At 44.8% G+C, this 57,671-nt stretch carries 53 protein-coding genes and 9 tRNA genes (2 of these 62 running past the window's edge); 13 read left to right on the top strand and 49 right to left on the bottom strand.

Annotated features, from left to right (window positions below; genetic code table 11):
• Nucleotides 1-57, top strand: partial view of an outer membrane-stress sensor serine endopeptidase DegS gene (degS, locus tag FKQ60_RS11055; protein ID WP_161425087.1) — the 3' end only. Its footprint begins 1,005 nt before the window's first position; only the last 57 of its 1,062 coding nucleotides appear in the window; the start codon falls outside the window, past its left edge; its stop codon occupies nucleotides 55-57.
• A gap of 93 nt (nucleotides 58-150) precedes the next feature.
• On the opposite strand, the gene rplS is transcribed toward degS, so the two are convergent.
• The 5 genes from rplS to ffh all read right to left on the bottom strand — a co-directional run bounded on the left by rplS (nucleotide 151) and on the right by ffh (nucleotide 3,745).
• Nucleotides 151-504 (bottom strand): 50S ribosomal protein L19, encoded by a 354-nt coding sequence (gene rplS / locus FKQ60_RS11060; protein ID WP_004395974.1) that lies wholly within the window; start codon nucleotides 502-504, stop codon nucleotides 151-153.
• Between the two features lie 42 nt (nucleotides 505-546).
• A complete protein-coding gene (gene trmD, locus FKQ60_RS11065) occupies nucleotides 547-1,287 on the bottom strand; it encodes a tRNA (guanosine(37)-N1)-methyltransferase TrmD (protein ID WP_170904557.1) in 741 nt (246 codons plus the stop codon).
• A 26-nt stretch (nucleotides 1,288-1,313) separates the two neighbouring features.
• On the bottom strand, nucleotides 1,314-1,868 hold the full coding sequence (gene rimM, locus FKQ60_RS11070; protein WP_040904685.1) for a ribosome maturation factor RimM: 555 nt from the start codon (nucleotides 1,866-1,868) through the stop codon (nucleotides 1,314-1,316).
• Between the two features lie 20 nt (nucleotides 1,869-1,888).
• Nucleotides 1,889-2,137: a 30S ribosomal protein S16 gene (gene rpsP, locus FKQ60_RS11075; protein WP_004395977.1), complete on the bottom strand. Its 249-nt coding sequence runs from the start codon at nucleotides 2,135-2,137 to the stop codon at nucleotides 1,889-1,891.
• 237 nt (nucleotides 2,138-2,374) lie between these two features.
• Entirely contained in the window at nucleotides 2,375-3,745 is a 1,371-nt protein-coding gene (ffh, locus tag FKQ60_RS11080; protein WP_004395978.1) for a signal recognition particle protein, read from the bottom strand.
• Between the two features lie 212 nt (nucleotides 3,746-3,957).
• Here ffh and FKQ60_RS11085 point away from each other — a divergent pair, with 212 nt between their 5' ends.
• Together FKQ60_RS11085 and FKQ60_RS11090 are read left to right on the top strand one after the other, a co-directional pair.
• Complete coding sequence (locus tag FKQ60_RS11085; RefSeq protein ID WP_170904558.1) at nucleotides 3,958-4,752, top strand: inner membrane protein YpjD; 795 nt, start codon at nucleotides 3,958-3,960, stop codon at nucleotides 4,750-4,752.
• Nucleotides 4,753-5,058: 306 nt separating this feature from the next.
• Nucleotides 5,059-6,333 (top strand): CNNM domain-containing protein, encoded by a 1,275-nt coding sequence (locus tag FKQ60_RS11090; protein WP_154169133.1) that lies wholly within the window; start codon nucleotides 5,059-5,061, stop codon nucleotides 6,331-6,333.
• 92 nt (nucleotides 6,334-6,425) lie between these two features.
• Here the strand turns inward: FKQ60_RS11090 and luxS are convergent, their stop codons facing one another.
• From luxS to cysP, 26 genes are all read right to left on the bottom strand, one after another.
• The gene (luxS, locus tag FKQ60_RS11095; protein ID WP_154169135.1) at nucleotides 6,426-6,944 is read right to left on the bottom strand and encodes an S-ribosylhomocysteine lyase; all 519 of its coding nucleotides are present in this window, start codon (nucleotides 6,942-6,944) and stop codon (nucleotides 6,426-6,428) included.
• Between the two features lie 116 nt (nucleotides 6,945-7,060).
• Nucleotides 7,061-8,629: a glutamate--cysteine ligase gene (gshA, locus tag FKQ60_RS11100; protein WP_170904559.1), complete on the bottom strand. Its 1,569-nt coding sequence runs from the start codon at nucleotides 8,627-8,629 to the stop codon at nucleotides 7,061-7,063.
• Nucleotides 8,630-8,899: 270 nt separating this feature from the next.
• Nucleotides 8,900-11,752 (bottom strand): pitrilysin family protein, encoded by a 2,853-nt coding sequence (locus tag FKQ60_RS11105; protein WP_170904560.1) that lies wholly within the window; start codon nucleotides 11,750-11,752, stop codon nucleotides 8,900-8,902.
• Between the two features lie 9 nt (nucleotides 11,753-11,761).
• The gene (locus FKQ60_RS11110; RefSeq protein WP_154169141.1) at nucleotides 11,762-12,223 is read right to left on the bottom strand and encodes a YqaA family protein; all 462 of its coding nucleotides are present in this window, start codon (nucleotides 12,221-12,223) and stop codon (nucleotides 11,762-11,764) included.
• Nucleotides 12,217-13,167 (bottom strand): NADP-dependent oxidoreductase, encoded by a 951-nt coding sequence (locus tag FKQ60_RS11115; protein WP_170904561.1) that lies wholly within the window; start codon nucleotides 13,165-13,167, stop codon nucleotides 12,217-12,219. Before FKQ60_RS11115 ends, FKQ60_RS11110 begins: the two co-directional genes overlap by 7 nt.
• Before the next feature lie 166 nt (nucleotides 13,168-13,333).
• Nucleotides 13,334-14,464: a sodium ion-translocating decarboxylase subunit beta gene (locus tag FKQ60_RS11120; protein ID WP_170904562.1), complete on the bottom strand. Its 1,131-nt coding sequence runs from the start codon at nucleotides 14,462-14,464 to the stop codon at nucleotides 13,334-13,336.
• A 10-nt stretch (nucleotides 14,465-14,474) separates the two neighbouring features.
• A complete protein-coding gene (gene oadA / locus FKQ60_RS11125; protein WP_170906516.1) occupies nucleotides 14,475-16,253 on the bottom strand; it encodes a sodium-extruding oxaloacetate decarboxylase subunit alpha in 1,779 nt (592 codons plus the stop codon).
• Between the two features lie 22 nt (nucleotides 16,254-16,275).
• Nucleotides 16,276-16,533: an oxaloacetate decarboxylase subunit gamma gene (locus FKQ60_RS11130; protein WP_170906517.1), complete on the bottom strand. Its 258-nt coding sequence runs from the start codon at nucleotides 16,531-16,533 to the stop codon at nucleotides 16,276-16,278.
• A gap of 465 nt (nucleotides 16,534-16,998) precedes the next feature.
• Nucleotides 16,999-17,075: transfer RNA gene (locus FKQ60_RS11135), tRNA-Arg, on the bottom strand.
• Nucleotides 17,076-17,140: 65 nt separating this feature from the next.
• Nucleotides 17,141-17,217, bottom strand: a tRNA-Arg gene (locus FKQ60_RS11140).
• 33 nt (nucleotides 17,218-17,250) lie between these two features.
• A tRNA-Arg gene (locus tag FKQ60_RS11145) sits at nucleotides 17,251-17,327 on the bottom strand.
• Between the two features lie 65 nt (nucleotides 17,328-17,392).
• A tRNA-Arg gene (locus FKQ60_RS11150) sits at nucleotides 17,393-17,469 on the bottom strand.
• Nucleotides 17,470-17,503: 34 nt separating this feature from the next.
• Nucleotides 17,504-17,580, bottom strand: a tRNA-Arg gene (locus FKQ60_RS11155).
• Nucleotides 17,581-17,645: 65 nt separating this feature from the next.
• Nucleotides 17,646-17,738 (bottom strand) — tRNA-Ser (locus FKQ60_RS11160).
• A gap of 25 nt (nucleotides 17,739-17,763) precedes the next feature.
• Nucleotides 17,764-17,840: transfer RNA gene (locus tag FKQ60_RS11165), tRNA-Arg, on the bottom strand.
• Between the two features lie 48 nt (nucleotides 17,841-17,888).
• A tRNA-Ser gene (locus FKQ60_RS11170) sits at nucleotides 17,889-17,981 on the bottom strand.
• A 265-nt stretch (nucleotides 17,982-18,246) separates the two neighbouring features.
• The gene (gene csrA, locus FKQ60_RS11175) at nucleotides 18,247-18,444 is read right to left on the bottom strand and encodes a carbon storage regulator CsrA (protein WP_115152690.1); all 198 of its coding nucleotides are present in this window, start codon (nucleotides 18,442-18,444) and stop codon (nucleotides 18,247-18,249) included.
• A gap of 90 nt (nucleotides 18,445-18,534) precedes the next feature.
• A complete protein-coding gene (locus FKQ60_RS11180; RefSeq protein ID WP_004395987.1) occupies nucleotides 18,535-19,722 on the bottom strand; it encodes an aspartate kinase in 1,188 nt (395 codons plus the stop codon).
• 221 nt (nucleotides 19,723-19,943) lie between these two features.
• Entirely contained in the window at nucleotides 19,944-22,526 is a 2,583-nt protein-coding gene (alaS, locus tag FKQ60_RS11185; protein ID WP_170906518.1) for an alanine--tRNA ligase, read from the bottom strand.
• 131 nt (nucleotides 22,527-22,657) lie between these two features.
• On the bottom strand, nucleotides 22,658-23,158 hold the full coding sequence (gene recX, locus FKQ60_RS11190; RefSeq protein ID WP_154169153.1) for a recombination regulator RecX: 501 nt from the start codon (nucleotides 23,156-23,158) through the stop codon (nucleotides 22,658-22,660).
• 61 nt (nucleotides 23,159-23,219) lie between these two features.
• Nucleotides 23,220-24,269 (bottom strand): recombinase RecA, encoded by a 1,050-nt coding sequence (gene recA, locus FKQ60_RS11195; protein WP_072668909.1) that lies wholly within the window; start codon nucleotides 24,267-24,269, stop codon nucleotides 23,220-23,222.
• Nucleotides 24,270-24,400: 131 nt separating this feature from the next.
• On the bottom strand, nucleotides 24,401-24,892 hold the full coding sequence (gene pncC, locus FKQ60_RS11200; RefSeq protein ID WP_161438171.1) for a nicotinamide-nucleotide amidase: 492 nt from the start codon (nucleotides 24,890-24,892) through the stop codon (nucleotides 24,401-24,403).
• Nucleotides 24,893-24,992: 100 nt separating this feature from the next.
• Nucleotides 24,993-26,120 (bottom strand): sulfate/molybdate ABC transporter ATP-binding protein, encoded by a 1,128-nt coding sequence (locus tag FKQ60_RS11205; protein WP_170906519.1) that lies wholly within the window; start codon nucleotides 26,118-26,120, stop codon nucleotides 24,993-24,995.
• On the bottom strand, nucleotides 26,117-26,980 hold the full coding sequence (cysW, locus tag FKQ60_RS11210; RefSeq protein ID WP_004395993.1) for a sulfate ABC transporter permease subunit CysW: 864 nt from the start codon (nucleotides 26,978-26,980) through the stop codon (nucleotides 26,117-26,119). Before cysW ends, FKQ60_RS11205 begins: the two co-directional genes overlap by 4 nt.
• A gap of 10 nt (nucleotides 26,981-26,990) precedes the next feature.
• Complete coding sequence (cysT, locus tag FKQ60_RS11215; RefSeq protein WP_004395994.1) at nucleotides 26,991-27,836, bottom strand: sulfate/thiosulfate ABC transporter permease CysT; 846 nt, start codon at nucleotides 27,834-27,836, stop codon at nucleotides 26,991-26,993.
• Nucleotides 27,837-27,913: 77 nt separating this feature from the next.
• Nucleotides 27,914-28,915: a thiosulfate ABC transporter substrate-binding protein CysP gene (gene cysP, locus FKQ60_RS11220; protein WP_170906520.1), complete on the bottom strand. Its 1,002-nt coding sequence runs from the start codon at nucleotides 28,913-28,915 to the stop codon at nucleotides 27,914-27,916.
• Nucleotides 28,916-29,175: 260 nt separating this feature from the next.
• Between cysP and cysM the strand changes: the two genes are divergently transcribed.
• The gene (gene cysM / locus FKQ60_RS11225; protein WP_158137831.1) at nucleotides 29,176-30,066 is read left to right on the top strand and encodes a cysteine synthase CysM; all 891 of its coding nucleotides are present in this window, start codon (nucleotides 29,176-29,178) and stop codon (nucleotides 30,064-30,066) included.
• 162 nt (nucleotides 30,067-30,228) lie between these two features.
• A complete protein-coding gene (gene mutS / locus FKQ60_RS11230) occupies nucleotides 30,229-32,811 on the top strand; it encodes a DNA mismatch repair protein MutS (protein ID WP_170906521.1) in 2,583 nt (860 codons plus the stop codon).
• A 62-nt stretch (nucleotides 32,812-32,873) separates the two neighbouring features.
• Here the strand turns inward: mutS and rpoS are convergent, their stop codons facing one another.
• The 11 genes from rpoS to folB all read right to left on the bottom strand — a co-directional run bounded on the left by rpoS (nucleotide 32,874) and on the right by folB (nucleotide 40,906).
• Nucleotides 32,874-33,851 carry an RNA polymerase sigma factor RpoS gene (gene rpoS / locus FKQ60_RS11235; RefSeq protein ID WP_158144275.1) on the bottom strand — a complete coding sequence of 326 codons (978 nt, stop codon included), beginning with the start codon at nucleotides 33,849-33,851 and terminating at the stop codon, nucleotides 32,874-32,876.
• A gap of 72 nt (nucleotides 33,852-33,923) precedes the next feature.
• Nucleotides 33,924-34,892: a murein hydrolase activator NlpD gene (gene nlpD / locus FKQ60_RS11240; RefSeq protein ID WP_170906522.1), complete on the bottom strand. Its 969-nt coding sequence runs from the start codon at nucleotides 34,890-34,892 to the stop codon at nucleotides 33,924-33,926.
• On the bottom strand, nucleotides 34,892-35,518 hold the full coding sequence (locus FKQ60_RS11245) for a protein-L-isoaspartate(D-aspartate) O-methyltransferase (protein ID WP_004395999.1): 627 nt from the start codon (nucleotides 35,516-35,518) through the stop codon (nucleotides 34,892-34,894). The genes nlpD and FKQ60_RS11245 overlap by 1 nt, the downstream gene beginning before the upstream one ends.
• Before the next feature lie 3 nt (nucleotides 35,519-35,521).
• Nucleotides 35,522-36,277 carry a 5'/3'-nucleotidase SurE gene (gene surE / locus FKQ60_RS11250; protein ID WP_154169165.1) on the bottom strand — a complete coding sequence of 252 codons (756 nt, stop codon included), beginning with the start codon at nucleotides 36,275-36,277 and terminating at the stop codon, nucleotides 35,522-35,524.
• A complete protein-coding gene (gene truD, locus FKQ60_RS11255; protein WP_154169167.1) occupies nucleotides 36,270-37,316 on the bottom strand; it encodes a tRNA pseudouridine(13) synthase TruD in 1,047 nt (348 codons plus the stop codon). Before truD ends, surE begins: the two co-directional genes overlap by 8 nt.
• 161 nt (nucleotides 37,317-37,477) lie before the next feature.
• Entirely contained in the window at nucleotides 37,478-37,954 is a 477-nt protein-coding gene (ispF, locus tag FKQ60_RS11260) for a 2-C-methyl-D-erythritol 2,4-cyclodiphosphate synthase (RefSeq protein WP_004396002.1), read from the bottom strand.
• Entirely contained in the window at nucleotides 37,951-38,601 is a 651-nt protein-coding gene (ispD, locus tag FKQ60_RS11265) for a 2-C-methyl-D-erythritol 4-phosphate cytidylyltransferase (RefSeq protein ID WP_233268205.1), read from the bottom strand. Before ispD ends, ispF begins: the two co-directional genes overlap by 4 nt.
• Nucleotides 38,602-38,651: 50 nt before the next feature.
• The gene (gene ftsB / locus FKQ60_RS11270) at nucleotides 38,652-38,933 is read right to left on the bottom strand and encodes a cell division protein FtsB (protein WP_040904691.1); all 282 of its coding nucleotides are present in this window, start codon (nucleotides 38,931-38,933) and stop codon (nucleotides 38,652-38,654) included.
• Nucleotides 38,934-39,239: 306 nt separating this feature from the next.
• Nucleotides 39,240-40,043, bottom strand: coding sequence for an undecaprenyl-diphosphate phosphatase (locus tag FKQ60_RS11275; RefSeq protein ID WP_154169169.1), 804 nt, complete (start codon nucleotides 40,041-40,043; stop codon nucleotides 39,240-39,242).
• Between the two features lie 9 nt (nucleotides 40,044-40,052).
• Complete coding sequence (gene folK / locus FKQ60_RS11280) at nucleotides 40,053-40,556, bottom strand: 2-amino-4-hydroxy-6-hydroxymethyldihydropteridine diphosphokinase (protein ID WP_154169171.1); 504 nt, start codon at nucleotides 40,554-40,556, stop codon at nucleotides 40,053-40,055.
• Nucleotides 40,553-40,906, bottom strand: coding sequence for a bifunctional dihydroneopterin aldolase/7,8-dihydroneopterin epimerase (gene folB, locus FKQ60_RS11285; RefSeq protein WP_154169173.1), 354 nt, complete (start codon nucleotides 40,904-40,906; stop codon nucleotides 40,553-40,555). The genes folK and folB overlap by 4 nt, the downstream gene beginning before the upstream one ends.
• 517 nt (nucleotides 40,907-41,423) lie before the next feature.
• Between folB and plsY the strand changes: the two genes are divergently transcribed.
• On the top strand, nucleotides 41,424-42,017 hold the full coding sequence (plsY, locus tag FKQ60_RS11290) for a glycerol-3-phosphate 1-O-acyltransferase PlsY (RefSeq protein ID WP_170904569.1): 594 nt from the start codon (nucleotides 41,424-41,426) through the stop codon (nucleotides 42,015-42,017).
• A gap of 54 nt (nucleotides 42,018-42,071) precedes the next feature.
• Here plsY and tsaD read toward each other — a convergent pair whose 3' ends face one another.
• Nucleotides 42,072-43,088: a tRNA (adenosine(37)-N6)-threonylcarbamoyltransferase complex transferase subunit TsaD gene (tsaD, locus tag FKQ60_RS11295; RefSeq protein ID WP_170904570.1), complete on the bottom strand. Its 1,017-nt coding sequence runs from the start codon at nucleotides 43,086-43,088 to the stop codon at nucleotides 42,072-42,074.
• Nucleotides 43,089-43,360: 272 nt separating this feature from the next.
• On the opposite strand from tsaD, the gene rpsU reads away from it, so the two are divergent.
• The 5 genes from rpsU to FKQ60_RS11320 all read left to right on the top strand — a co-directional run bounded on the left by rpsU (nucleotide 43,361) and on the right by FKQ60_RS11320 (nucleotide 48,094).
• Complete coding sequence (gene rpsU / locus FKQ60_RS11300; RefSeq protein ID WP_004396009.1) at nucleotides 43,361-43,576, top strand: 30S ribosomal protein S21; 216 nt, start codon at nucleotides 43,361-43,363, stop codon at nucleotides 43,574-43,576.
• Nucleotides 43,577-43,604: 28 nt separating this feature from the next.
• The gene (locus tag FKQ60_RS11305) at nucleotides 43,605-44,048 is read left to right on the top strand and encodes a GatB/YqeY domain-containing protein (RefSeq protein WP_170904571.1); all 444 of its coding nucleotides are present in this window, start codon (nucleotides 43,605-43,607) and stop codon (nucleotides 44,046-44,048) included.
• A gap of 95 nt (nucleotides 44,049-44,143) precedes the next feature.
• Entirely contained in the window at nucleotides 44,144-45,907 is a 1,764-nt protein-coding gene (gene dnaG, locus FKQ60_RS11310) for a DNA primase (protein WP_170904572.1), read from the top strand.
• 97 nt (nucleotides 45,908-46,004) lie between these two features.
• Nucleotides 46,005-47,876 carry an RNA polymerase sigma factor RpoD gene (rpoD, locus tag FKQ60_RS11315; RefSeq protein ID WP_115152688.1) on the top strand — a complete coding sequence of 624 codons (1,872 nt, stop codon included), beginning with the start codon at nucleotides 46,005-46,007 and terminating at the stop codon, nucleotides 47,874-47,876.
• A 142-nt stretch (nucleotides 47,877-48,018) separates the two neighbouring features.
• Nucleotides 48,019-48,094: transfer RNA gene (locus FKQ60_RS11320), tRNA-Ile, on the top strand.
• 286 nt (nucleotides 48,095-48,380) lie between these two features.
• Here FKQ60_RS11320 and FKQ60_RS11325 read toward each other — a convergent pair.
• Entirely contained in the window at nucleotides 48,381-48,800 is a 420-nt protein-coding gene (locus FKQ60_RS11325) for an ACT domain-containing protein (RefSeq protein WP_158144281.1), read from the bottom strand.
• A gap of 718 nt (nucleotides 48,801-49,518) precedes the next feature.
• On the opposite strand from FKQ60_RS11325, the gene leuE reads away from it, so the two are divergent.
• Complete coding sequence (gene leuE / locus FKQ60_RS11330; protein WP_004396014.1) at nucleotides 49,519-50,157, top strand: leucine efflux protein LeuE; 639 nt, start codon at nucleotides 49,519-49,521, stop codon at nucleotides 50,155-50,157.
• A gap of 90 nt (nucleotides 50,158-50,247) precedes the next feature.
• Nucleotides 50,248-52,005 (top strand): lysophospholipid acyltransferase family protein, encoded by a 1,758-nt coding sequence (locus FKQ60_RS11335; protein WP_161425705.1) that lies wholly within the window; start codon nucleotides 50,248-50,250, stop codon nucleotides 52,003-52,005.
• Nucleotides 52,006-52,128: 123 nt separating this feature from the next.
• On the opposite strand, the gene FKQ60_RS11340 is transcribed toward FKQ60_RS11335, so the two are convergent.
• From FKQ60_RS11340 to FKQ60_RS11360, 5 genes are all read right to left on the bottom strand, one after another.
• Nucleotides 52,129-54,183, bottom strand: coding sequence for a BCCT family transporter (locus FKQ60_RS11340; RefSeq protein WP_170904573.1), 2,055 nt, complete (start codon nucleotides 54,181-54,183; stop codon nucleotides 52,129-52,131).
• 232 nt (nucleotides 54,184-54,415) lie between these two features.
• Nucleotides 54,416-54,967 (bottom strand): molecular chaperone TorD family protein, encoded by a 552-nt coding sequence (locus FKQ60_RS11345; protein WP_170906523.1) that lies wholly within the window; start codon nucleotides 54,965-54,967, stop codon nucleotides 54,416-54,418.
• Between the two features lie 140 nt (nucleotides 54,968-55,107).
• Nucleotides 55,108-55,920: a DmsC/YnfH family molybdoenzyme membrane anchor subunit gene (locus FKQ60_RS11350; protein WP_170906524.1), complete on the bottom strand. Its 813-nt coding sequence runs from the start codon at nucleotides 55,918-55,920 to the stop codon at nucleotides 55,108-55,110.
• Between the two features lie 3 nt (nucleotides 55,921-55,923).
• On the bottom strand, nucleotides 55,924-56,541 hold the full coding sequence (locus FKQ60_RS11355) for a DMSO/selenate family reductase complex B subunit (RefSeq protein ID WP_040904699.1): 618 nt from the start codon (nucleotides 56,539-56,541) through the stop codon (nucleotides 55,924-55,926).
• Nucleotides 56,542-56,553: 12 nt separating this feature from the next.
• Nucleotides 56,554-57,671, bottom strand: partial view of a DMSO/selenate family reductase complex A subunit gene (locus FKQ60_RS11360; RefSeq protein WP_154169186.1) — the 3' portion only. It continues 1,321 nt past the right edge of the window; the window shows 1,118 of its 2,439 coding nt (coding positions 1,322-2,439); its start codon lies off the right edge, out of view; the stop codon is at nucleotides 56,554-56,556.

Raw genomic sequence — 57,671 nt, forward strand, 5'->3', positions numbered from 1 at the left:
CGTAAAGGGCAAGAGATGATTGTGCCAGTGACGATTGCCGAAGATAGCCGAGAATAAGCTCACTGTTTGATTGATTCTCCTACAGCAAAAACAGATAAAAAAACGGAGCCGTTAGGCTCCGTTTTTTCAATGAGAACGCGAGTTCTAGCATTATTTCTTAGTAAGCTTCTCTTTAATACGAGCTGCTTTACCAGATAGATCGCGTAGGTAGTACAATTTGGCACGACGTACTGCACCACGGCGCTTCACTTCAATGCTAGCGATGATTGGAGAGTGAGTTTGGAACGTACGCTCAACACCTTCACCGTTAGAAATCTTACGTACAGTGAAAGCTGAGTGTAGACCACGGTTACGGATAGCGATTACAATGCCTTCATAAGCCTGTAGACGCTCACGATCACCTTCTTTTACCTTAACTTGAACCACAACAGTGTCACCTGGTGCGAATTTAGGTAGGTCTTGTTTCATTTGCTCTTGTTCTAGAGCCTTGATGATATTACTCATGTTTTTAAATTCCTAGAATAAACTGATACTAAATTTAATAGGTTACTGTTGAGTCTCTTTAATGTACTCAGCCAGTAATTGTTCCTGTTCGTCAGTCAGAGCTAGGTTTTCCAGGAGCTCTGGTCTTCTTAGCCAAGTGCGGCCTAACGACTGTTTCAATCGCCAGCGACGAATTTCCTGATGATTACCAGACATCAATACCGCAGGTACGGTTTTTCCATCCAATACTTCAGGGCGCGTGTAGTGTGGGCAATCTAATAAGCCATTAGCAAAAGAATCTTCTTCTGCTGACGCGAAATCACCTAATACACCCGGAATAAAACGGGAGACGGTATCAATCAACGTCATGGCTGGAATTTCACCCCCAGTCATTACAAAATCACCGATTGACCATTCTTCATCAACCTCTGATTGTATAACGCGCTCATCTATCCCTTCGTAGCGGCCACAAATGAGCAATAAATTGTCATTCTTCGCCAGCTCTTCTACCCCTTGCTGATCGAGTTTACGACCTTGAGGGGAGAGATAAATCACTTTCGTCTCGCCCGGTGCGGCTGCTTTGGCTGCATGTATGGCGTCACGCAAAGGTTGCACCATCATTAACATACCAGGACCACCACCGTAAGGCTTATCATCGACCGTATGACGTTTGTCGTGAGCGAAATCGCGTGGATTCCAGCTCTGTACGGATAATAACCCTTTTTTTACCGCTTGGCCTGTGACTCCAAAATCCGTTACGCTACGGAACATTTCAGGAAATAGGCTAATAATGCCAACCCACATGTGTTCTTCGCCTTATCGATTTAGAGTTAAAACGCAGGATCCCAGTCAACTTCGATCCGTTGAGCGGTGCGATCAATCTGTTTGATCACTTGCTCTTCAAGAAACGGAATTAATCGTTCCTTTTGCCCAAAAGCATCTTTAAGATTCGCTTTCACTACGAGAACATCGTTGGAGCCAGTTTCTAACATATCGACAACTTCACCAAGGTCATAACCTTGCGTTGTCACCACTCGCATTCCAAACAATTCACGCCAGTAGAATTCATCTTCTGACAGCTCAGGTAATGAAGCTGGGTCAATTGAAATTTCAAAGTTAGTCAATAGATGAGCATCTTCACGCACATCAAGACCTTCAAGTTTAGCCACCAAACCTTTGTTATGGCGCTTCCAACTTTCTACTTTGTACTCAACCCATTCACCATTTTGGTTTACCAACCAAGGGCTATAATCGAAAATGCTTTCAGCATTGTCTGTGTAGGACAAAACTTTAAGCCAGCCACGAATGCCATAAGAAGCACCAAACTTGCCTACAACAATTTTCTCGCCTTGCTCGCTCATTGTCTGTTTGCCTTTCATCGACATAAACTAGTTGCTACTGGTCATTAAGCCGCTTTTTGAGCGTCTTTAACTAGTTTAGCTACGCGATCAGATAGAGATGCGCCTTGTGATACCCAATGGTTCACGCGATCTAGATCAACACGTAGGCCTTCTTCTTTGCCCGCTGCTGTTGGGTTGAAGAAGCCAACTTTCTCAATGAAACGGCCAGTTGCTGAGTTGCGGCTATCAGCTACAACGATTTGATAAAATGGACGCTTTTTAGCGCCGTGACGTGCCAAACGAATGGTTACCATGTCGTCCTCTTTGCTTTCTCAAAAATAAAATTAACCCCAGAAACTATTTACTTAAAACAGTTTGGGGTCTCGTGCCAAAATAAAGCCTCGGAATTTTACTCTTATTCCGAGGCTTTGCAAGGGGTTTAGCTACTTTTTCACCAGCATAAATTGCATTTTAACTTTGTGATTTAGGTAACAGCTTTAAAAAGAGACAAAAAACAAACCGGCTTAAAGAAAACTCAAGCCTCGCTTTTTTTAGCGACCAAACGGGTTAAAACCACCGCCGCCCATCATGCCTTGCATATTACGCATCATGCCTTTCATGCCACCTTTTTGCATTTTTTTCATCATTTTTTGCATTTGGGTAAACTGTTTTAGTAACCGGTTAATATCTTGTACTTGTGTTCCTGAGCCTGCCGCAATGCGCTTTTTACGAGAGCCTTTGATTAAATCGGGATTTTGTCTCTCTTTCATGGTCATCGAATTGATGATGGCTTCCATTTGCTTGAACATGCGGTCATCGACTTTATCTTTTACCCCCGCAGGAAGCTGTGACATTCCGGGAAGCTTATCCAGCATTCCCATCATGCCACCCATATTTTTCATTTGACCTAATTGTTCGCGAAAATCTTCTAAATCAAAGCCTTTTTTCTCTTTGAATTTTTTGGCCAACTTCTCAGCTTTGTCTTGATCAACATTACGCTGCAAATCTTCAATTAATGATAAGACATCGCCCATACCTAGAATACGCGAGGCAACGCGATCCGGATGGAAAGCTTCAAGAGCATCGGTTTTTTCTCCGACCCCTAAAAACTTAATCGGTTTTCCGGTCACATGACGTACCGACAAAGCCGCACCGCCACGTGCATCACCATCAACCTTGGTTAAAATCACCCCGGTGAGTGGTAGAGTATCACCAAACGCTTTGGCGGTATTCGCGGCATCTTGTCCTGTCATTGCGTCAACGACGAACAACGTTTCTACCGGATTAATGGCGGAATGAAGGGCTTTGATTTCTGCCATCATCACTTCATCAACCGCTAATCGCCCCGCCGTATCGACAATCAAGACATCGTAAAATTTCTTCTTAGCGTGATCGACTGCAGCGTTAGCAATATCAATCGGCTTTTGATCCGCTGATGAAGGGAAGAAATCGACGCCTAAGTCATTGGCTAACGTTTCTAACTGTTTGATTGCCGCAGGACGGTAAACGTCTGCAGAAACCACCAGTACTTTTTTCTTATCACGCTCTTTAAGTAACTTAGAGAGTTTACCGACACTGGTCGTTTTACCTGCGCCTTGTAAACCCGCCATTAAAATGATCGCTGGAGGCTGCGCCGCGAGATTCAACGCTTCATTCGCGGCTCCCATAACGGTCTCAAGCTCATGACGAACAATTTTAATAAACTCTTGCCCAGGCGTTAAAGACTTGGAAACCTCAACCCCCACTGCACTCTCTTTTACTCGACTAACGAAGTCACGCACCACCGGCAAAGCAACATCAGCCTCGAGTAGCGCCATACGAACTTCGCGCAGGGTATCTTTTATATTGTCTTCGGTAAGACGACCTTTACCACTAATATTCTTTAGGGTTTTAGATAAACGATCGGTTAAATTTTCAAACATGTTTTTCTCTTCGCGATTAGGCGACCAATGCGCCTGAGTATACCTTAGCCAACTGCTTAGGCATACCCATTGCAAGCTAGCTGTCGAGTTTCTTTATTAGATTGGGTTATCTGTCGATATCTCAACTCTCAAAAACGATTGCGATCCAACGTAGCTCATTAAGGTTTGGCAAGGTATAATTCGCCAACTCAGCCACCAAATTTGTGACCAGCATGGATAACCTAATCGCTATTGTTGCCGCTACGCTTTATTTTTTATCGATTGCCACGATTATCCCTGGACTGCTTAACCAAACGGGTATTAAGGCAAAGACTGTTTTTATTAGCGCCACATTGGGGCTTTTTTTTCATGCCTGGTTACTCAGTGGCTTAATTTTTCACAGCAGTGGACAAAACCTCAGTATTCTTAATGTCGCATCACTGATCAGCTTTATCATTGCTTTGGTGATGAGCTTAGCGATGTTCAAGGTACGCTTATGGTTTTTACTGCCGGTGGTATACAGCTTCTCAGCAATCAATTTATTCTTGGCGACTTTTCTGCCGAGCACCTTTATCACTCATTTAGAGCGTGAGCCAGAGCTAATGGTCCATATCGCCTTAGCCCTTTTTTCTTATTCAACCTTATCCATTGGTGCATTATACGCTTTACAGCTCGCTTGGCTTGATTACAAATTGAAAAAAAAGAAAGGCTTATCCATCAACCCTAATTTACCGCCCTTGATGATGGTCGAGCGCCAATTATTTAAAATTATTTTAATCGGCAACGTTCTGCTGACCGGGACATTATTAACCGGCGCTCTTTTTGTGCAAGATATGTTTGCTCAAGGTAAAGCACATAAAGGCATTTTATCGTTCATCGCTTGGATCATTTACTCGATTTTATTATGGGGTCATTATCAAAAAGGATGGCGAGGACGTAAAGTTACTTGGTTTGCCGTTGCTGGGGCGACATTACTTACCTTGGCTTACTTTGGCAGTCGATTTGTCAGAGAGATTATTCTGCGCTAAGGTCTGTTTATTCATGACTTCCTCAACCTATCATTATGGTAAATAACGCCTATTTAGATCTAACGATGGGTGAAAACGGTGGACTTAATCCCCATATAAACTCAGAGTATTGTATTGCGAGATAAAAGTTCATCCTCAAACCACTTGGAGTAACAGGTAGACAGCCAGTGAGTAAGCTGCCCTCACAAACAGAGATAACAATGTGAATGGGGTCAAGCCAACACGGCTAGCACCGATATAACTTCCAGTAGGAAGCGGATACTATCTTCTTTTTATTATTGATCATCTATAAGGAAACAAAGCGTTTTGGACGACATATCAACGGGTATCTTATTTGCGCTACTCGCGTGTCTTATCGTTATATCTGCCTACTTCTCCGGCTCAGAAACGGGCATGATGGCGCTTAACCGCTATCGTCTTAAGCATCTAGCGAGTACTGGTCATAAGGGCGCTAAACGCGTTGAACGGTTACTCAGTCGTCCAGACCGTTTAATCGGCCTGATCCTGATTGGCAATAACTTAGTCAATATCCTCGCCTCTGCGATTGCCACGATCATTGGTATGCGATTGTACGGTGACATTGGTGTCGCCATAGCAACCGGCGTATTAACTCTTGTGATTCTCGTCTTCGCGGAGGTGACCCCGAAAACGCTAGCTGCGATTTATCCTGAGCGGGTATCTTATACCAGCAGTGTTGTGCTGACCTTTCTAATGAAAGTGCTTTCTCCATTAGTGGTTTTTATCAATTTCATTACCAACGGTTTTATCCGCTTATTGGGTCTTAATGCCAAACACACACGCGATGACCCTCTCAGCTCTGAAGAACTACGCACCATTGTTAACGATGCTGGACGGCTTATTCCTCGTCGTCACCAAGATATGCTGTTATCCATTCTTGATTTAGAACATGTGACGGTGAATGACATCATGATTCCACGTAATGAAATTACGGGTATCAATATCAATGATGATTGGAAGTCGATCATTCGCCAACTGACCCACTCCCCTCACGGTCGAGTGGTGCTGTATCGAGACAATATTGATGAAGCCGTCGGTATGCTGCGCTTACGCGAAGCGGCACGGTTAATGTTAGAAAAAAACGAATTCAATAAAGAAACGCTCTTTCGGGCCGCTGATGAAGTGTATTTTATTCCGGAAGGGACACCGCTTAATGTCCAGCTACTAAAATTCCAACGTAATAAACAAAGAATTGGTCTTATCGTTGATGAGTACGGCGATATTATTGGTCTGATTACCTTGGAAGATATTCTAGAAGAGATTGTCGGTGAATTTACCACCTCAATGGCGCCAAGCTTGGCTGAAGAGATCACGCCACAAGGTGATGGCAGCTTCTTAATCGAAGGCAGTGCTAATATTCGCGATATTAATAAAAGCTTAAAATGGAAATTACCAACCGATGGACCAAGAACCCTGAACGGACTGATTTTAGAGCATTTGGAAGAGATCCCAGAAACTCACTTAAGTGTTAAAGTTGCTAATCATCCGATGGAAATTGTCCAGTTAGAAGAAAACCGCATTAAACTGGTACGAGTCTACCCGCGAAAAATCAAAAAGGCTTAATCTCTGTTAACGTTAATAATCTCGATAATAGACCGATAAAAAATGGGCGGTATTGATTACCGCCCATTTTATTGCCTGAACCGTTTAAGTGGTTAATTCACTTGTAGGTTTTTTAGCATCGATTCAGGTAAAGCAAGTTGATCATTTTTGTTCACCCCAATACCGCTACTTAACACTTGCTGAGCAATCGCTTGTGCTTCAGATAAAGAGTGCATCGCTGCGGTACCGCACTGGTACTCATTGAGTTCTGGAATATCCTTTTGGTCCCGCACTTTCAAGACATCTTCCATCGCGGCTAACCACGCCGTAGCCACTTGCTGCTCGGTAGGTGCACCAATCAAACTCATATAAAATCCAGTACGACAGCCCATTGGGGAAATATCAATAATTTCCACCTGTTCGCTATTAAGATGATTACGCATGAACCCTGCATAAAGGTGCTCTAGAGTATGAATTCCTTTTTCAGACAAAATAGCTTGATTAGGCAGAGTAAAACGCAGGTCAAATACAGTAATCGTATCGCCTTTCGGGGTTTGCATGGTTTTCGCTACCCGTACAGCGGGAGCTTGCATGCGAGTATGATCAACCGTAAAGCTATCTAGTAGTGGCATAAAACTTATCTCCTTGTTTAACCCTTAAAATACTCATTCACATCTTGCCCTAAATCAACCAGCAACCTCAGTCAACGAGGAAAAAGAATGACATTTGCGTATCCACACGCCAGTGATTATGACGGTAAATAGCTGAAGTAATCGGCCAAAAACGCATCAAAACTTTGTGTATCTTGCTGCTCTATCTGTAACTGAGCTTCGCGTGAACGCATCACTTCTTGCTTCATTTTCTGTTCAGAATAGACTTGGTAAGCATGTTGTAAGTTATCATTACGGTAACGCTCACCAAAATAACTTCCAACTTTACCTAAACCGCCCAGTTGCTGAGTTTTATCCAGTAAACGAGCCGATAAAGTGTGCTGAGGATGATCAATCCAGCTAGCAAGCTCTCGACATACCTCTTGATAGGCATTACCGCCACACGCGGCGTCCATTTGCTCAGCAATCAAACTTAGGTCTGCAAATACGCGTTTCGCCCACGCCGTCAGGGTCAATTTTTCACCATGACAGCCAATTTGTAATTCTAGCCATGGTTTTCGTCCTTCAAGGACCACTTTACTCCAGTTATCGCGCCAACACTGTAACTCACAATTATCCATCGGTTCTGAATCTGATAACGCAGTCCATGTGAGGAACAAATCTAAAAAACGCACTTGCTGTTCAGTAATCCCGATCGGACTGAAAGGATTGACATCCAATGAGCGCACTTCAATGTATTCAACCCCGCCACGCGCCAGTGCTTCTGACGGCTTTTCACCATTTTTGGCGACACGTTTCGGACGAATCGGCGCATAGAGCTCATTTTCAATTTGTAAAATATTGCTATTCAGTTGACGATATTCACCATCGACCTTGACTCCAATATTAGCAAAAAGCTCAGAAGGCGTTCTGATCGCTTGATTTAAGCCAGTTAAATATTGCTCTAAGCTATTAAAACCTATCTTGAGGCTACTTTGCGCATCATTGGTATAACCCAAATCACTCAATCTCAAAGAGGTTGAATAAGGCAAATAGAGCGTTTTACCTATCGATTCGAAGGGTAACTGCGTTTCTCTTCCTTGGATAAATGAAGAGCACAGCGCCGGAGAGGCACCAAAAAAGTAAGGGATCAGCCAACCAAAGCGGTAATAGTTACGGATTAAGCCAAAATAGGCTTGCGACTGGCTAGCTTGACGCTCTTGTTCCGTTTGCTGACCATATAAAGCATCCCAAAATGTGCTTGGAAATGAAAAATTGAAATGCACACCAGAGATGATCTGCATTAAGCTGCCATAACGCTGTTTTAATCCCGTTCGATATAAAGTTTTCATTCGTCCGGTGTTAGAAGTACCGTATTGAGCAAGCTGAATGTCTGCTTCACTACCAACATAACAAGGCATAGAAAGCGGCCAGAGCTTTTCATCACCGATATTAGCTTGCGCAAAATGATGAATGTCGGCTAATTGAGCCATTAAGGTATCGACGTTGTTCGACACTGGCGTAATAAATTCCAGTAATGATTCAGCAAAGTCGGTGGTAATCCAAGCATTAGTTAATGCTGACCCCAAGGCTTCTGGATGCGGTGTTTGGGCAATGCTGCCATCGACGGTATAACGTAAAGTTTCACGTTCAACACCGCGGCCAAACTGCTGAAATATTTCTGGTTGATTAGCAACTCGTGCTAGTCGCTCGGCAAAATTAGTCAAAATAAAATTCGCTTATAAAAATAGATGATGTTTTAGATATCGCTACCGCAGGCCCACTGAATCCCGATAGGGTCTGTTCAGAAGAAACAGACTCAATCCATTGATCATCACTTTGTCACAGCAACCAAGGCCACGTAATATTTTTGTGGCCTTGGTTGCTCAAGTAACGATGTAGAACGCGATGCTTGATACGCGACATTAAGCCCAATGGCTCATCGAATCGGCTCGAAAGCCTTATTTTTCTTCTACGTTGCGTTATATATGCATGCTCTACTGGATTATTTCAAGCTCTTCAATCGGAATTGATAATTTTTCTAATTGTGGCCTTAAGCTTTTAGCATCGCCAACCACAATAATTTGATAATCCTCTGGGACAAACCATTTAGCTGCCAATTCATTCAGTGTCGACTTATTCACCGTTTTCAACAGGCGATTACGCTGCTGGAGATAATCTCGGTCTAGATTATTAGTCAACATTTGGCCAATCAATTGCGCTTTTTGCGAGGGAGTCTCGTAACTCAACGCCTCTTGCTGACCAACGGCAAGACGTAAAAAGGCCATTTCATCCGTAGTTAAACCATACTGACTAAAATGGGTCAGTTCTTGGATGATTTCTTGAATGGCCGGTAACGTTGCATTAGCTCGCACTTGTGCATTAAAGACTATCGCCCCGACTTCACGATTACTGGATAAGTAACCACTTGCACCGTAGGTATAGCCTTTATCTTCACGTAGATTTTGATTAATACGGCTATTAAAGTTACCCGCTAAATTAAAATTCGTTAATTGAGTGAGATACATTTCTCCCGTTGCATCGAAAGGCAATCCACGACGAACAAAACGCACCACACTTTGCGGCGAATCGGGTTTATCGACCAAAAACAGACGCTGCTCAGTGAGCGTCGGGATCACTTGAGGACGGAGTATTGGCGCTGGTTGGCCATGCCAATCGGTGAAAAAGGCCAGTTGTTCACGTACCTGTTGAGGTTCAATATCACCGACGACAATCACTTGAGCACCGTGTGGCGTATAATGCTGCTGATAAAACGCTTTAACCTCATCCAATGTCAGTGCAGCAATCGAGGCTTGTGTACCGTCACTCGAGCGAGCAAATACCGAGTCTCCAAACAATACTTGGCGCATCGCTTGGCCAGCTAACCAACTTGGTTGTTGATGCTGATAGACGACACTTTGTAGCATTTGTTGCTGAAGACGCTCAAAATCTTCTTGCTTAAATCCCGGTGTGAATAACATCTCTTGGACAATCTGCAACGTTTCTGGCAGATGTTTGGTTAAGCTTGAGATAACCACATTGGTCGAATAAGCGCCGGTATTGAGACTGATGGTCGAACCCAGCTTATCGAGCTGAGCTTGAATCGCTTCCACATTGCGTATCGCTGAGTCTTGCTTGATTAGAGCTGCCGTTAAATTCGCTAAACCTTCTTTGCCCGCTTCAACATGCCGCTCTCCTGCGGGTAAGCGGATCTCCACTTGTACGGTCGGAGTCTCACTGCTCACCGTTCCGATTAACTCCGCGCCATTATCAAAATGGATTTCATACAACTCAGGCATATTAATTTGCACAGCTTGCGCAACGGCTGGCATCACCGAACGATCAAAATGATCTACCACTTGACGATACTCAAGCTGTTGTTCTGTTATTTTTTGATAAACGGGCAATAAACGCTCAGGAGTAACAAAGGTTGCTTGACGAACCGCGAGTGATGTACGGCCTCGTGGTACAACACTTAATGTGATTTTGGGTTTACCTTGTAGATAAGTCTGAAAAACCTGAGTCACTGATTGTGGAGTAACCGCTCTTAACTGTGCTAACTGCGCCTCAATACGATCGGGTTGATCATAGAAAATTTGATTACTTGCCAACTGGGTTACCTTACCTTGGACACTTTGTAGCGCAAAAATAGCATTCGCTTCAGCCATACCGGTGATTTGTGCTAAACGATCATCACTAACACCTTGCTGCGCAAACTGCGCCAACGTTCGCATGATTTCTTGATACAGCGGTGTCAGTTGAGCACGTTGTCCTGAGGGAGCCATGGCATAGATATAAAAAGTACACGCCAGTTCTGCGCAATCTTGAAAGGCACCAGCATCGACCGCTTTCTGGGTTCTAACTAGATTTTGATACAACAAACTATTACTACCACTACCGAGTACTTGCGCTAGAGCATCTAGTGAGGCTTGTTGTTCAGCACCTCGATAAGCCGTTGGGAAGCCAATTAATACCATCGGCTGCTGAATGCGATCTTCTAGAGTAATATAACGATCTTCCGCTAATGTAACGGGTTGCTTTTCAGCCTTATCAACTTCTGGACCTTTAGGAATGGAGCCAAAATAACGATTAACCCAAGCTAAAGTTTGTTTAACATCAATATCTCCACCAATGGTCAATACAGCATTATTCGGTCCATACCAGCGTAAGAAAAAAGCTTTCAGATCATTCACATCGACTCGGTCTAAATCTTCGACATAACCAATCGTCTGCCATGAATAAGGATGGCCTTGTGGATACAAGGCTTCAGCCATTCTTTCCCAAATCAGTCCATAAGGACGATTATCATAGTTTTGCGCTCGTTCATTTTTCACCGTATCACGCTGTATTTCAAATTTACGCTGCGACACTGCATCAAGTAAAAAGCCCATTCGATCGGCTTCTAACCATAAAACTTTTTCTAATTGATTGGCAGGAACGGTTTGGAAATAATTGGTTCGATCACGATTGGTGGTACCATTTAAACGTCCGCCTGCTTCGGTAATCAACCGAAAATGTTCTTGATCAGCGACATGCTTAGAACCTTGGAACATCATGTGTTCAAAAAAATGAGCGAACCCTGACTTACCAAGCTCCTCGCGAGCAGACCCCACGTGATAAGTCATATCGACATGCACCAAAGGATCGGAATGATCCGGTGATAAAATCACGGTTAACCCGTTATCTAAACGATATTTACTATAGGGAATCATCACTTTATCAGGCTGTGCTTCGACCTCTTCCAGTAAAGTGACGCCTGAAGGTAAGGATGAAAAAAAAGATAACGCAGTAGGAGTAGAACAGCCAGAGAGAGCCAGCAGCGCGAGTGCGCCCAGCCAAATTTTCTTCATACCATCACCTTAAAAAAGACCGTAGAAAATCGCAGTTAACAAGCAGTAGCGAAGCATTTTCCCAACCAGAATCATGCAAAAGACCACGCTACCACGCATTCTTAACCACCCTGCAGCTAAACAAAGTGGATCACCAATAATCGGTAGCCAACTGAATAATAATGCCCAATAACCATGTTTGTTTAGCCACTTTAACGCATTATGACCCTGTTTTTCCTGTTGAGTTCGGTTTGGAAGCAATAAACCTAACCAATAATTCGTCATACCTCCAAGCGAATTACCAAGCGTTGCGATCAAAATGATCAACCATGGAGAGTATTGACCAAGAGCAAGTGTTGCGATGAGTACGGCTTCAGAGCCACCAGGCAGTAAGGTAGCACTCAGAAAACTAACAACAAACAATACCCAAAGTGCAGAAGTAGAAAACAGCTCCGCCAAATAAGCAAAGCTGGTATTAAACAGTTCTAGCATTGCATATTAAGCAAGATTTTACCTCGCGTGTGTCCAGTGGCGATTTGCTCATGTGCTTGTTGTACATCTTGCAGAGGATAAATACGCTGAATTTCTATTTTCAACAATCCAACCCCAACCATATATAGCATGGTATCTAACTGTTCAGGATTAGGGTCAACCAACATACCGCAAGCGTCAAAACCCAGTAATTTGGCTTTTTCACAGATAAGTTCAGCGCTAAGTGTCGGCACTGTGACCACTCTGGCGGCATCTTTCAAACATTTAAGAGCATCGAGAGCAGCATCGCCACCAACAAGATCGATCAAGACATCAACCTCTTCCAAACGCTGAGAAACAGGAGCAAATTGATAGTTAATCGCATGGGCACCTAATGTGGCAAGATAATCTAGATTAGCTTCACTGCAAGTGGTATAAACTTCGGCTTTCGTAGCTAACGCTATCTGTAAAGCAATATGCCCAACGCCTCCTGCACCGGCAAGGATCAAAACGCGATCGCTCTCTTTAATCTGGGCTTTACTTAAGGCTTGAGCCGCGGTTTGTCCAGCTAATGGTAATGCAGCGGCAGCTTCTAAAGTCACCGAGTCAGGTACGATACTGAGATCTTTTTCTGCAACACAGACATATTGACTATAACCGCCGCCTCGCAGTGGAAAACCAATAAAGCCGGCTACATTCATCCCTTGCCGCAACTCGTCAACTCCTGGGCCAACGTTGACAATTCGTCCTGATATATCGTAACCCGGTACCCAAGGTAGCTTATCTTTATTTTGCTCTGCAGCCCAACCTAAACCGGCGCGAGTTTTGACATCAATAGGATTCACACTGGCAAAAGCAACTTTGACCAATACCTCCCCTTCTTGTGGCTCTGGAATGCTTGATGATTGAATCGCGAGCACTTCTGGCCCACCGAATTGGGTAATGACGATCTGCTTATTGTCCATGTCCTCGGTTCCTATTGCTAGCAAGTAAAAAGAGATGCCGAAGCATCCCTTTGAATATATATCATTTTATAACAGATTGTGAACTATATCTCCCCGAACGGCTTGGTGAGAGATGACCTCAACATTAGGGCTTAAGCGCTTCATGCTTAGGGTGAATGGTATGAGATCATCCAACCAAGGCAAGCAATACTCCAGCAGCAACAGCTGAGCCTAGCACCCCTGCCACATTCGGCCCCATCGCATGCATCAACAAAAAGTTTTGCGGGTTGGCTTCTAAACCAACTTTATTGACCACTCGAGCAGCCATGGGGACTGCAGAAACACCAGCAGCACCGATCAGGGGATTAATATCTTCTTTAGAAAATTTATTGAGCAATTTAGCCATCAATACACCGCCAGCAGTACCAATACTGAAAGCGACGGCACCAAGCAATAAAATCCCCAGCGTCGAAACATTAAGAAATTTATCCGCTTGCAGTTGAGACCCGACCCCCAAACCTAAGAAGATAGTCACGATATTAATCAGCTCATTTTGCGCTGTTTTTGATAATCGCTCCACCACTCCCGCTTCACGCATTAAGTTACCTAAGCAGAACATGCCAACTAAAGGTGTGGCAGCAGGAAGAAATAAGATAGCCATCAACAACACTAATAACGGAAAGACTATTTTTTCACGTTTACTAACGTGTCTCAGTTGCGCCATCTTAATTTGACGCTCTTTTTCCGAGGTCAACGCTCTCATGATCGGCGGCTGAATGATCGGTACCAGCGCCATATAGCTGTAAGCAGCAACGGCAACGGCCCCTAATAAATCCGGAGAGAGTTTACTGGTCAAAAAAATCGCGGTTGGACCGTCTGCCCCACCAATGATCGAGATAGAAGCGGCATCTGCCATGGTAAAACTGATCCCCGGCACATAATTGAGTAGAATTGCACCAAATAAGGTAGCAAAAATCCCAAACTGCGCCGCAGCACCCAGCCATAACGTTTTCGGGTTTGCAATTAAGGCACCAAAGTCGGTCATGGCTCCGACACCAAGGAAAATCAATAAAGGAAAAATCCCCGATGCAATACCAATGTTATAAACGTAATAGAGTAATCCGCCAGGATCGGTAAAACCAGCGTTAGGAATGTTGGCTAAAATCGCCCCAAAACCAATCGGTAGCAATAATAACGGTTCAAACCCCTTACGAATGGCTAAAAATAGCAATCCCACGCCAACCAAAATCATGATTAATTGGCTGAGTTCAAAATTAGCAATCCCGGTTTCATTCCATAGAGTCAATAATCCATCCATGTGATAGCCCTTATGCCAGACTTAAGATTGGCGTACCAACAGAGACGCTATCGCCTTCTTTGACATGCAGCACTTGAACAACCCCATTACGTGCAGCACGCACTTCTGTCTCCATTTTCATTGCTTCTAAAATGACTAATACATCGCCTTCAACCACTTCACTTCCCGGCTGAACTTGAACTTTAAAAATATTACCCGCGAGCGGCGCTGGCACCGCCTCAGCCGTTGATGCCAAAGCAGCCGCTTGAGGAGAAGCTTGAGTCGCCACGGAGGTCAGTTGTCCCTGAGGGCCAACTTCGACTTGATAAATCTGACCATCAACTTTAACGCTGTAAGTCTCAACACCTTTTTGCATGACCTCACTAGGTCGATTGTCTGTCGATACAGAAGGCTGAGACTCAACGCTTGGTGCGGGTTCAAACGCTGACGCATCGCCACGATGTTTTAAAAACTTCAAACCCACCTGAGGGAAAAGGGCATAAGTCAGTACATCATCAACGGTATCCTCAGCGAGAGATATCCCCTCAGCCTTCGCCTTCTCTAATAACTCGCTCGTTAAGTTAACCATCTCGGCTTGTAAAAGATCCGCAGGGCGACAAGTGATCGGTCGCTCACCAGCGAGTACTTGTTGCTGCAGTTCATGATTGACCTCGGCAGGTGTCGCGCCATATTCCCCTTTCAACACTCCAGCCGTTTCTTTGGTAATACTTTTATAACGCTCTCCAGTTAAAACGTTAATCACCGCTTGAGTGCCGACAATTTGTGAGGTAGGAGTGACCAAAGGGATATAACCGAGATCATGGCGTACTCTTGGGATCTCTTGCAGAACTTCATCAAGACGATCAGCCGCCCCTTGCTCTTTTAACTGACTCTCCATATTGGTCAACATACCACCGGGAACCTGAGCAATCAGGATCCGTGAATCAACCCCTTTTAATTGCCCCTCAAATTGAGCGTACTTTTTACGTACTTCACGGAAATAGGCAGCAATTGGCGCTAATTGCTCGAGATTAAGCTGTGTATCACGCTCTGTCCCTTGCAGCATCGCAACAACCGTTTCCGTTGGCGTATGACCATAGGTCTGACTCATCGACGAAATCGCGGTATCCAGAATATCTACCCCAGCTTCAACCGCTTTAATCGCGGTTGCCGTGGACAGCCCAGTGGTTGCATGACAATGCAAGGCTAGAGGCACTGCGCAAGACGCCTTAATCCGCGAAATCAGTTCTTCCGCTTCATAAGGTTTCAGTAGCCCAGACATATCTTTAATGCACAAAGAGTGGCAGCCGAGATCTTCTAAACGTTTCGCAAGATCGACCCATGTCTGAGTATTGTGAACTGGGCTAGTAGTATAAGACAGTGTCCCCTGAGCATGAGCCCCCACTTCAATCGTAGCTTTCACTGCTTGTTGAAAATTACGTACATCGTTCATCGCATCAAAAATACGAAATACGTCCATACCATTGGCATGGGCACGCTCAACAAATTTCGCTACGACATCATCGGCATAATGACGGTACCCCAACAGATTTTGACCGCGTAGCAACATCTGCATCGGAGTATTGGGCATCGCTTGCTTTAATGCCCGTAAACGCTGCCAAGGATCTTCACCGAGAAAACGAATACACGCATCAAATGTCGCACCACCCCATGTTTCCAGTGACCAGTAACCGATCTTATCTAACTCTGCCGCAATCGGCAGCATATCTTCCAAGCGCATACGAGTCGCAAATAATGACTGATGCGCGTCACGTAGGACCACATCGGTAATAGCAAGTGGTTTAGACATGCTGATTAACTCCTTTTAATTCTTACTGTTGGATTGCTGAGTGTCGGTATTGGTGCACCGCAGCAGAAATCGCCGCAACCACCTGAGGGCTTGGAGTTGTGACTGAAGAGGCACTTTTATTAACGGGAACTGGCGTCGTTACTGGCAATGCTTCATCGCGAAGGCATGTCGACATTAGTCGAACCAGATAGACTAAAATAGTTAAAAAAATAAAGACTACCGCCATTCCTGTACCCATTAAGGTTGCGGCATCGATAAGCAGGCTTCCAATATCAATCATCTTGCTTCCTTTCTCTGTCATCCTGACAATCTGCTTGAGAAATTATATTGACGGCTACAGCGTCTTGGCCTCACTTAGAGCATTATCATTGGTGATAAAAATGCCTATCAGCGATTGAGATGACTTACTCAAAGCTTAGATAAAAGTGAGGTGAATAAGGATTATTCTCGACTGGTGGAAAATTGTCAATTTGCTTTAAACATCTTTGACCTAATCGAGACGTTCAAGTCATAGAAGCGTCACATGAATCACATAAACGAGTGTAATATTCGCTAAAAACGGCAGGGATTATGATCAAAATTGCGAACTTGGCGAGTTTTCATAGCTCAATAGGCGATATTGACATCAATTGCATAAAGCACTTATTGAAAACAAAGAGTTGTAAATTAAAACAACAAAAATTGTTAATGAAAAGTTAAATTATAAGGGTAATAAAAAAACCCGCTTAAGCGAGGTTTTATAATATGGCGCGCTCAGGAGGATTCGAACCTCCGACCGCCTGGTTCGTAGCCAGGTACTCTATCCAGCTGAGCTATGAGCGCGCAGATTTTTACTTTATTCATTCGCATGATTAGCCAATGAAAATCGGTGATTACTCACCGTAATATGGCGCGTCCTGGAGGATTCGAACCTCCGACCGCCTGGTTCGTAGCCAGGTACTCTATCCAGCTGAGCTAAGGACGCAGACTAATGATTATTATCACCAGTTTAATAATATGGCGCGCTCAGGAGGATTCGAACCTCCGACCGCCTGGTTCGTAGCCAGGTACTCTATCCAGCTGAGCTATGAGCGCGCAGATTTTTACTTTATTCATTCGCATGGCTAGCCAATGAAAATCGGTGATTACTCACCGTAATATGGCGCGTCCTGGAGGATTCGAACCTCCGACCGCCTGGTTCGTAGCCAGGTACTCTATCCAGCTGAGCTAAGGACGCAAGACTAATGATTATTATCACCAGTTTAATAATATGGCGCGCTCAGGAGGATTCGAACCTCCGACCGCCTGGTTCGTAGCCAGGTACTCTATCCAGCTGAGCTATGAGCGCGCAAAAGTGATTTTCACCACTAACTACTTCTTTTAAAACAAAAATGTTGACCCGAGGTCAACAAATGGCGATGAGGGAGGGATTCGAACCCTCGATACGGCTACAAACCGTATACTCCCTTAGCAGGGGAGCGCCTTCAGCCTCTCGGCCACCTCACCACATGTTCACATTCCAAAAGAAATATGGCGCGTCCTGGAGGATTCGAACCTCCGACCGCCTGGTTCGTAGCCAGGTACTCTATCCAGCTGAGCTAAGGACGCGCTGTCGCTTATTGTATAAATTTCTTTATATTCTTAAGCACCACAATATGGCGATGAGGGAGGGATTCGAACCCTCGATACGGCTACAAACCGTATACTCCCTTAGCAGGGGAGCGCCTTCAGCCTCTCGGCCACCTCACCGTCTTGCGGAGGCACATATTACGATTTACCCAAAATATGTCAAACACTTTCTTGGTAAAAAAAACAAAAACCACATCAACCGTTGGCAATTTAACCAAAGCGTCGAGAATTTGCGCTTTAGAAAAACTCTAGGTAAAAACAAACACCTAAATAATATCATCCACGAATTACGCAATCGTAGTCAAAAACACACGACTCTAATTACCATTCCAGTCCGTCAAAAACCAGAAAGGCTGACATTAGTCAGCCTTTCTCAGTTCAATAATTAGTAGTTGCCAGGTGTGGCAGTACTATTACCTTTTTCAGCTTGAATGCGCATGTAGATTTCTTCACGGTGCACAGACACCTCTTTCGGAGCATTCACACCAATACGTACTTGGTTACCTTTTACGCCCAGAACTGTTACGGTTACTTCATCACCGATCATCAGTGTTTCGCCAACGCGGCGAGTCAAAATTAGCATTCTTTGCTCCTTGAGTATTCTCTGTATTATCTTGCAACAACACTATTATCTACTAAAAGTTATATTTTCGTAAACTCTCTACTCTCTAAATCAGCCTAAAAAGGCTTGTTTAGCCTGAAACTGCAATAAAGTATCCGAATGAATATAAGCTTCGTGCAAAATATTAGCCGCACTATCAACCTTGTCCGGCGCAAGCATTAACATTAACGAGTGTGAGGTGTTAGAAACATAATGCACATTAATACCGTTTTCGGCTAATAATGTACAGGCATGATCCATCAAAGCAGGGGCTTGCAAACCAACTGTCGTTAGTAAACTCACCTGCTCACTATTACGGATTTTATCGCGGAACACCAGATCCAACTTCGCATAAGCATCGCGTTTTATGACTACGCCTGCCCATTCTGTCTCCTCGATCACATTCCACAGTTCAATCGCTAGCATCTGACACTGTTTAATTAAGCCAGCTAAGCTATCGTGAGGAACAGTGACTAAAGCCATATCGCGCTGTATTGCTACGCCACAGACCTTTTGTGTCCCGACCTCACCCTTAATTAAACTGCCATGATTAACATCGAACGTCGATAACACTCGTAAAGGCACTTGATGCTTCCATGCATATTGTACGCAAGGTAAATGCAACACTTTAGCGCCTTTACGCGCCATCTCTTCCATAGATGGGAAATCTATCACGTCTAGTTTTTTAGCAGTAGGTACCACTCGTGGATCACAAGTGTACACACCATCAACATCCGTGAATATTTGACACTCATCAGCTCTCAGTGCTCCCGCGAGTGTTACTGCACTCGTATCGGAGCCTCCTCGTCCTAAAGTGGTGATATCCCCATTATCATTAATACCTTGAAAACCAGCCACTATCACAATCTGATCTTGCTCTAGTAGCTCTGTAATCGTTTGAGTATCAATGTTCTTAATCGTTGCGTCATTGTGTTGATTATCCGTCACAATCTTCGCCTGAGCTCCGGTTAGTGAGCGTGCTGCATAACCCAATTTATTTAAGGTCATTGCCAGCAGTGCCATCGACACTTGCTCACCAGCAGAGAGCAAAACATCAAGTTCTCGAGCAGTAGGAACGCTATCGATTTGTTGGGCGAGACCCAATAAACGATTGGTTTCTCCTGACATTGCCGAAACGACAACAACAACTTGATTACCATCATTCTTCGCTTTAATGATGTGCTCGGCTACGGTATGCATTCTTTCAATTGAACCAACCGACGTTCCGCCGAACTTTTGCACGATAAGGGGCTTTTTCACCAGTATTCACCTTCCCAAGACCAAAGTCTCATTAGGTCCAAACAATATCATAATCAACCAGTACACTAATCAACCTATTGATTATTCGTTTGGAGAGTATAAACAACAAAACCAAGTGAGTAATTGGTTACGGTTAAAATAACGTCAATTACACCACTTGGTTAACCAGATAAAGTTACGCTCAATCAAAAAATAGTGATTGAGCGTAAGTTATCATTACTTTATAAACGTTCAGCAATCCAAGCGTCTACCGACTCTAAAGCCAATGGCAATGCCTGTGCATCGCTCCCTCCAGCTTGTGCCATGTCGGGACGACCACCACCTTTACCACCGACTTGCTGGGCAACGAGATTAACCAGCTCCCCCGCTTTGACTTTGGCGGTCAGATCGTTAGTCACGCCAGCAATTAAACCAACTTTGTCGTCAGCAACATTACCAAGCAAAATAATCCCGCTACCTAATTGGTTTTTAAGCTCATCCACCATACCACGTAAGGCTTTATTATCCGCGCCATTCAATTGCGCCACGAGGACTTTGACACCGGCGATTAATTTAACTTGATCGATCAAGTTGGCACTGGCTTGTGAAGCTAACTTATCTTTCAGTTGCTGGATTTCTTTTTCCAGCTGCTTAGTTTTTTGCATCGCTTCCGATAATTTCTCTTCGTACTTGTGCTGCTGAGTTTCCAATGCATCCAGTGCGGCTTCACCCGTTACAGCTTCAATGCGACGAATCCCTGCAGCAACCCCCCCTTCAGAGAGAATCTTAAATAGGCCAATATCACCGGTATGTGACGCATGAATACCACCACATAATTCGGTCGAAAAATCACCCATCGACAAGACACGAACTTGTTCATCGTATTTCTCGCCAAACAGCGCCATCGCGCCTTTTTGCTTAGCGGACTCGATGTCCATCACATGAGTTTCAATTACATGATTCAAGCGAATTTGCGCGTTGACTAAACGTTCAACTTGCTTAATTTCTGCTGCGGTCATGGCTTCTAAATGAGAGAAATCGAAGCGCAAATTTTCGGCTCTAACCAGTGAACCTTTTTGGGTCACATGCTCACCGAGTACTTGACGTAACGCAGCATGCAATAAGTGTGTCGCTGAGTGATTGAGTGAAATCGCATTGCGACGTTTTTCATCCACCAGAGCTTCAACATGATCGCTACTGGCTAATACGCCTTCTTGCATCACACCATAATGGGCAATGGCATTACCTAATTTCTGGGTATCGTCGACTTTAAACACACCCGAAGCGGTTCTCAGTAAGCCAGCATCACCGCATTGACCGCCAGATTCAGCATAAAACGGCGTGGTTTCCAAAACAACGATCGCTTTATCACCTGCTGATAGCGCCGAAACTTCTTGGCCATCGACGAATAATGCAGATACTGGACTCATTTGCTGGGTCACGCTATAACCGCAGAATTCCGTTTCTCCATCCACCTTAATCAGGCTGTTGTAATCGGTGCCAAAATTGCCTGCATCGCGCGCACGCTGACGCTGCTCTTCCATCGCCGCTTCAAAGCCTTCTTCATCAATGGTGAAACCACGCTCACGCGCTACATCATTGGTTAAATCCGCCGGAAAGCCGTAAGTATCATAGAGTTTGAATACAGTTTCACCATCTAAAACCGAACCTTCAACCGCATCCAATGCATCGTTGAGAATCGCCATACCGCGCTCTAATGTACGACCAAAGTTTTCTTCTTCGATACGCAGTACTTTTTCCACTAAGGCGTGCTGTTTTTTAAGCTCTTCGCCAGCGCTGCCCATTACCTCGGCTAACGGTGCTACGAGCTTATGGAAGAAAGCCCCTTGTGCTCCTAATTTGTTACCATGACGAACTGCACGGCGAATGATGCGGCGCAGCACATAACCACGACCTTCATTCGACGGCATCACACCATCAACAATCAAAAAGGCACAAGAGCGAATATGGTCAGCGACAACACGTAATGATTGATTGGTCAGGTCTTGGTAACCAATCACTTCTGCCGCGGCTTTAATTAACGCTTGGAAGACATCGATCTCATAGTTGGAATGAACTCCCTGAGTGATCGCCGAAATACGCTCGATACCCATTCCGGTATCAACCGAAGGCTTAGGTAGCGGTTCCATTTTCCCATCAGCATGGCGATTAAACTGCATAAAGACCACGTTCCAGATTTCAATAAAACGATCGCCGTCTTCTTCAGCTGAACCTGGAGGACCACCCCAAATATGCTCGCCATGATCGTAGAAAATTTCCGTACAAGGACCACAAGGTCCGGTGTCACCCATTTGCCAGAAGTTATCCGACTCGTAAGCTTTACCGCCAGGCTTGTCGCCAATACGAATAATACGATCTTGGGGAATGCCAATTTGCTGATGCCAAATATCAAACGCTTCATCGTCGGTTTGATAAACGGTGACCAATAGACGCTCTTTAGGAAGCTTAACCACTTCGGTTAAAAACTCCCACGCATACTGAATGGCATCTTCTTTGAAATAATCGCCAAAACTGAAGTTGCCTAGCATTTCAAAAAAAGTGTGGTGACGAGCAGTGAAGCCAACGTTTTCTAGATCGTTGTGTTTACCACCAGCACGAACGCAGCGCTGAGCTGTCGTAGCGCGAGTATAGGCGCGTTTTTCTAGGCCTAAAAAGCAGTCTTTAAATTGGTTCATCCCAGCATTAGTGAATAGCAGGGTCGGATCGTTTGCAGGCACCAATGACGAACTGTCAACGATTTGGTGTCCTTTACTTTCAAAGAATGAGAGGAACGCGCGGCGAACCTCATCGGTGCTCATAAACATGCAGCTCTTCCTGAATGACTCAAGTTAGAATTTTGCGTATTGTAAAGCATGGATAAGGCTTCGCCTAGTTTTCTTAAATAAAAGCCGCTGATGGCAATAAAAAAGAGGCGTGATAGACGATTAATTAACGTTTAGTTTGTCTCTTCTTGATCACTCAAAGCGTAGTGAATCTGTTCAAAGCTGAATCCTCGAGACTGCAAAAATCGCACCCGCTTTGCCTGTTCTTTGGCTTCAATCGCAGGTTGAACTTTAAACTTCCTCTCTGCTAGCTGTTTGGCGAGTTCAAACCAATCGGGGGCAAGCTGCTCTAACGCGATATTAACCACATCATCGGCAACTCGATTTTGCTGCAATAACTGACGAATTCTCCGCTCACCATGGCCTTTGTTCATGCCTTGGCGAATAGCACTTAAGGCATAACGTAAATCATCAAGATAGCCATAGTCTTGGCAATACATCATCACCGGTTGTATCTCTTCACGGCTAAAACCCTTAAGGAGTAATTTTTGGATAAGCTCGTATTCGCTGTGATCTCGACGCGACAAGATTCGAAGAGCGGTTTCTTTAGGATGACTCGGTGATGAGGCACTTTTATTTCGATTGGGGTAGCGCGAGGATGAAGGGCAATGCATCGATTTAGCTCCAATAAGAAAGCCCTGCAAAGCAGGGCTTAAAGATAGGTCAGGGATTAGATTACAGCTCTTCTTCCTGCTCAGGTATGACACCAAATTCAGGCTCATCAAGCGGAACTTGTTCAGGGCTGAGTAGCATCTCACGCAATTTGCTATCAATCGCCTTGCTGGCTTCAGGATGCTCACGCAAAAACTTACAAGCATTGGCTTTACCTTGGCCAATTTTATCGCCATTGTAGCTGTACCAAGCACCGGATTTTTCAATCAGCTTATGTTTAACCCCTAAATCGACCAACTCGCCCTCACGGTTAAACCCTTGTCCGTACATGATTTGAGTATTGGCTTCTTTAAACGGGGCGGCGATTTTATTTTTAACGACTTTAATGCGGGTTTCATTACCCACCACTTCTTCGCCTTCTTTAATCGCGCCTGTACGACGAATATCTAAGCGAACCGAAGCGTAGAACTTAAGCGCATTACCACCCGTTGTGGTTTCTGGGTTGCCAAACATCACGCCAATTTTCATCCGAATTTGGTTGATGAAAATACACATACAGTTCGACTGCTTCAAGTTACCTGTCAGCTTACGCATCGCTTGAGAAAGCATACGAGCTTGGAGGCCCATGTGGCTATCACCCATTTCACCTTCAATTTCGGCTTTCGGTGTTAGCGCAGCAACAGAGTCAACGACGATGACGTCGACCGCACCAGAACGCGCCAGTGCATCACAAATTTCCAGTGCTTGCTCACCAGTATCTGGCTGAGAAACAAGTAGATCGTTGATCTTCACACCCAGCTTCTGGGCATAAATAGGATCAAGAGCGTGTTCAGCATCAATAAACGCACAGGTTTTACCTTCACGTTGTGCAGAAGCAATTAACTCAAGAGTTAAAGTTGTTTTACCCGAAGATTCAGGACCATAAACTTCAACAATCCGCCCCATCGGTAGACCGCCAGCACCCAAGGCGATGTCGAGAGAAAGAGAACCGGTTGAAATCGTCTCGACATCCATCGTGCGGTTATCACCCAGCAGCATGATAGATCCTTTACCGAATTGCTTTTCAATTTGACCAAGCGCTGCGGCTAAGGCTTTTTGTTTATTCTCGTCCATTACTTTCTCCAGACTGTCACCTTACGGTGAAAGGTTTCGCGATTGAGTGCGACGTTATCGTCAACTTGCCACTTATTATACTGTTGATTCATACAGTGTCCAGAGCTGTATGAAGATTTTTGCGCCTCAGCTCAAATCGTTGAAGATAAATGGTCACTGATGATTTGCAACGCATGGATGATCGCCTGCTCGCGAACACTCGCCCTATCTCCTTGAAAATAAACCGTTTCCACCCTCTGCCAACCTTGGTTACTCGCCCAAGCAAAACATACGGTGCCGACGGGCTTGTCATCCGTCGCCCCTGATGGCCCAGCGATACCACTGATCGCTACTCCGATGGTCGCCTGTGAATGCAATAGTGCTCCGTGGACCATTTCCACGACCACTGGTTCAGAAACCGCGCCATATTCAAGCAACGTTTGTGAACGCACACCGAGCATCTCTTGTTTAGCTTGATTACTGTAAGTGACAAAAGCGCGATCAAACCAAGCCGAGCTGCCTGCGGTATCGGTGATGGCAAAGGCAACACCTCCGCCCGTGCACGATTCAGCGCTAGTCATCATTTGCTGAGCAGCCAATAACTGCTGCCCGACTTGTTGGCTTAGTGCGACGATGTGATTCATGCTACCCCTACTTATTTTTAATCCAACCACCCAAACATCATAAAACATAATGGGCACCATTCGGTACCCATTGCTTCACACCACACCGTCATGATGACTCTTAAATTTCAAACATCAAACTGTCTGCATCAAGGAACGGCCAGCGAATCACCTGAGGAGACTGACTCTGTTCGTCAAAAAAATACCCCACCTGTGGCGTAGCAAATACTTTGTCGCCGCGAGCAATAGGCTGTTCATTTAAAGCGCGATGAGTCAGTTTCGCTTCCCATGGTTCAGGGCTTTGCCAACCGATAGGCGCAAGCTCGACTCGAACCTCTGCACCAACAGGATTAATCGACAAAACTTCACAAGGTAAACAGGCTTGACTGTTCTCTTTGAAAGAAACACTCAACTCATGACTACGAACATAAAGCGTCCCAGTTTGTTGAATCGCTCTCTGCTGAGGCGGCAAAATAAAAGCCTGCTCATTTTTCCAATGGGGATCCTGCCACTGAGCAGGAAAAACATTTACATTACCAAAAAAGTCGAACACAAAACGACTGTTTGGCTCAGCGTATAACTGAACAGGGGTATCGACTTGTTCGATTCGACCATTACTCATCACCACCACACGATCCGAAAGCTCTAAGGCTTCATCTTGATCGTGGGTGACGAAAACGCTGGTAAAGCCGAGCTCATCATGCAAACTGCGTAGCCAGCGACGTAGCTCTTTACGAACTTTGGCATCGAGCGCACCAAACGGCTCATCCAATAACAATACTTCTGGTTGAGTGGCCAATGCTCGAGCTAACGCGATACGCTGTTTTTGTCCACCTGACAACTGCTCTGGATAGCGATCGGCCAAATGACCAAGTTGAACAATCTCAAGCAGTTGTTTGACTCGTCGAGCGATTTCAGTCGACGTTGGACGCTGACGACGATCCATCACTTGTAAACCAAAGGCCACATTATCCGCAACCGTCATGTGCCGGAACAGGGCGTAATTTTGAAATACAAACCCAACTCGGCGTTCACGAACATGAACATGGGTCACATCACGATCACGAAAATGAATGTGTCCAGTATCCGCCCCTTCCAAGCCAGCGATAATACGCAATAAAGTGGTTTTTCCTGAGCCAGATGGGCCTAGTAAGCCTATCATTTCGCCATCATCAATGTGTAAAGAGAGCGGTGATAAAGCCTGAAATGCTCCAAAGTTTTTGGAAATATTATCTAAACGAATACTCATACCGTCTCTTGCTCACTCTTGGTTTTGCTTTGATTATGTTCTTGTCGCCACTCAACAATCGCTTTTAACACTAATGTTAACAAGGCGATAAACGCCAGTAATGACGCACTCGCGAACGCCGCTTGTGATTGGTAATCTTCATACAAGACTTGGACATGCAAAGGAAGGGTATTGGTCTCACCACGGATATTGCCAGACACCACCGCCACTGCACCAAATTCGCCAATCGCTCTGGCGTTGGTTAATATCACCCCGTAAATAAGGGCCCATTTTATGTTCGGCAACGTCACTCGACGAAACAGTTGCCACCACGATGCTCCCAAAATCACCGCCGCTTCTTCATCCGAACGGCCTTGCTGTTGCATCAGAGGGATCAGCTCTCGGGCAACAAATGGGCAGGTAACAAACACCGTGACCAATACGATACCCGGCCAGGCAAACATCACCTGTAAATCACGCTCAAACAGCCATTCACCTAACCAGCCGTTACTACCATAGAGCAGTAAATACAACAAACCTGCAACGACGGGAGAAACGGCAAATGGAATATCAATGATCGTGGTCAGTACTTTACGTCCTGGAAATTCAAAACGCGTGACCGCCCAAGCGAGCAACACCCCAAACACCAAATTAATCGGCACCGTCAACAAGGCAACCAATAACGTCAAACTGATCGCATGGCGCGTATCGGGTTCGAGTAAATGACCAATGTAAGCCGATAAACCACTTGCGAACGCTTGCTGAAAAATACTGACTAATGGGATCACTAAAAGTAAAGTGACCCAAAATAGCGCCAATCCAATCAGGCTCCATTTCACCCAAGGCGTTTCACCGACTCGTTTCGGCTGTAATCCTTTCATCGCCTTTTCCTTAACGCCCATGAATACGACGTAAATAAGCACCTTGCCATACATTGATCGTCAACAGTAATAACAAAGAAGCAAGTAGCACCACCGAAGCAATCGCGCTCGCCGCAGGAAAATCAAATTCTTGCAAACGCACAAAAATCATTAATGACGTAATTTCACTCACATAAGGCATGTTGCCAGCAATGAAGATCACCGCGCCAAACTCCCCTAAACTGCGCGTAAATGAAAGCGCGACACCAACCAGCAGAGCGGGCTTTAACGACGGCATGATCACTCGCCAAAACACCGCTCGATCCGTCGCACCAAGGGTCATACCGGCTTCTTCCTCCTCTTTAGAAATCTCTTCTAACACAGGCTGAACCGTACGAACCACAAAAGGCAAACTGGTAAACACCATTGCTAATACAATCCCTAAAGGGGTGTAAGCGACCTTGATCCCGAGTTCACTAAGCACACTTCCTACCCATCCATTGGTTGAGTACAGCGTCGCTAAGGTTATTCCTGCCACTGCCGTGGGGAGCGCAAAGGGTAAGTCGACTAACGCATCCAGGATCCGTTTGCCATAAAAGTCATAACGAACCAAAACCCACGCCAGCAACAGTCCTAGCAAGCCATTAAATAACGAGGCAATCAACGCGGCTCCAATGGTAACTTTGTAACTGGCCACCACTCTTGGGTCGGCGATCACCTGCCAATATTCTGCCCAAGACATATTGCTGGTTTGGATAATTAAGCCACTCGCCGGCAGTAATAAAATTAAACTGATAAAAAATAGCGAGGTCCCGAGACTGACCCCAAAACCGGGCAATACTCGTTTATGACGTGGTCGCGTGAGAGAACGGCTCATAAACCCTCTGCAAAAACTTAAGCGTAAGTAAAATAGCCACTGAGTTAGATTAGTAAAACTAAGTGGCGAATCATCGGTTAACGACGTTGTAGCTGATCCAGTTTAGCGCCATTGGCAAAATGGTCTTGCATGGCTTTTTCCCAACCACCCGCAATAGTCTCTACCGTTAATAATTCGACATCAGGAAAACGATCGGCAAACTCGGCTTTCACTTTTTCATCATGAATTCGATAGCTGAAACCAGCCAATAAACGCTGTGCATCTTCGCTGTATAAGTAAGAGAGGTATTCGTGAGCAACCTCATAAGTGCCTTTACGTTTAGCGGTACGCTCGACAACCGCTACCGGAAATTCAGCCAAAATAGAAGTTTTAGGCACCACGACTTGATAATCATCCATACCGTACTGCTGACGAATATTATTAACTTCAGATTCAAAGGTAATCAATACGTCCCCAAGGCCACGCTCAACAAAAGAAGTGGTTGCCCCTCGACCTCCGGTATCAAATACCGCGACATTAGCAAGAAACTGTCTTAAAAATCGGTCTTGTTCGGCTTGATTATCGACACCAAATTCTTGCTGGGCAAAACCTAACGCGGCCAAATAGGTGTAACGCGCATTACCGGAAGTTTTTGGATTCGGGAATACGGATGACACATCGTCGCGAGCCAAATCATCCCAGTTCTGAATATTTTTCGGGTTACCTTTGCGAACTAAAAATGCGGTTGTTGAATAATAAGGTGAGCTCGCATTAGGAAATTTATCTTGCCAATTAGCGTCGATTAATTTTCCCCGATCATGCAGAACTTGGACGTCGGTAACTTGGTTGAAAGTCACCACATCCGCTGCAAGCCCTTGTAAAATAGAACGAGCTTGAGCGGAAGAACCGCCATGAGATTGACGTATTTCTACCGTTTGCCCAGTTTTTTCTTGCCAATGTTTAGCAAATAGCGGGTTATAAGCATTGAAAAGCTCACGAGCGATATCATACGATGAGTTAAGAATGGTTTGATCGGCGGCTGAAACATTGAATGTTCCAACCATGAGTAATGTGGCTAACGCCGACTTAATAAACTTCATATTTGATACTCCACAATTCCCGTTGCCAGCATGGCTTCCTGTTGCTTAGAGTATTAGGTAAATGGATTATAACAAAGCTTATTAATAGAACTTTTTGGAATAAAATCTAGCAATAAATTGTATGTCGATTAAACCGTGAGTTTTATAATAGACAGATGACCGAAGTGTGATAAAACAGCTTAGTCTGAACGACACCTCCATCACTCAGACAACCAGCGGTGTACTGCTTAATCAAAAGATAAATGACTAAGGATAAACATGTGACTGATTTTCCAACCATTGAAGCGTATGTCGGACAAACACCATTAGTTCGTTTACAAAGATTAGCTCAAGATAGCTCGAGCACCGTTTTAGTCAAACTGGAAGGCAACAATCCGGCAGGTTCAGTCAAAGATCGTCCGGCATTGAATATGATTGTTCAGGCTGAGAAGCGCGGTGATATTCATCCTGGAGATAGGATCATCGAAGCCACCAGTGGTAATACAGGCATCGCCTTAGCCATGGCTGCCGCGATTAAAGGCTACAAAATGACCTTAATCATGCCTGATAACGCAACCCAAGAGCGTAAAGATTCCATGCGTGCCTATGGCTGTGAATTAATTCTGGTCAGTAAAGAACAAGGCATGGAAGGCGCTCGTGATTTAGCTCTGCAAATGCAAGCCCAAGGTCAAGGCAAAGTGCTGGATCAATTTAATAATCCAGATAATCCCTTGGCGCACTTTCAGTCAACCGGACCAGAAATTTGGCAGCAAAGCCAAGGACTGATTACTCATTTTGTCTCTAGCATGGGGACAACCGGCACCATCATGGGTACGTCACGTTATCTTAAACAGCAAAACCCGCAAATCCAAATCATCGGCCTGCAACCGTCTGAAGGCAGCTCGATACCTGGAATCCGCCGCTGGCCAAAGGAGTATCTACCGGGGATTTTTGAACAGTCTCGGGTCGATGTGGTGATGGATATCAGCGAGCAAGATGCTGTTCAAACGGCGCGAGCATTAGCGACTCAAGAAGGGATCTGCGCTGGTGTAAGCTCTGGGGGCTCCGTATTTGCCGCGTTACAAATCGCTAAACAGAACCCGGGGGCAGTGGTTGTCGCAATCGTCTGTGATCGCGGCGATCGTTATCTCTCTTCTGGTCTATTTTCTTGAAACAAATCGATTATTTTCGCATGGCGTGATGAGCCTGTTCATCACGCCATTCACTGCCTATTACCATCGGTTGATTGCTCATTAATAGTGAAGTTTGTTATCCTCTGCGGCTGAGTTGTTGACGCTCAGAACAAACAACTGGCTAACCGAGTAACTAATACCATGAGTACATCCAACGCTTCTTGCATCGAGTCTTCCTCATCTCATACCCCGATGATGAGGCAGTATCTTAAACTCAAAGCAGAAAACCCCGATATTTTGCTGTTTTATCGCATGGGTGATTTTTATGAACTGTTTTATGATGATGCAAAACGTGCCTCGCAATTATTAGATATCTCACTCACCAAACGCGGCGCTTCTGCCGGTGAACCAATCCCCATGGCTGGCGTACCTTATCATGCTGTGGAAGGCTACTTAGCCAAACTAGTGCAGTTGGGAGAATCCATCGCTATTTGCGAGCAAATAGGCGATCCGGCGACCAGTAAGGGGCCGGTTGAACGCAAAGTTGTACGCATTATTACCCCTGGCACCATCACTGACGAAGCCTTATTGTCTGAGCGTAGCGATAATTTGATTGCGGCGATTTATCATCAGGGCGGTAAATTTGGTTATGCGACCTTGGATATCACCTCTGGCCGTTTTCAACTCTCTGAACCAGATTCGGTAGAATCAATGTGCGCTGAACTGCAACGCACCGCACCGCGCGAATTGCTCTTTCCTGAAGATTTTAGCCCTGTACAGGTTCTAGCCAATCGCAAAGGTAACCGACGCCGCCCGATTTGGGAATTCGAACTCGACACCGCAAAACAACAGTTGAATCAACAATTTGGCACTCGTGACTTGGTAGGTTTTGGTGTAGAAAAAGCCAAACTCGGTTTATGTGCAGCGGGCTGCTTAATTCAATACGTAAAAGATACTCAGCGCACCGCCCTACCCCATATTCGTGCTCTGACTTTTGATCGCCAAGATCAATCGGTTATTTTAGATGCAGCGACTCGTCGTAACTTAGAATTAACCCAAAATTTAGCGGGCGGACAAGAGCACACCTTAGCTGAAGTCTTAGATCACTGTGCAACCGCGATGGGCAGCCGTATGCTCAAACGTTGGATTCACCAACCTACGCGCCATATCGACACCATCAATCAACGTTTGGATGGGATAACCGAGCTCAAACAAGACGCGCTATTTGCTGAACTTTCCCCAATATTAAAACAAATTGGCGATATCGAGCGTATCTTGGCTCGTTTAGCACTGCGCTCTGCTCGCCCACGTGATTTAGCTCGCCTGAGAAATGCGCTGCAGCAGTTACCTGAGCTCAACCAGCAAATGGCGTCGCTTAGACATCCGTATTTATGTCAATTACGTCAAGATGCCCAGCCCATTGAAGTGCTCTCACAACTGCTGGAACGAGCGATAAAAGACAACCCTCCAGTGGTGATCCGTGATGGTGGCGTGATTGCTGATGGTTATGATGCGGAACTGGACGAGTGGCGTAAATTAGCCGCAGGTGCTACCGAGTATCTCGATCAATTAGAAGTCGATGAACGTGAACGTCACGGCATTGACAGCTTGAAAGTCGGTTACAACAATGTCCACGGCTTTTATATCCAAGTCAGCCGCGGACAAAGCCAACTGGTGCCACCGCACTATGTTCGTCGCCAAACCTTAAAAAATGCTGAGCGCTACATTATTCCTGAGCTCAAAGCACATGAAGACAAAGTATTAAATTCCAAATCAAAAGCTTTAGCATTAGAGAAACAGCTTTGGGAACAATTGTTTGATCTGTTACTGCCTCACTTAGAGTGTTTGCAAACGTTAGCTTCAGCCCTTTCACAGTTGGACGTACTACAAAATTTAGCCGAAAGAGCAGAAAGCTTGGATTATTGTCGACCAACCTTAACCGAGAATATTGGCTTACAGATTCAAGCCGGTCGTCATCCGGTGGTTGAGCAAGTGATGAACGATCCCTTTATTGCTAACCCAATCACGCTCCACCAGCAACGTAAAATGTTGATCATTACCGGTCCGAACATGGGAGGTAAGTCGACCTATATGCGCCAAACCGCCTTGATCGCCTTGATGGCGCACATGGGCAGTTATGTCCCAGCGCAATCGGCGACGATTGGTTTGTTAGATCGGATTTTCACTCGGATTGGCGCCTCTGATGATCTGGCTTCAGGTCGTTCCACGTTTATGGTCGAAATGACCGAAACCGCAAATATCCTACATAATGCAACCCAGCATAGTTTGGTATTGATGGATGAGATTGGTCGAGGCACCAGCACTTATGATGGGCTCTCTTTAGCGTGGGCCAGTGCCGAATGGTTAGCCACCAAAATTGGAGCCATGACCCTATTTGCTACTCACTATTTTGAGTTAACTGAACTGCCCAGCACTTTACCGCACTTGGCGAATGTTCATCTCGATGCGGTTGAGCATGGTGAAAACATCGCCTTCATGCACGCCGTACAAGAAGGGGCAGCCAGTAAATCCTACGGTTTAGCCGTCGCGAGCTTAGCGGGCGTACCTAAGGCTGTGATTACCAATGCCAAAAATAAACTCGCACAGCTTGAGCAACAGCGAGAGACGACCAAGAAACCATCAGCATCACTGGCTATAACTGATCAAATGAGCTTAATTCCTGAACCAAGTGAAGTTGAACAGCTACTCGCCGGTATTGATCCCGATGAGCTGACGCCACGTCAAGCATTAGAAGCCCTATATCGCTTAAAAAAATGCTTATAGATACAGCAGTATTAAAGCAAAAAGGCACCGTCGAGGTGCCTTTTCTACATCATTAAAGCCAATTAATTGTCGTTATCGACATTAAACAAAGCTTCCATATTCAGCCCTTGTTTAACGAGGATCTCGCGTAGGCGGCGTAAGCCTTCTACTTGGATCTGTCTGACTCGCTCACGGGTAAGATTAATTTCTCGCCCAACTTCTTCCAACGTTGAAGGTTCATAACCCAGTAATCCAAAACGGCGCGCTAAGACTTCTTTTTGCTTTGGATTGAGCTCATCAAGCCAATTAAGCAAAGATAAACGAATATCATCATCTTGAGTCGACACTTCCGGATCAGAGTGATTAGAGTCTGGCAGAATATCCAACAATGCTTTATCGCCATCGCCACCGATCGGAGTATCAACAGAACTGATCCGCTCATTCAAACGTAGCATTTTATTGACATCTTCAACTGGCTTGTCCAGCTCAGCGGCAATTTCCTCTGCCGTAGGTTCATGGTCCAAACGCTGTGAAAGTTCACGTGCTGTGCGCAAATAAATATTGAGCTCTTTGACGACATGAATCGGTAGACGAATGGTACGAGTTTGATTCATCAGCGCCCGTTCGATGGTTTGACGAATCCACCACGTGGCATAAGTCGAAAAACGAAAACCTCGTTCTGGATCAAATTTTTCAACGGCTCGGATCAAGCCTAGGTTGCCTTCTTCAATCAAATCGAGCAACGCTAGACCACGGTTACTGTAACGGCGAGAGATTTTCACCACCAAGCGTAGGTTACTTTCAATCATTCGCTTGCGCGCGGCCTCATCACCACGTAATGCACGTCGAGCGTAAAGGACTTCTTCTTCGGCGGTTAAAAGGGGTGAAAAACCAATTTCACTCAAATACATCTGTGTTGCATCTAAGCTTTTGCTCGATGCATCGTATTCTTCTTTGAGGTTAGTGGCGGATAGTTGCTCAACGTCAGACTCCGCTGCGTTGATAACTTCAGGGTCAAAATCAAAATCTTCGACTTTAGTGACTGAATTGCTGATACTCATAACGCCTCCCCTGGCGAGCTAGCAAGACATTACAACTTCAAATGTCGGCTACATAACTCATCACAAGCATGTTTATGGTAAGTAGCGTTGTGGATTCACTGGCTTACCTTGGTAACGAATTTCAAAATGTAAGCGAACACTGGTGGTTCCTGAGCTGCCCATGGTCGCGATTTTTTGACCAGCAGTTACATTCTGACCTTCTTGAACCAGCAGTTGATCATTGTGAGCATAGGCACTCAGATAGTCATCATTGTGCTTAATAATGATCAAATTGCCGTAGCCGCGTAGCGCATTACCTGAATACACCACCGTCCCAGCCGCGGTAGAAACAATCGATTGACCTCGCTGACCTGCAATATCAATACCTTTGTTTCCTTGATCTCCTGCGGAGAAACCTTTAATTACTCTCCCTTTGGTTGGCCATAGCCACTTAGCGATTTTATCGTTATTTTGTGTCGGTTTAGTGACAGGCTGACTAGTAACATTTACTTTGGGTGTAGTTTCAACATACCTGTTTGTTTTCGGTTGTTCAATAGGCGTTGTAGGTGATTTGTTGACCGTTGTAGGGGGTTTCTTACTGTTTTGAGAGATCGATACAGGATTAGAGTCTTTGCTCTTCACGGGCACCGAGGGAGCGATAACAACAGGTGCTGGTACAGCCACAGGTGTCGACGCCGAAGCAACGCTACCAACCGAACTGACATTCGCTTTAGGCCGAGGTCCAGCCCCCGTTCCCGCATAAGCAGGAGGTGTATACACTGGTCCCCATAAACGCAGCTTTTGTCCAGGGTGAATCACATAAGGCGCTTGCAGGCGATTAAAACGGATAATATCGTTAACATCTTTGTCAGTAATATAAGAGATAAAGTATAAGGTATCGCCTTTTTTTACCTCATAGTAACTGCCTCGATAACTGCCACGAGGTATTGAGTTATAGTCTTTGTTCAGCCCCGAAACTGGCGCAGGTATGTTAACCGCACAACCAAATAGTAAGCAGCACAAACCAATCAGCCATCCATTTCGACACTGCCACTTTTTCATTAAGCTAATTCACCTGCCACTAAAGGTACAAAACGTACCGTTTCTACGCTTTGAGTTATCCATTCATCACCTTGACGAATAATACACAGCAATTGCTGCTCTTCCTCTCCGACTGGAATCACTAAACGGCCACCATCGGTTAACTGCTCAAGTAAAGCTTGCGGAACAATCGGAGCGGCCGCGGTAACGATAATCGCATCAAAAGGCGCTTTAGCCGCCCAGCCTTGCCAGCCATCGCCATGTTTAGTTGAGACATTATAAATATCCAATTGTTTCAAACGGCGTTTCGCTTCCCATTGTAAAAATTTAATACGTTCAATCGAAAAAACGTGATCAACCAATTGAGCAAGTACCGCCGTTTGATACCCCGATCCGGTGCCAACTTCTAAAACTCGGCTATGTGGCTTTAAAGACAATATTTGAGTCATTTTGGCCACAATGTAAGGTTGTGAGATCGTTTGTCCAAGACCAATCGGTAACGCATGGTTATCATAAGCTTGATGCATCATCGCTTGTGACACAAACCGCTCTCTCGGCAAAGCGTGGATGGCAGATAATACCGCTTGATCATCAATTCCTTGCCGCACTAAATACTCAATCAGTTTATCCGCCTTAGGATTACTCATCTTTTATACCTTTAACCACGTCGCCATTGCACCGAGCGACTCATGAGCAGTTAAATCAACCAGTATCGGCGTCACTGACACACATTTTTGCTCAACCGCATAAAAGTCGGTGCCTTCTCCCGCGTCTTGCTCTCTTCCTGGAGGTCCGAGCCAGTAGATCTCATGCCCTCGTGGATCTTTTTGTTTGATCATATTTTCAGCATGATGACGAGCACCAAGTCGGGTGACTTGCGTTCCGGTTAATTGATCAAAAGGAACATCTGGAATATTTATATTAATCAATCGATTCGTTGGAATGGGTGAGGATAAGTGCTGCAAGACGATTTGACGAGCAATCTTACCTGCTGTCGCGAAATGGGTATTACCGACCAAAGAGAAGGCAATCGACTGTACGCCCAGAAAATGCCCTTCCATGGCCGCAGCAACCGTCCCAGAATAAAGCACATCATCCCCTAAGTTAGCTCCATGATTAATCCCGCTTAATACTAAATCGGGTAAATCATGTTTGAGTAATTCGTTAAGAGCAAAATGAACGCAGTCGGTTGGCGTACCTTGTACAGAATAGGTATTCGGCTCAATTTTTGTTACTCGTAATGGTTGCTCTAAAGTCAGAGAATTTGAGGCACCTGAGCGATTTCTATCCGGAGCAACAATGATAATCTCAGCCAAATCGGCTAATGCATAAGCCAGCGCCCGAATACCTTCGGCATAGACACCATCATCATTACTCAATAAAATTTTTAATTTTTTATTAGTCATAAACTCGTTCAACTGGAATTTCTTCAATTAATTCACGGACGATAGAGGTCGCAAAGCTGCCCGCATCCAAAGTAAAGCTAAGCAATATATTATTATTGTCGACTTGCCACTGAAGTTGCTGAGGATGTAAAGCAATCACTCGTCTGTCGTGACGCATCCGGTTGCCGCGAATCAGTTTCATTAGATCCGGCTCTGCATCGAGTGCTTGTTGCTCTAAGGCTTGCGCAGCACCTTGAGTGGGTAGAGCATTATCTCCCGCCAGTGCCGCGGTAATTTGGACTTTCTGATCAGCTAACTGTTGATTGAATTGCGTCAGTTGATCGTCGCTAACCAGTTCAGAGACTCCGTCTTTTAATGCTATATCACCCGCAATAAAAGACTCAAAACATCCAGACTGAATTCGAGCAGAGACGATATGGTTAAAAATCCACGAACGGGCAGCAGATAAATACAGACTACGTTGATTTTGATTACGAGAGCGCACATTGTCACGCCCCCAACGCCGCGCTTCATGGAGATTGTTGCCATCTTTACCAAAGCGCTGTTGACCAAAATAGTTAGGTACGCCCTGATCAGCAAGCACCTGCAAACGCTGCACAACATTATCGATATCGCTCACTTCACTGAGCGTCAATTCAAAGTGATTGCCCTGCAAATCACCGGGACGCAACTTTTTATGATGACGAGTCATCGCCAGCACTTGAATACTTGGGTATTGCTTTTCAAATGCAGTCAAATTCGGTAATTTTCCATCTGGAAGATAGACACTGAGCCATTGTTCTGTCACAGCATGCCGGTCTTTGAGCCCTGCCCAGCCGATATCTTTAGATTTTACACCACACGCCTTGGCCAGTTCATTCGCAACAAAACTGGTATTTTCTCCGGTTTTCCTAATGCACACCATGACGTGCTCACCTTCACCAGAAAAGGAATACCCTAAATCTTCGGTGACTTTAAAGTGCTCTGGTCGTGCTTTAATTTTTGCTTTCGCCGTCGGCTGACCACATAAGTAGGCCAGAGAAGAGAGAAGATCAGTCATTTTTTATTCCAATATCTGCCTACTCAACGCTCGTTAACGAAAACCTGAATTCATGGTAGGCAGTGAATGTATCCCATCGCTATCGTTCGATAACAATCTAGGAGTAAGATAAACAGACGGTATACGACTCGCATTCGATCATGCAGAGCGTTCACCAAGTCTTAAGCTTTTATTAATAATACCACGGCTTCGCAAGCGATCCCTTCTTTACGGCCAGTAAAGCCTAACCGTTCGGTGGTGGTTGCTTTGACATTAATGTTACTCGTTGCTGTTTGTAAGTCCTCAGCGATCACTTGACACATCGATTCAATATAAGGCGCCATTTTCGGCGCTTGAGCAATCAGCGTAATATCGGCATTGCCCAACTGATACCCCTGTTTGAGAACACGTTGATATACATCGCGCAGTAAAGCTCGACTATCAGCACCTTTCCATTGCTCATCCGTATCGGGAAAATGACGGCCAATATCACCGGCGGCAATCGCGCCTAAAAGCGCATCACACAAAGCATGCAACGCCACATCACCATCAGAGTGAGCAATCAGGCCCTGCTCATAAGGGATAGAAACACCGCCAATTATCACCGGGCCTTCACCGCCAAATTTATGCACATCAAAACCGTGGCCAATACGTATCATGCTGTTTCCTTTTTTCGACTTAAATAAAACTCAGCCAATGCCAGATCTTCTGGCTGAGTAATTTTAATATTATCCGCTCGCCCGCTCACTAAGCCTGGAGACAAACCTTGCCACTCAAAAGCAGAGGCTTCATCGGTAATGATCGCCTTTTGTTCTAAGGCTTGTTGTAGCGCCTGTAATAAAGGCTGACAACGAAACATCTGCGGCGTTAGCGCATGCCATAATGCTTGACGTTCAACGGTTTGCGAAATATTACCGTCCCCGTCACCACGCTTCATCGTATCGCGGACAGGGCTAGCAAGTATCGCCCCTACCGGATGAGATAATGCACGCTGAATTAACTGCGTAATATCACGCTCAGTGACGCAGGGTCTTGCCGCATCATGCGCCATCACCCATTCGCCTAATTGCTGTTCATCCACCAAACGTAGCGCGTTGAGTACCGACTCTGCACGCTCTTTTCCGCCATTGACCACCTTCACTCGGGGATGACTTGCTAATGATAAGGAAGAAAAGTAAGGGTCTTGCTGACTGATAGCAATAACAACCTGTCCTATCTGTGGGTGAGCCAATAACTGCTCAACCGTATGCTCTAATACCGTTTTTCCATTAAGCAGGAGATATTGCTTAGGACGATCAGCCTGCATTCGACTGCCAATCCCAGCGGCGGGAACAATGGCGGTAATTAATGGAACGTTCAAGGCGTTACCTCACCGATAATCCGATAAAAGGTTTCATTGTCTTTGACCATTCCTAACTCATGGCGGGCGCGCTCTTCAATCGCATCAAGCCCCTGCCGTAAATCATCGATTTCAGCAAACATCTCTTGGTTTCGTTGGTGCAAATTACTGTTCACTTGTTCTTGTACGTTAATTTCACTCGAGACCATTCGAAAGTCTACGATGCCATTTTTACTTAACCATAAATGGTATTGCAGCCAGCCAAATAGCAAAAATAAGGCTATCGCCAATACTCGCATCTTTTTCACCTTACTGATGGGAGCGGTACCTAATGAGAAGTACCGTCTACATTGACAGTTTACTTGCCCGCTTACTTATATCATAAGCGCCAAAATCAGGCGAGTAAGCTCACGGTTTAAGTCGTTGTCAATGAACAACTATCTCCAGCGGTTTAACCAATAATCTCCAAACGACTTGGTTCTGAAGCGAGACGACAAGTCAGTCAATCGCTACTCACATAAAGGCCCTATCTGAGTAGCGTTAACGATCCTCGCTCCTAGCCAACACCACCGCGCTTAATACGGATGGCTGCTGACTAAAAAGTATTAATTCATCGATAAAAACAGAAGTAATCCAAAACCTAAAATTAAACGATAAATCACAAAAGGAGTCATCCCCATTCGAGAAATGAGCTTTAAGAAAAAGAAAATACACAAATAGGCGCTAATAAACGAGGTGATCACGCCAGTAATTAAGAAATTAATCTGAATCGGTTCACCGCTCGTGATTAACTTAAGACCTAAGTATCCACCAGCTAAAGTAATAATTGGAATCGACATTAAAAATGAAAATCGCGCCGCAGCTTCACGAGTAAAGCCTAAATACAGCGCAGCCGTAATGGTTGCACCTGAGCGTGATGTACCGGGAATAATCGCTAACGCTTGTGCGACACCAACAAAAAGAGCCTGCTTCCATCCCGCTTGATACTCATCTTGGGCAAGACGAGCATGTCTATCCACATACCAAAGCAGTAAGCCAAAAATGATCGTCGTTGTGGCAATCACCCACGCACTACGCAGATACAGCTCAACAATATCTTTCATTAATAAACCAAAAATACACGCGGGAATGGTCGCGAGAATGATCAACCAAGCCAGTTTGGCTTCTTTGCTGCGATCACCTTTGAAAATGGACGCAAAAAATGCTCGTAATAAGCTCACCACTTCATGGCGAAAATAAATGATCACCGCAGCTAAGGTGCCAACATGCACTGCCACATCAAAAGCTAAACCTTGATCTTCCCAGCCTAAAATAGCCGAAGGCAAAATAAGATGAGCAGAGCTAGAGATGGGTAAGAATTCAGTTAAGCCTTGGATCAACGCCAATATAAACGCTTCAAAATAAGTCATGATTATTCTCTAATTAACGGATTTACGGATGGAAAACCATAAAGGAATGAGAGTTAAAGAGTCGAGATCTGGCGTTGCTTGCCACACCTCTTGAACCGTTTGCTCGCTGCCAGGAATCAGCAACTGGGGCGACAATTCGTACAAAGGTTGGATAACAAAAGGATAATGATAAATATCCCGTCTTGGCAAGACGGGCGCTTCGCTCGAGACTTGCTCACCATAAAGTAGTAAATCCAAATCTAACGTTCGATCTTGAAACTTCTTTGCGTTGATCTCTCTTCCCCAACGCCGTTCTATATCCCGTAATTTCTCTAGCAAAACGGGTAAAGAGAGCGTGGTAGTGATCTCCGCAACCAGATTATAAAAAGCATGGCTATCAAAGCCGACAGATGGGCACTCATAAACCGACGATAAGCGCAGTCGATCCGTTAACGTCGCTAATTCACGACATCCAGCTTCAATATGTCGATGACGTTGAACATTGGAACCAATACCAATATAACAAGTGATCATGCCTGTCCTCGTTCAATCACCACACCAACCCCTTTTGCTTGTGCTACCGCTCCCGGCTTGGTTAAACGGACCTTAACCCAAGGCACAGAAAAACGCTGCATAATCAGCTCAGCCACTTCTTCAGCAACTCGCTCTACCAATAAAAAACGCCCCTGTTCAATATGCTCAATCACCGCTTGACTGACTTGGGCATAATCCAATGCATCAGCCACATCATCGCTTTTGCCAGCAGGTTGATTATTATGAGCCATCTCCAAATCAAGCACTAATTTTTGCTTAATGGTCTGCTCCCAGTCATAAACACCAATGGTTGTGACCACAGTTAACTGCTCGATAAAAACTTTATCCATGGCAATATTGCCTCCTTTTTGCTGGTCGGATATCCAAATTGAGTAAAAAAACGGACTATTGGGGTTTATCACGATATCATATACCCAAACCACCTATTGATGCGAAACTCTCAAGATTTTTTGTTTCTTCATTGCCTTAATGACTATTTTTCAGGCTATTTAACAATTGCTTGCAATGATAACCGGCAACGCATGCCATCATTAAAAAACCGTCAGGTTGTCATTTTTTATCAGCAGGAAAAGTTAACGTGATGACCGCGTCCAAGACAACTTTTATCAGGTTTGGGTCACGTTAAAAATAAAGAAATCCTGAGACTATACCCAAACGACTTGGGGTTGCACGCCGTCGGCAAGTGAGTACATCGCCATGATATGTGATTGGGATAAACGAACGCAGTCAACACCGCTGTAGCTTCAATTAAGAAGGGGATATTCGTCGCATTAGAGAGAGTCCCCCGCTAAACATTGGCTTACCTTACAAACAATACGTAGCCAAACAACGACGGTAGAGGCCGCTATGACGCCACTAGCACTGATCATGATTATTTGCGCCTATTTACTGGGGTCAATTTCCAGTGCGGTATTGATCTGCCGATTACTGCGTTTGCCTGATCCTCGCGGCGTCGGCTCTCATAATCCCGGAGCCACCAATGTACTGCGCATTGCCGGTAAGAAAACCGCCTTGGCAGTGCTGATTTGTGACATGCTCAAAGGAACGATTCCTGTCTGGGGCGGTTATTACCTTAACATTGATCCTCTCATGCTCGGCTTAATCGGTATCGCGGCCTGCCTTGGTCACATGTATCCCCTATTTTTCCATTTCAAAGGCGGTAAGGGCGTGGCGACAGCACTAGGCGCCATTGCACCAATAGGCTTAGAATTAACCTCCATGGTCATTGTCACTTGGTTAGTGGTGGTCTTTATTTTCCGTTATTCCTCCCTTGCCGCACTGGTAACCGTTTTATTGACGCCTTTTTATACCTGGATGATCAAACCACACTATACATTGCCCGTCGCGATGCTCTGCTGCTTAATCGTGCTTCGTCATCAAGAGAACATTAAGCGTCTTTTTATCGGCACAGAGCCGAAAGTTGGCGAGAAAAAACCATAAAAAAACGGCCATGGCTATGACCGTTTCCAATGAGAACCGTTACCGCTTGATTGATTAAGCAATCGGCGTCAGTTGGTCAATCGGCCAACGAGGCCGCGCTTGAACACTGAGCTCTGTAACATCACCATTTTTTAAGCGTTGCATCCCCGCATAAGCAATCATCGCGCCATTATCGGTACAAAATTCGGTACGCGGATAAAACACCTCACCGCCAATTTTCTCGGCTAGCTTGGCTAAATCAGCACGTAGCTGCTTATTCGCACTCACCCCACCAGCAATCACAATACGTTTCATTCCAGTTTGCTCGAGCGCACGTCGACATTTGATGACTAATGTGTCACACACTGCATCTTGGAACGCATAAGCAATATCAGCTCGAGTTTGCTCATCGTCACCATTGGCAGCAATGGTATTGGCTGTAAAGGTTTTTAAACCTGAAAAACTCATGTCTAAGCCCGGGCGGTCGGTCATAGGGCGAGGAAACTTAAAGCGTCCAGGCGTGCCTTTTTCTGCCAAGCGAGCCAACATCGGTCCTCCTGGATAATCGAGCCCCATCAACTTAGCGGTTTTATCAAACGCTTCGCCTGCCGCATCATCAATCGATTCACCCAAAATCGTATAATCGCCAATTCCCTTAACTTCCACCATCATCGAGTGGCCACCAGAAACCAACACCGCAACAAAGGGAAACGGCGGTGGATTATCTTCCAGCATTGGCGCCAACAAATGCCCTTCCATATGATGAACCGCCACCGCAGGAATATTCCAAGCATACGCCAAACTACGACCAATCGTCGCTCCGACCAATAAAGCGCCCACCAAGCCGGGGCCGGCAGTATAAGCTATGCCGTCAATATCGGTGGGAGTCAGCTTAGCCTCCGCCATGGCGGCTTTAATCAGTGGAATGGTTTTTTTTACGTGATCACGCGAAGCCAGCTCCGGTACCACACCACCATAATCGGCGTGCAGTTTTACTTGGCTATACAATTGATGAGATAAAAGACCTTTCTCATCATCATAAATCGCGATTCCAGTTTCATCGCAAGAGGTTTCAATTCCAATAATGCGCATAGTATTCTCAGCATGCTGTCTGCTAGAAGCTGTTGACCGTGGTCGAACAGCCGCCAATAATCAAAATTCCGCTCATGTTACCTCGGCTTGGCATGACAAACAAACTTTGTACAGACAGTAAACAACAAAGTACTTTACAAAGCGGTCACGATAGGATTAAAATTCCGCACCATTTTTGATCAAGCTGGTTATCGCTCTAGTCGACAAGCTATCTTGTTACTTTGGCCACAAAATACCAGCGTTAACGAATTAACCCCTGAGGTGAAAGGCATATGCCAATAGTTAAAGTACGTGAAAACGAACCGTTCGACGTAGCACTACGTCGTTTCAAGCGCTCTTGCGAAAAAGCAGGTATCCTTTCTGAAGTGCGTCGTCGTGAGCACTACGAAAAGCCAACTACTGTTCGCAAACGTGCTAAAGCAGCAGCTCAAAAGCGTCACGCTAAGAAGCTAGCTCGCGAAAACGCTCGTCGCGTTCGCCTGTACTAATAACTGATTCCAAAAAAGGAATAAAGTTATGGCTCTGATTGACACTCTCAAAGAAGAGCAAAAATTAGCGATGAAAGCCAAGGACAAAGCGCGCCTTGGCACTATTCGTTTGGCCTTAGCCGGCATTAAGCAACGTGAAGTTGACGAACAGATTACTCTGAACGACGACGACATTTTGGCTGTGCTGGTGAAAATGGTTAAACAACGTCGCGACTCTGTTACGCAATATGAAGCTGCTAATCGTCAAGATTTAGCAGATGTGGAAAAAGCGGAAATCACCGTTCTTGAGGAATTTATGCCTCAACCATTGAGTGAAGAAGACGTTATCGCCCTGATTGACAGTGCGGTGGCTGAATCTCAAGCCAGTGGCATGCAAGACATGGGTAAAGTGATGGCGCTGATCAAACCACATATTCAAGGGCGTGCAGATATGGGTAGAGTAAGCAGTTTAGTTCGCGCTAAACTCGTTTAATCCCACACCCAAATGCATCAAGCCGTGCTATCCTCTGGTAGGCACGGCTTGTTCGTATCTACACTTTTGGTTTTTCTCTCTTTCTTTTAGGTTGTATGGCAGGACAAATTCCTCGTAGTTTCATTGATGATCTCCTTGCTCGACTCGATATTGTCGACATCATCGACGCACGTGTAAAACTTAAAAAAAAGGGCAAAAACTACGGCGCTTGCTGCCCATTTCATAATGAGAAAACCCCTTCGTTTAGCGTCAGTCAAGAAAAGCAGTTTTATCACTGCTTTGGTTGTGGTGTGCATGGCAACGCGATTGATTTCCTTATGGAATACGAGCGACTGGAATTCCCTGAAGCCATTGAAGAACTTGCTTCTTATCTAGGATTAGAGGTTCCACGTGAAGAGCGCTACAACAACAGTCAGTCAGCCTCAAATTCAACACCGCGCGTTAATAGCGATGAAAAACGCACACTGTATGATTTACTAAGTAACATCGCACAGTTTTATCGTCAGCAATTAAAAACCCCAGCCGGGCGAGGCGCAATCGAGTATCTCAAAGATCGAGGCTTATCCGGTGATATAGCACAACAGTTTGGCATTGGTTACGTACCTGACGAGTGGGACTTAGTACGCCGTAATTTTGGCCAGCATCCACAAACTCAAGAGATGCTGGTGACGGGTGGAATGCTGATAGAGAACGAGAGTGGCAAACGCTACGACCGTTTTCGTGGTCGAGTCATGTTTCCGATTAGAGATCGCCGGGGTCGCGTGATTGGCTTTGGTGGTCGAGTGATTGGCAATGGCACACCTAAATACCTTAACTCGCCAGAAACGCCGATATTCCATAAAGGCAAAGAGCTTTACGGCCTGTATGAAGTGATGCAAGCTCATCGCGATCCAGTACAGATACTGGTCGTTGAGGGCTATATGGATGTGGTCGCTTTAGCCCAATATGGTGTTGATTATGCGGTTGCCTCACTGGGTACCGCGACCACTGGCGACCACTTACAACTGCTGTTTCGTCAAACCAATACCGTTGTCTGTTGCTATGATGGTGACCGAGCCGGCAGAGAAGCGGCCTGGCGAGCTTTAGAAAATGCGCTAAGCTATCTTAAAAGTGGCAATATTCTTAAGTTTCTTTTCTTGCCCGATGGTGAGGATCCTGACAGCTACATCAGAAAGCACGGTAAAGAAAATTTTGAACAAGCCGTACAGAGTGCAAAACCGCTCTCGAGTTATCTTTTTGAAAACCTGATTGAGACCCACAAACTCAACTTAGGTACCGTAGAAGGAAAATCAACCCTACGCACCTTAGCGAATGAGTTGATTAATAAAATCCCAGATATTGGCTTTCAACAAGAGTTGGATGAAAAGCTCGATAAACTCACGGGCTTTATGAGCCATGGAAAACAACGTCGCACTCAACCAACAAGCGAGCGACCACAACCGCACAAAGAGCTAAAACGCACCCCAATGCGTGAAGTTATCGCTTTGCTTGTGCAAAATCCGAGCTATGCTGAAATGGTGCCGGAATTGTCGAGTGTCAAACACTTAGCCATTCCCGGTTTAAGTTTGCTGGTCAATGTGGTTGAAAATTGTCAGCAACACCCCCATATCACTACCGGTCAATTGCTTGAGCATTGGCGTAATAATGAACATGAAGCACTGCTGTCTCGTCTGGCAAGTTGGGAAATCCCCCTTGTCGAAGACAACCAAGAAGAACTATTTTTAGACTCATTGGACAAAATTCTTGCCCAGTGTGTAGAAAAACAAATTGAAAACTTGCAGGCGAAAGAAAGAAGCGTCGGTTTATCAACCGATGAAAAAAGGGAGCTCATAGCATTAATGCTAGAATTGAAAGCGTAACCCAGTTTAAATAGTCAGCAACGAATAAATTTGTTAATATACATGGTTTGCATTTCGCACACTATTCTTTCACCAGATACGAAGTTGGATACCGTCTATGGATCAAAATCCGCAGTCACAGCTAAAATTACTTGTCATCAAGGGCAAGGAACAAGGCTATCTGACCTACGCCGAAGTTAATGACCACCTACCTGCTGAGATCGTCGATTCTGAGCAAGTGGAAGATATTATTCAGATGATCAACGACATGGGTATTAAGGTAGTAGAAACTGCTCCTGATGCCGATGATCTCGCTTTAAGCGACGATAACACGATCACTGATGAAGATGCCGCTGAAGCCGCTGCCGCAGCGCTTTCAAGCGTAGAAAGCGAGATTGGTCGAACTACCGATCCTGTACGCATGTATATGCGTGAAATGGGAACCGTAGAGCTGCTAACTCGTGAAGGTGAAATTGATATCGCTAAACGCATTGAAGAAGGTATTAACCAAGTTCAAAGCGCCGTTGCTGAATATCCCGGTACGATTCCTTATATTCTTGAGCAGTTCGATAAAGTTCAAGCAGAAGAGTTACGCCTAACCGATCTGATTTCCGGTTTTGTTGACCCGAATGAAGATGAAACTACTGCGCCAACCGCGACGCACATCGGCTCTGAGCTGACTGGTGCTGATCTCGATGACGAAGACAGTAAAGACATCGATGAAGACGAAGATGAAGACGAAGATGGTGACAGCACCGACGATGCCGAAGAAGATACTGGTATCGATCCTGAACTGGCACTAGAAAAATTCACTGAGTTACGTAATAAATATCAAAACTTACAGTTAGCGATCAACGAACACGGTAATGACAGCTCAACAACTCAGCAAGCTTCTGAGTTAGTACTGGATATCTTCCGCGAGTTTCGTCTAACGCCTAAGCAGTTTGATCATTTAGTCACCACACTGCGTAACTCAATGGAACGTGTTCGTACTCAAGAACGCTTGATCATGAAGACCGTGGTCGAAGTCGCTAAAATGCCGAAAAAGTCATTCATCGCCCTATTTACTGGTAATGAATCGAGCGAAGCATGGCTAGATCAAGTCCTTGCGACCGATAAGCCTTACGTTGAAAAAATTCGCGCCAATGAAGAAATGATCCGTCGTTCTATTCAAAAGCTGCGTATTATCGAACAAGAAACCTCACTTGATGTGAACCGCATCAAAGACATTAGCCGTCGCATGTCAATTGGTGAAGCGAAAGCTCGCCGAGCGAAAAAAGAGATGGTAGAAGCCAACCTACGTTTGGTTATTTCTATTGCCAAGAAATACACCAACCGTGGTCTACAATTTTTGGATCTGATCCAAGAAGGTAACATTGGCCTAATGAAAGCGGTAGATAAATTTGAATATCGCCGTGGTTATAAGTTCTCAACCTATGCAACGTGGTGGATTCGCCAAGCCATCACCCGTTCTATTGCTGATCAAGCGCGCACCATTCGTATTCCAGTTCACATGATCGAAACGATCAATAAACTGAACCGAATTTCGCGCCAGATGCTGCAAGAGATGGGTCGTGAGCCTCTGCCTGAAGAATTAGCGGAACGCATGCAAATGCCGGAAGATAAAATTCGCAAAGTGCTCAAAATCGCCAAAGAGCCAATCTCAATGGAAACGCCAATAGGTGATGATGAAGATTCACATCTAGGTGATTTTATTGAAGATACTACGCTTGAACTGCCTCTAGACTCAGCCACGGCAACGAGCCTAAGAGCCGCAACAAGAGACGTTCTGGCTGGCTTAACACCACGTGAAGCTAAAGTGTTACGGATGCGTTTTGGTATTGATATGAATACAGACCACACTCTTGAAGAAGTGGGCAAACAGTTCGATGTTACTCGCGAACGTATTCGTCAAATCGAAGCCAAAGCACTGCGTAAACTTCGTCACCCAAGCCGCTCAGAAACTCTGCGCAGCTTCCTTGATGAATAACTAAAAACCAACGTGTTTAAAAGGTGAGCAAATGCTCGCCTTTTTTATTACCCCAAATGCTAAGTGAATAAAAACTAAGCGCTATTACCCTATTTTCCGGCTAGACAGACACCCAGCCTTCCCCTATAATCACACACCTATCGGCCCCTTAGCTCAGTGGTTAGAGCAGTCGACTCATAATCGATTGGTCCGCAGTTCAAGTCTGCGAGGGGCCACCAAATTTTAGAAGGTTAGTAAGCGTAGTGTTTACTAACCTTTTTTTGTACCTGACGATTTTGGGTCAGGTAAGCCCCGAGCATGCACTCTTCTCTTTCTCACTCAAGCTACTTTTTAGTACTCTGTATCATTACCGATGAGAGCGGTGATTATTCTTATTGATAACCGCAAGAGAGAAAGGCTTTGCGCCAGATTCAAGAGCTTGTGCCAATTCTGAGACCTTTCGGTAATAAGTTACTCTTCGCCCCGATAAAGTGGTGAGCTTTAGTGCTACTGGTTGATGTGCTTTCATTGTGTGTTCTCATTATCTGTTTGCTGAGTAAATTCTTGCAAAGCCTGTAGCGCCTTTTCAGCCAGAGTGCTTTGCACAAAAATATGATCATGATAATAACCAGCAATCACATTAGCACTGATCCCATAAGACGCTAACTTAGTCGCGAACGCAGCGGTTAAACCTACCGCCTCCAAACTAGAATGCACGGTAAGTGTGATTAAGCTAAAAACGCTATCAAACTTGAGTTGGGCGGCTTTGGCTTGTTGCTCTAATAACACTAAAGTTAAGCCCTCTTGCTCTCGACATGTTGCGATTGGATCTAGGTGCCAATACTCAGATAACGGCCCCTTCACGGTACAAAATACGTAATTGCCCTCGATGATCTGTGGTGACATCGACTTTAGTAATACCTCTAACTCGCTAATTGCTGACATTTTCTAACCTTATCTACTACCTACAAACGTGAAGAATATACGGTGAAATAAAATAAGTTTAATTCATAATATTAATCAAACATTAGAAAGGCTAATATCCTGCACTACATAAACTAAATAAATACAAGAAAGAGAGAAATAGATTGCTGTTACATGGTTGCTTTAACGTTTGGCTACGATAAAAAACTTACTTATCATCATCACACTCATTCACTCAATAATGGATTCCAACAGGATAAAAAACTGAGAAGTAAAGGTTAGTCAGCATTTAAAACGAAGAATGCTTCACAAAACAAACGACCACCAAATCAAGGCCAATTATTGAAATTAAAATTCAAAATAAAATCAATAATCGGACTTTAATTTCAATTAAAAAACAAAAAACCAGATAAAAACACCAATAATGACAAATCAAACAGTCACATATTCCAAATTTTTAAAAGCGCGTTATGATACACGAAAATGACCTAGAAATGAGCCATATCCAAGGGAACCTAGTCACTCCTTCAGGGCCTTTTGAAAAATAAAATCTATTTTTATTAAATGGTTATATACCAAAGCCTCTTAGAGTGAAGAGAAAACGGCAAGTGCATAAAACGCCATGAACATCGATACACGATGTGCTTGGGATGAACGAACGCGCAGCCAACACCGCTACAACTTTAAGTCGTTTGGGTATAGCCGCGTACTTTGATTGATATTATTGGGTAAGAATCATATGTTGGAAAGCATTGGCATCGTTAACCTTTGGGCCTATTTGGTCGGCGTTTTTTTAATTGTTATTGTTCCAGGGCCAAATTCTATCTTCGTGCTAACGGCTAGCGCAAAGTATGGTGTGCGTGGCGGATATAAAGCGGCAATGGGCGTCTTTACTGGTGATGCACTGCTGATTTTTTTAGCCTTTTTGGGCGTGGCTACCGTGGTCAAAAACTCACCGGCCTTGTTTCATGCCATTCAATATTTGGGGGCGGCTTACCTACTTTATCTCGGTATAAAAACCATTACTCAGAGCTTACGAGTTAAAGAGTCTCAGCCTGAGGTGAAATCAGTTCAAAGCAGTAAAGGGATCTATTTTAAAGCGTTAGGACTGAGTATCCTCAACCCTAAAATGATTATTTTTTATGTCTCATTTTTTATTCAATTTATTGATTTTAATGCGCAAAGTACCGGTTTATCGTTTTTAGTTTTGGGCGCAATTTTGCAGCTGTGTAGCATGCTGTATCTCTCGTTACTGATTTTTGCTGGTTTTGGGATCACGAATAAAGTCAAACAACATAAAAAACTAGCGACGCTATCCAATACTTTTATTGGCTCACTGTTTGTGATGTTTGCGCTAAGACTGGCTTTAACCGCTTAATCTTTCGCCATAAAAACTTCATCACAATGCCGCCTCGCTGACACAAACCCCACTTAGCATAACGTCAAGATCACAGTTTGTGAGGACGTTATGCTATCTACGAGCCCTTTTAAATTACCCCGTAAAACCCCTTTTGGACTGGCTGAACACTTTGCAGAATGGGCAACAGGATTAAGTCAACTCGATAAATTTTATCATCAGCGTCCCGCACAATGCTCCAGCGCGGAATTTTTACGTTTTACCTTAGAGATATTAGGAATTGATTATCGCGTCACTAAGGGCTGCGTATCACAAATACCAACAACGGGCACGACCATTGTCGTCGCTAATCATCCTCTCGGATGTGTTGAAGGCATTATCCTTGCTGAACTGCTGCTATCGGTTCGTAATGACGTCAAAATTCTCGCCAATCACTATTTAAAAACGGTGCCAGAGATCGATGAGCTGTTTATTGGTATCGATGTATTTGCCCGCGAGAATGCCAGTCATGCCAATCTATCAGCCTTACGTCAAGCTCATCAGCATCTTGCCAATGGGGGTGTTTTATTGATGTTTCCTGCTGGGGAAGTCTCACAGTGGGTAGACAATAAACCGCAGCGAGTCGAGGATAAAGAGTGGAGCCAATCAGTCAGCCGTTTAGTGAAAAAACATCAAGCGACCGTCTTACCAATCTATATTGATGGCCAAAACTCAAAACGATTTTATATGGCTGGGAAGATACATCCATTACTTCGCACACTCTTACTGGGTAGAGAGCTACTCAACAAACAGCAAAGTTGTATCGAAATAGCGATAGGAGAAACCATTGCTTGCTCAGAAATCGCCACCTTAGATGATCAACAACTGGTTAATTATTTACGCTTAAACACCTATTTATTACAAAATCAGCGCTGGATAACTCGCGATAAAACGCAGCAAGATAGAAGCCTGCCACCTGTCGTTGAAAGGCTGAGCGACGAGATGTTACAACAAGATATTGATACTCTACCTCAAGAATGTCATTTATTGGATCATCAACACTTTAGCGTATATTGTGCCAGTGCCGAGCAAATTCCGGCAATCTTGCATGAGATTGGTCGAGTCAGAGAGTTGAATTTTCGCCACGTCGGTGAAGGAACTGGACTTGCCTTAGATATTGATCACTTTGATCGCGATTACCTGCATCTTTTTATTTGGGATCGGACAGAACATGCGTTAGTTGGCGCTTATCGTCTCGGATTGGTCGATAAATTAGTCGAGCGACACGGTATGCATGGCTTATACACACGCACTTTGTTTCATTACGATCAGCGTTTTATCGATAATATGGGTAAATCTATTGAGATGGGGCGTTCGGTGGTCGATAGTGCTTATCAAAAAAGCGTCGCGCCATTACTGCTGCTCTGGAAAGGCATTGCGACCTATATTGATCGCCACCCTGAATACACACACCTTTTTGGCCCAGTCAGCATCAGCAGTGATTACAGTGAACTTGCACGTCAATTACTCGCCGATACCATGACACTGCACTATTACGATCAAGAACAGGCCAATTTAGTCAGTGCCAGTCACCCACTATCGAGTACCTATCAGCTATGGAATGCCAGCTTACTGTCAGCCCTAGCAGACCTGCAGCTTTTATCACGAGTGATCGCGCGTATTGATGATGGCAAAAGCATCCCTGTTTTATTGCGCCAATATTTAGGCTTAAATGGCCGTTTGGTTTGCTTTAACGTCGATCCTGATTTTAACGACTCATTAGATGGGTTAATTATGGTCGATTTACGTCAAGTCCCGGTACGAACGCTCGCCCGTTATATGGGGGTTGAAGCCGCTCATCGCTATTTAACGCGGCATCATTCAGAGTAAAAATCAGGCACGCCCATCAAAGCAGCGTGCCTGATTTTTTGATTACTTTGCTATACCCAAACAACTTGGCGTTGCAGGTAGACGGCAAGTGCGTCCTTAGATTCTCAGCTCACGAAGCCAATATTAAACCGATGACGTTGCCGTAGTGGGATCTTCGCTTTGTAAATCATCATCATGCTCTTCCATTCGCCAAGGCAAACTCCCCGGTGAAATATGTAAAAAGTGCAGATACTTCTCAAATTGATCCAAAATATCATTGATGATATCGCGCTCTTCATAACCATAAACATCGTAAGCTTGACCTCCCCGACGAAGAAACACTTCCGCTCGATAATAGTAATCATCATCGGTTTGTTTCTCTTGCTCGGAAGCAAACTCGGGCATCTCATAAGCACGCAGACGAATCTCATAAATAAACTCCACTTCGCCCGCTTTCTCAACATCAATAATGCAGCGAGTATTGAGATCATCAAAGGTCACTTTTGCTTGCCAACCTTTATGTTCAAGCTCCTGCTTAACGGTGTTCATAGCAGCCAGTCCGGTCTGCTCGATGAATTTCTCCACACTAGTTTTAGCCGGGAAATCAATAAGGTGCGATAGTCGCTTTTTCCAATTGGTTTTGCCTTGTAGATGCACAGGTAACTTCATATCGTGCTGTAAACTGGTCTCATGATGCCCTTCAATCACTAACGCTCGCCACATGCCAATACCACCAATTAACATGATAATGGCAAACGGTAAGGCACTAACGATCGAGGCGGTTTGTAAGGCGCTGAGTCCCCCCGCAAGCAGTAACACCGAAGCAACCAGTCCTTGAGTCACCACCCAGAATGTACGCTGCCAGACTGGAGTATGCATTGCACCGCCCGATGCTAATGAATCAATCACTAATGAGCCTGAATCTGATGAAGTGACAAAGAAGGTGATGATCAGCAATACCGTAATAAAGGAAACCACGGAAGAGAGAGGCAGAAGCTCAAACAACTGAAAGAGCGCGACAGCATGATCGGCCTGCACATCGGTAATGAGTGAGGTATAACCTTCAACCATAATCAGATGCAGGGCGGTGTCACCAAAAATAGAGAACCAAAGGAAGGTAAAGATCGACGGTACCAACATAACCCCGACCACAAATTGTCGAATCGTTCGGCCGCGACTTATTTTGGCAATAAATAGCCCAACAAAGGGTGCCCAAGCTATCGTCCAGCCAAAAATAAACAGCGTCCAGTTACCAATCCAGTCGCTTGATTCATAAGCTTGCAGACTAAATGTTCGTTCAACAATATTACTTAAATAACTTCCCGTATTTTCTAAAAAGGTTTCTAAGATAAATATTGTGGGTCCAACGATAAATACGAAGAGCATCAAACTGATCGCTAACAGCATATTAATAATCGATAAACGCTTAACACCTTTATCCATACCTGCGAGCACTGAAAATAGAGCTAAGCAAGTAATCACCGCAATCGCACTAATTTGGAAAGGCACACCCACTTCGACGCTTGGCCATAAATAGTTAACCCCTGCGTTAATTTGAGCAACCGATAAACCTAATGTCGTAGCAATACCAAATAAGGTGCCGAGAATCGCGAATATATCGACAATATGACCAATGGGGCCATGAATTCGCTCACCAATCAAAGGATATAATGTTGAGCGCATTGATAACGGCAAACCATGCCGAAAAGCAAAATAAGCTAAACACAAACCAACCAAACCATAAATGGCCCAGATATGAAATCCCCAGTGGAAATAGGCAATTTGCATAGCTTGTTTAGCCGCTTCAATAGTTTCTCCGCTGCCTGTTGGTGGCGAGGCATAATGCAATACCGGTTCTGCGACACCAAAGAAAAGTAAAGCAATACCGTATCCTGCGGAAAAGAGCATCGCAAACCAAGCTGGAAAGCTATATTCAGGCTCAGCATGATCGGGGCCAAGTTTTATATTTCCCCAGCGCGTAAAAGCTAATGAGACAATAAAAATCAAAAATAAGGCGACCGCTAACATATAGAACCAACCAAAGGTTTCGGTTATATAAGCTAACGTCGTCGAAAAAACCTCACCAGCTAGACTAGGATTTGATATGGTTCCTACTACCATTAGTGCTATGACAATTACCGCCGGAATAAAAACCGGAATAAGCACAGTCGAGTTAGATTTCTCTAACTTATCAATCATAAAGCCTCCTGCTTTATTAGTTCTTATTGAAAAAAAAACCTCCTCATCATATAACATTTTGACTCTCACTGCGAATGACACTATCAACTCAATAAAAATCATCGTCATAAAAACAAGCATCAACAACAATGAAATTCATTTTAAAACAGTAAGTTAAACAAAATTAATGTGTCATTTTAAAATAATTAAACGCAGTCAATAAATAGCCATATTTACAGGCCATATTGTGCAATTACTCGGAATTATCACTCGATAATTCTGCTAAAAAATATTCCGCTAATACTGCTAAAGAATAATAAAAATCATCTTCATCACAGGCGGATTTTAAACGTTGTAAATAGAGCGTCGCCCACGGAAAAAGATGATCCGTTAATAGCTCGATAACCGCAGATTCTTGACCTTGTTCGAGAAAATGAGCAAGGGCTAATAACATTAATCCAAATTGATCTTCTGGTTCCTGACGGGCGAGTTGCACCGCTAAACCATGACGCTGGAGAAATTGACGATAAGCCAAGGTACTTTCACCCATCACGATATGCTCATGATCTAAGTATACCGATCCCCAAGGCGGAGCGGGCATATCCCCTAGCCCTTCGAATAGTACGCTAAAGCGCTCAGGTTGTGGCTCTGGTAGATGATGGCACACGGTTTCGATAACCTTAGGATCGCTCCAAGAGAAATAATGAGCTAATTGAGGCAGATCGTGTAACGCATACTGCGCAGGCTCGCTCTGCGGTGAATAGTAAAATAAACTACCAAGGATTCGAGGAACAATGGCTAACATTGGCTTTCCTTTCTGTTTTAAAAAGTACTCAGCCCGTGAGCCAACTCCCAGCGAATTCGCTTAAAGTCGCTGCTCTCACAGGCTGAACGGTACACACTGTTTAGGAGAAGAATACGCTCAAAGTATCCTCCCAACCGCCACTACATGGTTATCCACCATAAGTTATAAAAGGTAATACGTGAAGCCAGCTCGCCAAGGATCATCAGTGCCGCACCGCTAAAAAGCAAAGGTTTAACGGCTTGTTTTTTCAGTAAGACCCACAAAGCAAGTACCAGCGCGATGGTCATCGCGAACAAATACGTGTACCAAAACATCGTTTGTGCATTCACTAAATGCGGTACTTGCTCGGTTAAAAACGCCATATAACCGGTACGAGTTGCAAACGAAATCGCCGCTCCCACGATGACCGCTAACGCACCGAGTCGTTTAGCACCGAGTGCTAAAGCACACATCCCACCAGAGATAGCAACAGTTAGCCACAAATGCAGCGACGTATAATGGCTATTCCAAGCCGGGACGGTGGCCAATTGATAAACCTGCGTAATCGACCAAGCAAAAGCTAGGCCTAATAGTACGGCAATCCCATTCAACCATTGGTGCAATGTATCGGTAACAGTAACGTTAAACTTGCTTTTCAGTATATCGCGCAGGCGAGGAGCACTGAGTGCCACCGTTAAAAAAGCACAACCAAAATAGAGGCCACTTAAAACAATTTCATTACTCATCGGTGAACGGAATAAACCAAACAGCAAATTAAACGCACGCTGAGGTTGTCCCATATGTAAGCCACCAATCGCCATGCCTACAGCAAATAAAATTACGGCAACCAGGTTGATTTTATGACGCTGAGCATTGGTAATTTGTCCAACAAGACCAGCAATAAAAGCCAATAACATCATACCAACCGCGGTTTGGCCTAAAACCGTGAAAAAGACTAAAGGTAATTCATGCATCGTTTATACCTCTGAAGGGTTTTGAACAGCACCGGTTTTATCACCAGTCATACGGGCATCCGCGTGTGCTTTAATCACTAAACTGGGTTTGGTCAGTTGCGGATCCGGTAAGGGTGCGACCGCATTGGTATCGCCATATTTGGCGCGTAATGTGGCTATCTCATCAAAATCAAGCGCGCGCTGTGGACAAGACTCGACACACACGGGTTTTAAACCTTGAGCCACTCGCTCATAGCAACCATCGCACTTCGACATCACTTTCTTTTGTTCATCAAACTGCGGCGCACCATAAGGACAACGCATTTCACAATAGCGACAACCAATGCATTTATCTTGATCAACCACCACTAAACCATCTTGTTTCCGTTTATGCATCGCTCCTGTCGGGCAACCTTTCACACACGTTGGTTCAGCACAGTGATTACAGGAGATGGATAAGTAGTAGTTGAAGGTATTTTGCTGCCAAGCATTGCCTACTTTCTGCCACTCACCACCACCATACTCGTATACTCGGCGATATTTTGGGCCTACCTCTTGCGCCTTCTCATCTTTACAACTGATTTGGCACGTTTTGCAGCCAGTACATTTGGATGAGTCGACAAAAAAGCCATATTGTTTCATTTAAAAATCTCCTCAGACGCGCTTAACGTCGACCAAATTGGTGTGTTGTGGGTTACCTTTAGCTAACGCCGTTGGCCGTAGCGAGGTTAGTCGGTTGATACAGCCACCAACATCAACACCTTGTTTATTGGTCTGCGCCCATGCGCCCTCTGGCATCGCCGTTACACCGGGCATAATGCGTGGTGATACCTTCGCTTTAATTCGCACTCTTCCTCTGTCATTGAAGACTTCGACAAAGTCATCATTGTGGATACCTCTCGCTTGAGCATCGATGGGGTTGATCCACAAAACATCCGGCGCAACTTCTTTCAATTGAGCAACGGACGAATACGTTGAGTGGCAATGACCTTTGGTATGAAACCCTGTCAATTGCAACGGATATTTATTCAGCATCGGTTTATCTTCGATACCTTCAACGGCTGGCCAGTATTCTGGAATCGCCGAAATTTTATCTCCGGGCAGTAATTGCCATTGAGTCGCCAATTCAGCCAATTGCTCTGAATAAATCTCAATTTTTCCTGATGGCGTTTTCAGCGGATGTTGCTGTGGATCATCACGGAAATCTTTTAACGCAATATGTTTACTGCTATCAGCGATCCGGCGATCAATCACGCCCATACCATCGGTTTGCTCAAATGGAGGCAAATGCGGTTCTTGTTTACGCACTTGGTTATAAGCGTGTTCAATCCACTCTTGGTAGGTGCGACCTTCGGTAAACGCCTCTTTCAAACCCATCTTATCGGCGATTTCCGCCAAGACATCGTAAGTCGGCCGATTTTCCCACATCGGTTCAATCGCTTTTTGTAAGCGAACCAAATAATGATAAGAGCCTGATTGATAAGAGTTATTAATTAACTCATCGGATTCTAAGGTTGAAACATCGGGCAGTAATAAGTCGGCATATTTAGCGCTGGCTGTCATGTGGTTATCCCATACCAGAATAAATTCACACAAAGACTCATCACGCAGCACTTTATCGACTTGGTTAAGATCCGAATGCTGATTAGCGGTGATATTGGACGCGTAATTCCATAAAAACTTCACATTGGTCGTTAAACGATCACGACCTTTGATGTAATCTTTTTCTGGTGTCATCTCGGTGCCGCGCGTGATCGCATCGACCCAGCTAA

Origin of the sequence: Vibrio sp. A11 (genome assembly GCF_013048705.1) — a bacterium.
GTDB lineage: Bacteria > Pseudomonadota > Gammaproteobacteria > Enterobacterales > Vibrionaceae > Vibrio > Vibrio metschnikovii.

Excerpts from the sequence above, each read along its gene's own strand:
- rplS (WP_004395974.1), bottom strand. The coding sequence starts at position 504 with ATGAGTAATATCATCAAGGCTCTAGAACAAGAGCAAATGAAACAAGAC.
- trmD (WP_170904557.1), bottom strand. The coding sequence starts at position 1,287 with ATGTGGGTTGGCATTATTAGCCTATTTCCTGAAATGTTCCGTAGCGTA.
- rimM (WP_040904685.1), bottom strand. The coding sequence starts at position 1,868 with ATGTCGATGAAAGGCAAACAGACAATGAGCGAGCAAGGCGAGAAAATT.
- rpsP (WP_004395977.1), bottom strand. The coding sequence starts at position 2,137 with ATGGTAACCATTCGTTTGGCACGTCACGGCGCTAAAAAGCGTCCATTT.
- ffh (WP_004395978.1), bottom strand. The coding sequence starts at position 3,745 with ATGTTTGAAAATTTAACCGATCGTTTATCTAAAACCCTAAAGAATATT.
- FKQ60_RS11085 (WP_170904558.1), top strand. The coding sequence starts at position 3,958 with ATGGATAACCTAATCGCTATTGTTGCCGCTACGCTTTATTTTTTATCG.
- luxS (WP_154169135.1), bottom strand. The coding sequence starts at position 6,944 with ATGCCACTACTAGATAGCTTTACGGTTGATCATACTCGCATGCAAGCT.
- FKQ60_RS11105 (WP_170904560.1), bottom strand. The coding sequence starts at position 11,752 with ATGAAGAAAATTTGGCTGGGCGCACTCGCGCTGCTGGCTCTCTCTGGC.
- FKQ60_RS11110 (WP_154169141.1), bottom strand. The coding sequence starts at position 12,223 with ATGCTAGAACTGTTTAATACCAGCTTTGCTTATTTGGCGGAGCTGTTT.
- FKQ60_RS11115 (WP_170904561.1), bottom strand. The coding sequence starts at position 13,167 with ATGGACAATAAGCAGATCGTCATTACCCAATTCGGTGGGCCAGAAGTG.
- FKQ60_RS11120 (WP_170904562.1), bottom strand. The coding sequence starts at position 14,464 with ATGGATGGATTATTGACTCTATGGAATGAAACCGGGATTGCTAATTTT.
- oadA (WP_170906516.1), bottom strand. The coding sequence starts at position 16,253 with ATGTCTAAACCACTTGCTATTACCGATGTGGTCCTACGTGACGCGCAT.
- FKQ60_RS11130 (WP_170906517.1), bottom strand. The coding sequence starts at position 16,533 with ATGATTGATATTGGAAGCCTGCTTATCGATGCCGCAACCTTAATGGGT.
- csrA (WP_115152690.1), bottom strand. The coding sequence starts at position 18,444 with ATGCTAATTTTGACTCGCCGCGTTGGCGAAACACTGATGATCGGTGAT.
- alaS (WP_170906518.1), bottom strand. The coding sequence starts at position 22,526 with ATGTTTATGAGCACCGATGAGGTTCGCCGCGCGTTCCTCTCATTCTTT.
- recX (WP_154169153.1), bottom strand. The coding sequence starts at position 23,158 with ATGCATTGCCCTTCATCCTCGCGCTACCCCAATCGAAATAAAAGTGCC.
- recA (WP_072668909.1), bottom strand. The coding sequence starts at position 24,269 with ATGGACGAGAATAAACAAAAAGCCTTAGCCGCAGCGCTTGGTCAAATT.
- pncC (WP_161438171.1), bottom strand. The coding sequence starts at position 24,892 with ATGAATCACATCGTCGCACTAAGCCAACAAGTCGGGCAGCAGTTATTG.
- FKQ60_RS11205 (WP_170906519.1), bottom strand. The coding sequence starts at position 26,120 with ATGAGTATTCGTTTAGATAATATTTCCAAAAACTTTGGAGCATTTCAG.
- cysW (WP_004395993.1), bottom strand. The coding sequence starts at position 26,980 with ATGAAAGGATTACAGCCGAAACGAGTCGGTGAAACGCCTTGGGTGAAA.
- cysT (WP_004395994.1), bottom strand. The coding sequence starts at position 27,836 with ATGAGCCGTTCTCTCACGCGACCACGTCATAAACGAGTATTGCCCGGT.
- cysP (WP_170906520.1), bottom strand. The coding sequence starts at position 28,915 with ATGAAGTTTATTAAGTCGGCGTTAGCCACATTACTCATGGTTGGAACA.
- mutS (WP_170906521.1), top strand. The coding sequence starts at position 30,229 with ATGAGTACATCCAACGCTTCTTGCATCGAGTCTTCCTCATCTCATACC.
- rpoS (WP_158144275.1), bottom strand. The coding sequence starts at position 33,851 with ATGAGTATCAGCAATTCAGTCACTAAAGTCGAAGATTTTGATTTTGAC.
- nlpD (WP_170906522.1), bottom strand. The coding sequence starts at position 34,892 with ATGAAAAAGTGGCAGTGTCGAAATGGATGGCTGATTGGTTTGTGCTGC.
- FKQ60_RS11245 (WP_004395999.1), bottom strand. The coding sequence starts at position 35,518 with ATGAGTAATCCTAAGGCGGATAAACTGATTGAGTATTTAGTGCGGCAA.
- surE (WP_154169165.1), bottom strand. The coding sequence starts at position 36,277 with ATGACTAATAAAAAATTAAAAATTTTATTGAGTAATGATGATGGTGTC.
- truD (WP_154169167.1), bottom strand. The coding sequence starts at position 37,316 with ATGACTGATCTTCTCTCTTCTCTGGCCTACTTATGTGGTCAGCCGACG.
- ispF (WP_004396002.1), bottom strand. The coding sequence starts at position 37,954 with ATGATACGTATTGGCCACGGTTTTGATGTGCATAAATTTGGCGGTGAA.
- ispD (WP_233268205.1), bottom strand. The coding sequence starts at position 38,601 with ATGCAGGCTGATCGTCCTAAGCAATATCTCCTGCTTAATGGAAAAACG.
- ftsB (WP_040904691.1), bottom strand. The coding sequence starts at position 38,933 with ATGCGAGTATTGGCGATAGCCTTATTTTTGCTATTTGGCTGGCTGCAA.
- FKQ60_RS11275 (WP_154169169.1), bottom strand. The coding sequence starts at position 40,043 with ATGACTTATTTTGAAGCGTTTATATTGGCGTTGATCCAAGGCTTAACT.
- folK (WP_154169171.1), bottom strand. The coding sequence starts at position 40,556 with ATGATCACTTGTTATATTGGTATTGGTTCCAATGTTCAACGTCATCGA.
- folB (WP_154169173.1), bottom strand. The coding sequence starts at position 40,906 with ATGGATAAAGTTTTTATCGAGCAGTTAACTGTGGTCACAACCATTGGT.
- plsY (WP_170904569.1), top strand. The coding sequence starts at position 41,424 with ATGACGCCACTAGCACTGATCATGATTATTTGCGCCTATTTACTGGGG.
- tsaD (WP_170904570.1), bottom strand. The coding sequence starts at position 43,088 with ATGCGCATTATTGGAATTGAAACCTCTTGCGATGAAACTGGAATCGCG.
- rpsU (WP_004396009.1), top strand. The coding sequence starts at position 43,361 with ATGCCAATAGTTAAAGTACGTGAAAACGAACCGTTCGACGTAGCACTA.
- FKQ60_RS11305 (WP_170904571.1), top strand. The coding sequence starts at position 43,605 with ATGGCTCTGATTGACACTCTCAAAGAAGAGCAAAAATTAGCGATGAAA.
- dnaG (WP_170904572.1), top strand. The coding sequence starts at position 44,144 with ATGGCAGGACAAATTCCTCGTAGTTTCATTGATGATCTCCTTGCTCGA.
- rpoD (WP_115152688.1), top strand. The coding sequence starts at position 46,005 with ATGGATCAAAATCCGCAGTCACAGCTAAAATTACTTGTCATCAAGGGC.
- FKQ60_RS11325 (WP_158144281.1), bottom strand. The coding sequence starts at position 48,800 with ATGTCAGCAATTAGCGAGTTAGAGGTATTACTAAAGTCGATGTCACCA.
- leuE (WP_004396014.1), top strand. The coding sequence starts at position 49,519 with ATGTTGGAAAGCATTGGCATCGTTAACCTTTGGGCCTATTTGGTCGGC.
- FKQ60_RS11335 (WP_161425705.1), top strand. The coding sequence starts at position 50,248 with ATGCTATCTACGAGCCCTTTTAAATTACCCCGTAAAACCCCTTTTGGA.
- FKQ60_RS11340 (WP_170904573.1), bottom strand. The coding sequence starts at position 54,183 with ATGATTGATAAGTTAGAGAAATCTAACTCGACTGTGCTTATTCCGGTT.
- FKQ60_RS11345 (WP_170906523.1), bottom strand. The coding sequence starts at position 54,967 with ATGTTAGCCATTGTTCCTCGAATCCTTGGTAGTTTATTTTACTATTCA.
- FKQ60_RS11350 (WP_170906524.1), bottom strand. The coding sequence starts at position 55,920 with ATGCATGAATTACCTTTAGTCTTTTTCACGGTTTTAGGCCAAACCGCG.
- FKQ60_RS11355 (WP_040904699.1), bottom strand. The coding sequence starts at position 56,541 with ATGAAACAATATGGCTTTTTTGTCGACTCATCCAAATGTACTGGCTGC.